53 protein-coding genes and 2 tRNA genes (2 of these 55 cut by a window edge) are annotated in these 56,971 nt (G+C 58.1%); 26 read left to right on the top strand and 29 right to left on the bottom strand.

The window, feature by feature from the left end:
- From NAC44_RS04310 to NAC44_RS04295, 4 genes are all read right to left on the bottom strand, one after another.
- Positions 1-1,760: the 5' portion of a HAMP domain-containing methyl-accepting chemotaxis protein gene (locus tag NAC44_RS04310; protein WP_250938094.1), read on the bottom strand. 196 nt of this gene lie to the left of the window's left edge; 1,760 of the gene's 1,956 nt are visible here — the first part of the coding sequence; the start codon lies at positions 1,758-1,760; its stop codon lies beyond the left edge, outside the window.
- A gap of 262 nt (positions 1,761-2,022) precedes the next feature.
- Positions 2,023-2,098: transfer RNA gene (locus tag NAC44_RS04305), tRNA-Thr, on the bottom strand.
- A gap of 82 nt (positions 2,099-2,180) precedes the next feature.
- Positions 2,181-3,146, bottom strand: a complete 966-nt coding sequence (locus NAC44_RS04300) for an NAD(P)H-dependent flavin oxidoreductase (RefSeq protein ID WP_250938093.1) — start codon at positions 3,144-3,146, stop codon at positions 2,181-2,183.
- A 43-nt stretch (positions 3,147-3,189) separates the two neighbouring features.
- Positions 3,190-3,339, bottom strand: coding sequence for a hypothetical protein (locus NAC44_RS04295; RefSeq protein WP_250938092.1), 150 nt, complete (start codon positions 3,337-3,339; stop codon positions 3,190-3,192).
- A gap of 166 nt (positions 3,340-3,505) precedes the next feature.
- On the opposite strand from NAC44_RS04295, the gene NAC44_RS04290 reads away from it, so the two are divergent.
- The 4 genes from NAC44_RS04290 (at position 3,506) to phoB (ending at position 8,264) form a co-directional block, all read left to right on the top strand.
- Entirely contained in the window at positions 3,506-4,750 is a 1,245-nt protein-coding gene (locus tag NAC44_RS04290; protein ID WP_250938091.1) for a hypothetical protein, read from the top strand.
- Between the two features lie 377 nt (positions 4,751-5,127).
- Positions 5,128-6,357, top strand: a complete 1,230-nt coding sequence (phoR, locus tag NAC44_RS04285; RefSeq protein WP_420839869.1) for a phosphate regulon sensor histidine kinase PhoR — start codon at positions 5,128-5,130, stop codon at positions 6,355-6,357.
- A gap of 312 nt (positions 6,358-6,669) precedes the next feature.
- Positions 6,670-7,380, top strand: coding sequence for a phosphate signaling complex protein PhoU (gene phoU, locus NAC44_RS04280; protein ID WP_250938089.1), 711 nt, complete (start codon positions 6,670-6,672; stop codon positions 7,378-7,380).
- Positions 7,381-7,580: 200 nt separating this feature from the next.
- A complete protein-coding gene (gene phoB, locus NAC44_RS04275; RefSeq protein ID WP_250938088.1) occupies positions 7,581-8,264 on the top strand; it encodes a phosphate regulon transcriptional regulator PhoB in 684 nt (227 codons plus the stop codon).
- Positions 8,265-8,390: 126 nt separating this feature from the next.
- On the opposite strand, the gene NAC44_RS04270 is transcribed toward phoB, so the two are convergent.
- Positions 8,391-8,909 carry a GcrA family cell cycle regulator gene (locus NAC44_RS04270; protein WP_250938087.1) on the bottom strand — a complete coding sequence of 173 codons (519 nt, stop codon included), beginning with the start codon at positions 8,907-8,909 and terminating at the stop codon, positions 8,391-8,393.
- A 531-nt stretch (positions 8,910-9,440) separates the two neighbouring features.
- On the opposite strand from NAC44_RS04270, the gene NAC44_RS04265 reads away from it, so the two are divergent.
- The 4 genes from NAC44_RS04265 (at position 9,441) to NAC44_RS04250 (ending at position 14,070) form a co-directional block, all read left to right on the top strand.
- A complete protein-coding gene (locus NAC44_RS04265; protein ID WP_250938086.1) occupies positions 9,441-10,649 on the top strand; it encodes an aspartate aminotransferase family protein in 1,209 nt (402 codons plus the stop codon).
- 15 nt (positions 10,650-10,664) lie between these two features.
- Complete coding sequence (gene argF, locus NAC44_RS04260) at positions 10,665-11,582, top strand: ornithine carbamoyltransferase (RefSeq protein WP_250938085.1); 918 nt, start codon at positions 10,665-10,667, stop codon at positions 11,580-11,582.
- 361 nt (positions 11,583-11,943) lie between these two features.
- Positions 11,944-12,948: an Hsp33 family molecular chaperone gene (locus tag NAC44_RS04255; protein ID WP_250938084.1), complete on the top strand. Its 1,005-nt coding sequence runs from the start codon at positions 11,944-11,946 to the stop codon at positions 12,946-12,948.
- A gap of 192 nt (positions 12,949-13,140) precedes the next feature.
- Positions 13,141-14,070: a carbohydrate kinase family protein gene (locus tag NAC44_RS04250; protein WP_250938083.1), complete on the top strand. Its 930-nt coding sequence runs from the start codon at positions 13,141-13,143 to the stop codon at positions 14,068-14,070.
- A gap of 12 nt (positions 14,071-14,082) precedes the next feature.
- On the opposite strand, the gene NAC44_RS04245 is transcribed toward NAC44_RS04250, so the two are convergent.
- The 5 genes from NAC44_RS04245 to NAC44_RS04225 all read right to left on the bottom strand — a co-directional run bounded on the left by NAC44_RS04245 (position 14,083) and on the right by NAC44_RS04225 (position 22,132).
- Positions 14,083-14,817, bottom strand: a complete 735-nt coding sequence (locus NAC44_RS04245; protein WP_274706786.1) for an SDR family oxidoreductase — start codon at positions 14,815-14,817, stop codon at positions 14,083-14,085.
- Between the two features lie 4 nt (positions 14,818-14,821).
- Positions 14,822-16,138, bottom strand: a complete 1,317-nt coding sequence (locus NAC44_RS04240; protein WP_250938082.1) for an ABC transporter ATP-binding protein — start codon at positions 16,136-16,138, stop codon at positions 14,822-14,824.
- A gap of 55 nt (positions 16,139-16,193) precedes the next feature.
- On the bottom strand, positions 16,194-17,945 hold the full coding sequence (locus NAC44_RS04235) for an ABC transporter permease (RefSeq protein ID WP_250938081.1): 1,752 nt from the start codon (positions 17,943-17,945) through the stop codon (positions 16,194-16,196).
- Positions 17,946-18,533: 588 nt separating this feature from the next.
- Positions 18,534-20,159, bottom strand: coding sequence for a glucose-6-phosphate isomerase (pgi, locus tag NAC44_RS04230; RefSeq protein ID WP_250938080.1), 1,626 nt, complete (start codon positions 20,157-20,159; stop codon positions 18,534-18,536).
- A gap of 272 nt (positions 20,160-20,431) precedes the next feature.
- Entirely contained in the window at positions 20,432-22,132 is a 1,701-nt protein-coding gene (locus NAC44_RS04225) for a long-chain-fatty-acid--CoA ligase (protein WP_250938079.1), read from the bottom strand.
- Positions 22,133-22,571: 439 nt separating this feature from the next.
- On the opposite strand from NAC44_RS04225, the gene galE reads away from it, so the two are divergent.
- From galE to NAC44_RS04200, 5 genes are all read left to right on the top strand, one after another.
- The gene (gene galE / locus NAC44_RS04220; RefSeq protein ID WP_250938078.1) at positions 22,572-23,558 is read left to right on the top strand and encodes a UDP-glucose 4-epimerase GalE; all 987 of its coding nucleotides are present in this window, start codon (positions 22,572-22,574) and stop codon (positions 23,556-23,558) included.
- A 199-nt stretch (positions 23,559-23,757) separates the two neighbouring features.
- Complete coding sequence (locus NAC44_RS04215; protein ID WP_250938755.1) at positions 23,758-25,080, top strand: UDP-glucose dehydrogenase family protein; 1,323 nt, start codon at positions 23,758-23,760, stop codon at positions 25,078-25,080.
- A 231-nt stretch (positions 25,081-25,311) separates the two neighbouring features.
- Positions 25,312-25,695, top strand: coding sequence for a response regulator (locus NAC44_RS04210; protein ID WP_250938077.1), 384 nt, complete (start codon positions 25,312-25,314; stop codon positions 25,693-25,695).
- 180 nt (positions 25,696-25,875) lie between these two features.
- Positions 25,876-26,478, top strand: coding sequence for a DsbA family protein (locus tag NAC44_RS04205; protein ID WP_250938076.1), 603 nt, complete (start codon positions 25,876-25,878; stop codon positions 26,476-26,478).
- Positions 26,478-27,755, top strand: coding sequence for a glycerate kinase type-2 family protein (locus tag NAC44_RS04200; RefSeq protein ID WP_250938753.1), 1,278 nt, complete (start codon positions 26,478-26,480; stop codon positions 27,753-27,755). The genes NAC44_RS04205 and NAC44_RS04200 overlap by 1 nt, the downstream gene beginning before the upstream one ends.
- Before the next feature lie 2 nt (positions 27,756-27,757).
- Here NAC44_RS04200 and NAC44_RS04195 read toward each other — a convergent pair whose 3' ends face one another.
- From NAC44_RS04195 to NAC44_RS04155, 9 genes are all read right to left on the bottom strand, one after another.
- A complete protein-coding gene (locus NAC44_RS04195; RefSeq protein WP_250938075.1) occupies positions 27,758-28,450 on the bottom strand; it encodes an orotate phosphoribosyltransferase in 693 nt (230 codons plus the stop codon).
- Between the two features lie 77 nt (positions 28,451-28,527).
- Positions 28,528-29,700 (bottom strand): GGDEF domain-containing protein, encoded by a 1,173-nt coding sequence (locus NAC44_RS04190; protein ID WP_250938074.1) that lies wholly within the window; start codon positions 29,698-29,700, stop codon positions 28,528-28,530.
- Positions 29,701-29,871: 171 nt separating this feature from the next.
- Entirely contained in the window at positions 29,872-30,915 is a 1,044-nt protein-coding gene (pyrC, locus tag NAC44_RS04185) for a dihydroorotase (RefSeq protein WP_250938073.1), read from the bottom strand.
- 153 nt (positions 30,916-31,068) lie between these two features.
- A complete protein-coding gene (locus tag NAC44_RS04180; protein WP_250938072.1) occupies positions 31,069-32,157 on the bottom strand; it encodes an HD domain-containing phosphohydrolase in 1,089 nt (362 codons plus the stop codon).
- Positions 32,158-32,174: 17 nt separating this feature from the next.
- Positions 32,175-34,520, bottom strand: coding sequence for an ATP-binding protein (locus NAC44_RS04175; protein WP_250938071.1), 2,346 nt, complete (start codon positions 34,518-34,520; stop codon positions 32,175-32,177).
- Complete coding sequence (locus tag NAC44_RS04170) at positions 34,517-35,026, bottom strand: putative pterin-binding protein (protein WP_250938070.1); 510 nt, start codon at positions 35,024-35,026, stop codon at positions 34,517-34,519. The genes NAC44_RS04175 and NAC44_RS04170 overlap by 4 nt, the downstream gene beginning before the upstream one ends.
- Before the next feature lie 14 nt (positions 35,027-35,040).
- Entirely contained in the window at positions 35,041-35,424 is a 384-nt protein-coding gene (locus tag NAC44_RS04165) for a response regulator (RefSeq protein ID WP_250938069.1), read from the bottom strand.
- Positions 35,421-35,672: a hypothetical protein gene (locus NAC44_RS04160; protein ID WP_250938068.1), complete on the bottom strand. Its 252-nt coding sequence runs from the start codon at positions 35,670-35,672 to the stop codon at positions 35,421-35,423. The genes NAC44_RS04165 and NAC44_RS04160 overlap by 4 nt, the downstream gene beginning before the upstream one ends.
- 179 nt (positions 35,673-35,851) lie before the next feature.
- Positions 35,852-36,259 carry a Crp/Fnr family transcriptional regulator gene (locus tag NAC44_RS04155; RefSeq protein ID WP_250938067.1) on the bottom strand — a complete coding sequence of 136 codons (408 nt, stop codon included), beginning with the start codon at positions 36,257-36,259 and terminating at the stop codon, positions 35,852-35,854.
- Positions 36,260-36,271: 12 nt separating this feature from the next.
- On the opposite strand from NAC44_RS04155, the gene NAC44_RS04150 reads away from it, so the two are divergent.
- The 5 genes from NAC44_RS04150 (at position 36,272) to NAC44_RS04130 (ending at position 41,521) form a co-directional block, all read left to right on the top strand.
- Complete coding sequence (locus NAC44_RS04150; protein WP_250938066.1) at positions 36,272-36,799, top strand: hypothetical protein; 528 nt, start codon at positions 36,272-36,274, stop codon at positions 36,797-36,799.
- A gap of 53 nt (positions 36,800-36,852) precedes the next feature.
- Positions 36,853-37,242, top strand: a complete 390-nt coding sequence (locus tag NAC44_RS04145) for a hypothetical protein (protein ID WP_250938065.1) — start codon at positions 36,853-36,855, stop codon at positions 37,240-37,242.
- 220 nt (positions 37,243-37,462) lie between these two features.
- Positions 37,463-38,989, top strand: a complete 1,527-nt coding sequence (locus NAC44_RS04140) for an acetyl-CoA hydrolase/transferase family protein (protein ID WP_250938064.1) — start codon at positions 37,463-37,465, stop codon at positions 38,987-38,989.
- An 85-nt stretch (positions 38,990-39,074) separates the two neighbouring features.
- Complete coding sequence (locus NAC44_RS04135) at positions 39,075-40,340, top strand: alpha/beta hydrolase (RefSeq protein ID WP_420839868.1); 1,266 nt, start codon at positions 39,075-39,077, stop codon at positions 40,338-40,340.
- A gap of 140 nt (positions 40,341-40,480) precedes the next feature.
- The gene (locus NAC44_RS04130; protein WP_250938063.1) at positions 40,481-41,521 is read left to right on the top strand and encodes a proline racemase family protein; all 1,041 of its coding nucleotides are present in this window, start codon (positions 40,481-40,483) and stop codon (positions 41,519-41,521) included.
- 42 nt (positions 41,522-41,563) lie between these two features.
- Here the strand turns inward: NAC44_RS04130 and NAC44_RS04125 are convergent, their stop codons facing one another.
- Together NAC44_RS04125 and NAC44_RS04120 are read right to left on the bottom strand one after the other, a co-directional pair.
- Positions 41,564-42,325 (bottom strand): Stf0 family sulfotransferase, encoded by a 762-nt coding sequence (locus tag NAC44_RS04125; RefSeq protein WP_250938750.1) that lies wholly within the window; start codon positions 42,323-42,325, stop codon positions 41,564-41,566.
- Positions 42,326-42,614: 289 nt separating this feature from the next.
- On the bottom strand, positions 42,615-43,556 hold the full coding sequence (locus NAC44_RS04120) for a quinone oxidoreductase family protein (protein ID WP_250938060.1): 942 nt from the start codon (positions 43,554-43,556) through the stop codon (positions 42,615-42,617).
- A gap of 36 nt (positions 43,557-43,592) precedes the next feature.
- Between NAC44_RS04120 and NAC44_RS04115 the strand changes: the two genes are divergently transcribed.
- Positions 43,593-44,087 carry a MarR family winged helix-turn-helix transcriptional regulator gene (locus tag NAC44_RS04115; protein ID WP_250938058.1) on the top strand — a complete coding sequence of 165 codons (495 nt, stop codon included), beginning with the start codon at positions 43,593-43,595 and terminating at the stop codon, positions 44,085-44,087.
- Positions 44,088-44,339: 252 nt separating this feature from the next.
- Here NAC44_RS04115 and NAC44_RS04110 read toward each other — a convergent pair.
- The 3 genes from NAC44_RS04110 to NAC44_RS04100 form a co-directional block, all read right to left on the bottom strand.
- Positions 44,340-44,416 (bottom strand) — tRNA-Arg (locus NAC44_RS04110).
- A gap of 120 nt (positions 44,417-44,536) precedes the next feature.
- Positions 44,537-45,961, bottom strand: a complete 1,425-nt coding sequence (locus NAC44_RS04105; RefSeq protein ID WP_250938748.1) for a sensor histidine kinase — start codon at positions 45,959-45,961, stop codon at positions 44,537-44,539.
- A 160-nt stretch (positions 45,962-46,121) separates the two neighbouring features.
- The gene (locus tag NAC44_RS04100; protein WP_250938057.1) at positions 46,122-46,532 is read right to left on the bottom strand and encodes a hypothetical protein; all 411 of its coding nucleotides are present in this window, start codon (positions 46,530-46,532) and stop codon (positions 46,122-46,124) included.
- Positions 46,533-46,591: 59 nt separating this feature from the next.
- On the opposite strand from NAC44_RS04100, the gene rpmH reads away from it, so the two are divergent.
- From rpmH to yihA, 4 genes are all read left to right on the top strand, one after another.
- Positions 46,592-46,726 (top strand): 50S ribosomal protein L34, encoded by a 135-nt coding sequence (gene rpmH / locus NAC44_RS04095; protein ID WP_250938055.1) that lies wholly within the window; start codon positions 46,592-46,594, stop codon positions 46,724-46,726.
- 3 nt (positions 46,727-46,729) lie between these two features.
- Positions 46,730-47,107, top strand: coding sequence for a ribonuclease P protein component (gene rnpA, locus NAC44_RS04090; RefSeq protein ID WP_420839867.1), 378 nt, complete (start codon positions 46,730-46,732; stop codon positions 47,105-47,107).
- 258 nt (positions 47,108-47,365) lie between these two features.
- Positions 47,366-49,141 carry a membrane protein insertase YidC gene (gene yidC / locus NAC44_RS04085; RefSeq protein ID WP_250938744.1) on the top strand — a complete coding sequence of 592 codons (1,776 nt, stop codon included), beginning with the start codon at positions 47,366-47,368 and terminating at the stop codon, positions 49,139-49,141.
- A 70-nt stretch (positions 49,142-49,211) separates the two neighbouring features.
- The gene (gene yihA, locus NAC44_RS04080) at positions 49,212-49,874 is read left to right on the top strand and encodes a ribosome biogenesis GTP-binding protein YihA/YsxC (RefSeq protein ID WP_420839866.1); all 663 of its coding nucleotides are present in this window, start codon (positions 49,212-49,214) and stop codon (positions 49,872-49,874) included.
- A 39-nt stretch (positions 49,875-49,913) separates the two neighbouring features.
- Here the strand turns inward: yihA and NAC44_RS04075 are convergent, their stop codons facing one another.
- The 3 genes from NAC44_RS04075 to NAC44_RS04065 all read right to left on the bottom strand — a co-directional run bounded on the left by NAC44_RS04075 (position 49,914) and on the right by NAC44_RS04065 (position 51,858).
- The gene (locus NAC44_RS04075) at positions 49,914-50,468 is read right to left on the bottom strand and encodes a fasciclin domain-containing protein (protein ID WP_250938043.1); all 555 of its coding nucleotides are present in this window, start codon (positions 50,466-50,468) and stop codon (positions 49,914-49,916) included.
- Between the two features lie 134 nt (positions 50,469-50,602).
- Complete coding sequence (locus NAC44_RS04070) at positions 50,603-51,325, bottom strand: anti-sigma factor (protein ID WP_250938041.1); 723 nt, start codon at positions 51,323-51,325, stop codon at positions 50,603-50,605.
- Positions 51,322-51,858, bottom strand: a complete 537-nt coding sequence (locus NAC44_RS04065; protein WP_250938039.1) for a sigma-70 family RNA polymerase sigma factor — start codon at positions 51,856-51,858, stop codon at positions 51,322-51,324. The genes NAC44_RS04070 and NAC44_RS04065 overlap by 4 nt, the downstream gene beginning before the upstream one ends.
- A gap of 160 nt (positions 51,859-52,018) precedes the next feature.
- Here NAC44_RS04065 and argB point away from each other — a divergent pair, with 160 nt between their 5' ends.
- Complete coding sequence (argB, locus tag NAC44_RS04060) at positions 52,019-52,906, top strand: acetylglutamate kinase (RefSeq protein ID WP_250938038.1); 888 nt, start codon at positions 52,019-52,021, stop codon at positions 52,904-52,906.
- A gap of 95 nt (positions 52,907-53,001) precedes the next feature.
- Here the strand turns inward: argB and NAC44_RS04055 are convergent, their stop codons facing one another.
- Positions 53,002-53,901 carry a ribokinase gene (locus tag NAC44_RS04055; RefSeq protein ID WP_250938036.1) on the bottom strand — a complete coding sequence of 300 codons (900 nt, stop codon included), beginning with the start codon at positions 53,899-53,901 and terminating at the stop codon, positions 53,002-53,004.
- A 44-nt stretch (positions 53,902-53,945) separates the two neighbouring features.
- Positions 53,946-55,178: a DNA recombination protein RmuC gene (locus tag NAC44_RS04050; protein WP_250938034.1), complete on the bottom strand. Its 1,233-nt coding sequence runs from the start codon at positions 55,176-55,178 to the stop codon at positions 53,946-53,948.
- Positions 55,179-55,301: 123 nt separating this feature from the next.
- Between NAC44_RS04050 and def the strand changes: the two genes are divergently transcribed.
- Together def and fmt are read left to right on the top strand one after the other, a co-directional pair.
- The gene (def, locus tag NAC44_RS04045; RefSeq protein WP_250938024.1) at positions 55,302-55,820 is read left to right on the top strand and encodes a peptide deformylase; all 519 of its coding nucleotides are present in this window, start codon (positions 55,302-55,304) and stop codon (positions 55,818-55,820) included.
- 217 nt (positions 55,821-56,037) lie between these two features.
- Positions 56,038-56,971, top strand: the 5' portion of a protein-coding gene (fmt, locus tag NAC44_RS04040; protein ID WP_250938022.1) for a methionyl-tRNA formyltransferase. It continues 2 nt past the right edge of the window; only the first 934 of its 936 coding nucleotides appear in the window; its start codon is at positions 56,038-56,040; its stop codon straddles the right edge of the window (only 1 of its three bases is visible, at position 56,971).

Below are 56,971 nucleotides of genomic sequence, written 5' to 3'. Positions count from 1 at the left end.
CCAAGAAGACTGGAGAGCTTGCGACTGTCATCGGCCAGACCTGCGCCCGCGGCATTCATTTCTTCAACCATCGCGGCATTTTGCTGGGTGGCTTGGTCCATGTGGTTCACGGCGGCATTGACCTGAGACAGGCCGGTCGCCTGTTCCTGGGCGGCGGCGGCAATGGCATCCATATGATGATTGATGTCTTCGACCACAGTGGAGATGGTATTCAGGCCGCTGCCGGTATCGTTGACCAGCTTGACACCTTCGGAGACAGCGGCTTCGGAATTGTTGATCAACTGCTTGATTTCCTTGGCCGCATTGGCGGAACGTTGCGCCAGCTCGCGCACTTCCTGAGCGACGACGGCAAAACCCTTGCCGGCTTCGCCCGCGCGCGCGGCCTCAACACCGGCATTGAGCGCCAGAAGATTGGTCTGGAAGGCGATTTCATCGATTACCCCGATGATCTGACTGATCTGCCGGGAGGCGTTTTCGATCCGCTCCATGGCGGCGACGGCGTTGGAGACGACGCTGGCCGAATGTTCCGAATGCTGGCGGGCATTGCGCACCAGATCGCGCGCTTCCCCGGTACGCTTGGATGTCGCATGGACATTGGAGGTGATTTCTTCCAGCGCAGCGGCGGTTTCTTCGAGAGACGCGGCCTGCTGTTCCGTCCGCTTGGCGAGCGTATCGGAGGCGTTGGAGATTTCGCCGCTGGCATTGGTAACGCTGCTGCCAACCTGACCGATGCTGATCAAAGTGGTGCGCAGTTGCTGGACAGAGGTGTTGAAATCGTGCCGCAACGCCTCGAATTGCGGTGCGAATTCATCGGAAATTTCACATTGAAGATCGCAATCGGCCAGCCGTTTCAGGCCGGCGGCCAATGTTCCGGTGGCCTGGGTCAGCCTGCGCTCGGCATCTTCCTCCGCACGTCTTTGCACGTCCTGCCGTTCGCGCTCGGCATTGAGGCGGTTTGCTTCGGCCTCGGCTTCCAGCTGGCGTTTGGCGATGGCAGACTGGCGCATGGTTTCGACAGCGCCAGCCATTTCGCCGATTTCATCCTTGCGGTCTGCATCGGGCACCGTCACATCCAGCTGGCCATCGGCAATCTTCAGCATGACGCGGGCCATGCGTACCACCGGTTTCGAGACGCTGGCAATGATCCAGGCGACCAGCAGCGACATCAGCACCATGCTGATGAGGATTGTGCCGACAGTGACATAAGTCGATGTGTCATAGGCCGATTGCGCAGCCTTGCCGGAGGCGGCGGAGCCTTGTTCGTTCAGCTTGATGATTTCCCCCAGAGCGACAAAACTATCGACCAGCGGCTGGCGGGCCGGCGCAATGGCGGCAACCGCAGCCGTGCGGTCATTGGCTGCCACGGCATCCATGATGGCCTTGCGGAAGCTCAGATAACGGTCCCATTTCGTCAGAAAATCCGCCCAGAGCGCCTTTTCCTGCGCTGTGCGCAGGGTTTTGGCAAAATCGGCATAGGATTTCGGAATGGAGGCATCCATTTCGACAAATTCATCGTCCAGTCCTTTGATTTCGGCCGGATCGACGGCGATGGTCTTACGAATTGTCGTCGTGTGATAACGCAGCATGGTGAACTGAATGCCATCCAGCGCTGCCATACGCGGCATCCAGACCTGGCGCGTGTCGGAAGCCGCAGAAAACACAGTAGAAATCTGGTTGTAACTCAGCACGCCGAATGTCACGATCAGCGCCAGCGCTGCTGCCGCCATGACGAAAAGCCGCGTCGATATCTTGAGACTCATTTCTCTTCCCTTATGGAAAACAATCCATTTACCCAGGTCGAATATTAGGGGAGATTGCTGAATGAACTCTAAATTATCAGGGTGCGATGGTGGAGAATGAACCGAAAAGTTGTGTTGAAAATGTTCGCGGCTGATTGCGCCATCGCTTTGGTCTGGATCAATCGCACGCGTGAAATTGTCGGGGTCGTTCAAAAGGGAATGACGATTTCACCCTATCCCCAAACGGGTGAGACTGGCATGTCGACATTCGGCTGAATGAATATGGTGCCGCTTACGTGACTCGAACACGTGACCCCATCATTACGAATGATGTGCTCTACCGACTGAGCTAAAGCGGCCCGGCGAACCCTTTGGGGTTCGCAATATGGGCGGGTGGATACAGGCAAACCCGCCCGATTTCAAGAGATCATTTGCGAACAATCATGCTTTTCCGCAAATCCTTGCTTTTGCGGCAAGATATTGGTTCTCCAGCCGGTCGACAACACTGGCCACGGGGTCAACGGCCTTGATGACGCCTATCCCCTGACCGCAGCCCCAGATGTCTTTCCAGGCTTTTGCGCCGCTTGTGGCGGATTCGAAGTTCATCTTGCTCGGATCGGCTTCAGGCAGATGATCGGGGTCCATGCCGGCGGCGCGGATGGATGGTTTCAGATAGTTGCCGTGCACGCCGGTAAAATAGTTGGAATAGACGATATCGGCAGCATTGGCCTCGACCAGGGCCTGTTTATAGGCGTCCGATGCGCGGGCCTCTTCGGTGGCGATGAAGAGCGAACCGATATAGGCCATGTCGGCGCCTGCGGCCTGGGCAGCCAGGATCGCCGATCCGGTGGCGATCGAGCCCGAAAGCAGAAGTGGTCCGTCGAACCATTCACGGATTTCCTGAATCAGGGCAAAAGGAGACAGGGTTCCGGCATGACCGCCCGCCCCGGCGGCAACCGCAATCAGGCCGTCCGCCCCCTTGTTGATGGCCGAATGGGCATGCCGATTGTTGATCACGTCATGCAGCACAATGCCGCCATAGGAGTGAATGGCGGCATTGACCTCCGGCACCGCCCCCAGCGATGAAATCACCACCGGCACCTTGTATTTGACGCACAGACCGAGATCATGTTCCAGCCTCTTGTTGGAGGTGTGGACAATCTGATTAACGGCAAACGGGGCCGATGGTCTCTGAGGGTTGGCTCTGTCGTGACGGGCGAGCTCTTCAGTGATTTCAGCCAGCCATTCGTCAAGCTGGCTTTCCGGACGGGCGTTGAGCGCTGGAAACGCCCCGATAATACCTGCCTTGCATTGGGCAAGAACCAGAGCCGGATGGGAAATGATGAAGAGCGGTGAGCCGATCACCGGCAACCTGAGGCGTTCAGAGAGAATGGCGGGAACAGTCATCGGGTCCTCATTGTCTTACGTTTGCGTAAACGTCAAAATTCTATCAGAAGCCGAAGGCGGTGAAAAGCCTCACGCCATCACCATGGCAGGGTTGCCAGACCGGGGAGGAGCGCATCGATCTGTTGTTCACCGTGTTCTTCGACGGGCCGGCATGGCTGTGCCCTTGCGGTTTGCCCTGTCTGGCGTTACCCATGTCTGACGTTACCCAAGCTGGAAACGGGTTCAGACAACGGGCAGCATTGGTTTTTACCCATGTTTGCGGTGCAACCTGACCGGTGAGGCCGCCATGGCGGCAAGGGTGGCGCGTCGGATTGACAGGCGGCCGGCCGGGCCTGAGACTATCATGAGAAAGGTCACGCGTGAGCGGATTGGAAGCTGCGATCAGAAACGCCCTTGAAAGATCGGATCGGGCGAGGGCGGATGTCAGGGCGCGGATTTATCAATCCGCTCGGCAGGCGCTGGAATCCAGTTTGAAAAAGAAGAATGTCACCGATCCGGACAGCATTGCCGATCAACGGCATCGGCTTGAGGCAACCATTCATGCCATCGAACAGGAAGAGCGCCAACGTTTGAGCGCAAAGCCGGGCGCGGGCGCCGAGAAAGCGTCGCCTGAACATCATCAGGTCACCGGTGCGTCCAGACAGGAGCCCGTCGGTCTCGAAACCTCGGCCATGGCGCCAGAGCATGATGCTGGCAAGACCGCACATGACGATGGTGAACCTGCCAAAGGACAGCACGACGATGACGGCTCGCTCTCCTTTGGCGTCGAGCGCAAAACGGCTGCGGATGCGCCTGGGCCGGATCTGGAGGGTTTGCGGGCCGAGCGTGATAAGCGCAATTATGCCGATAGCCAACCCCAGCTATCCGTGCCCGTCGATACTGGCGAAAAACGACAGCCTGTCCGCACCATCGAGGAGGCGCGGCGCGAAAAGTCTGCCAAAAAGCGCCCGCGAAAACAAAAGCGGCGACGCAGCCTGCTGGGCAGCCTGTTCATCACGGCTGTGCTCTTGAGCTTTGCCGGCATCTGTTTGTGGTGGGCGTTGTCGACCGGTCTTGTCGAACAGGCGCTGAATGGCGATGGCGGACTTTTCGACGATGCGGCCGGCAATGGCGACGGCGGCCAACTGAAGACGCTTGATCCACAACGCGGTTTTTCCAGTCAGTGGCTTGTGGCCTTCACACCGGCGGATGTCAAACGGGTCACGGCTCGTCCCAATGCGACGATCGATGTGGTCAATGCCAGTGACGGACAGGCGTTGCAGATCCAGTCGAAAAGCAGCGATGCCGATGGCGAAGCAGTCTTGACGCTTCCCGATGATATCTTTGCACAGATGGCAGCGAAAAACTCCACGATTGCCATCACCGTCCAGGCCGCCGGCAGCAAGCCGGTGCAATTTTCCGTCAGTTGCTCCTTCGGCGATCTTGGGAGTTGTGATCGTCATCGTTTCACGGTCTTTCCGGAAAAGACCGATCTTCTGTTCCACGTAACCTTGAGCCAGGCGGCCATGGCCTCGGGTCAGGCCAGACTGTTTATCAATTCGGACATGAGCGGCAGCGGTCAGGGTCTCGATCTCTATACCGTTCGGGTCCTTCCCGGACAGTAACGCGCATTGCAGCATCGTGCCTTTTATCAAATGCACAAAAGATGCCTCTGGATAAATTATGCACCTGTGATGACAGGAACATTTCTGTCATCGAACAGGGTTAAGGTGGTGACAGCGTGCGATTGCTCATCATTGCCGAAACCGTGCTCGATTGCCAAAAACAACGATGCGGGAGATTGAGAGTGTTCATGACTGGAGTGCTTTCAGTTTGTGGGCTGAAATGAAAAGCCTCTGAACTGTAACGGCGTTTTCACAACGCATTGTGCCGGAATGTGTCATGGACGATCTGGATTGTCACGGACGAGCAGGATGACGACAATCCTATTTGATTTTGATTGAGGCAGGTTTTGTTTCCATTGTCATCCTTTTTCGCTTCATTGGCCCATCGACTGCGTGCCCGTTGGGATCTTGTTATCCTATGTCTGCTGATTGTGGTCGTGGCGCTTTTGACAGGTGCAGCACCGTTTTATATGGCGGGGGCCGGTCTTGTCGGCCTGTGCATGATCCTTGTTCGCGGGTCTGAGGAAGACAGCGCCGACAACGACATCGTCCATTTGGTTGGGGACAATGACGTCGACCCCGCTCAACTGGCCGAGGTGGCCTTTTCGGCGGCCTTTGCGGCGCTGGATCTGCCCTGTGTCGTGTTTGAGGCCAATGGAGCGGTGCTGTTTCAGAATGGTGCGGCCGAAACCATGTTCGGGCGGCTGGAGACGGGAATGCATATTTCCGCGCGCTGGCGCTCGCCCGGTATTCTGGACATGGTGCGCGAAACAGTGGCCTCAGGTCAGCCCAACCAGATTGAACATTCCGAGGTTCTGCCCTCCGAGCGGGTCTTTCATGTGCGCGTCGCGCCGCTTGCGCCTTCGCAGAAGATATTGTCAAAACCGCAATTCGTCATGAGTTTCCGCGATATATCCGAATTGCGACGCCTGGACCGTATGCGGTCCGATTTTGTCGCCAATGCCAGCCATGAGCTGCGCACGCCACTGGCATCCTTGCGCGGTTTCATCGAAACCCTGCTTGGGCCGGCGCGCAACGATCACAAGGCGCAGGAGCGCTTTCTGTCGATCATGCTCGATCAGGCCAACCGTATGAGCCGTCTTGTCGACGATCTGCTGTCTTTGTCGCGGCTGGAGTTGAAAGCCCATATTGCCCCCGAACAGAAGGTCGATCTGGTTCCGGTGCTCAATCATGTGCGCGATACGCTTTCGCCTTTGGCCAATGAGCTGGACATGGAGATCGTGCTGCATCTTCCTGACATGCCGGTGGAGGTGACGGGCGATCGCGATGAACTGATCCAGGTATTTGAAAACCTGATGGAAAATGCCTGCAAATACGGACAGGACGGCAAGATTGTCGAGGTTTTCCTGCGCCGCAGGGACAGTGTTGTCGACGTCAGCATTGTCGATCGCGGGCCGGGTATTCCGGCCGATCACGTGCCGCGCCTGACGGAACGCTTTTACCGTGTCAGCGTTGCCGACAGCCGGTCAAAAAAGGGGACCGGTCTGGGCCTGGCGATCGTCAAGCATATCCTCACCCGTCATCGCGCCCGTCTGATCATTCGCTCCGAACTGGACAAAGGCTCCGATTTTACCGTGCGGTTCTGAGCTCTTTGCGGGTCAGGATCGGCTGTCACAAATTCTTCGTCAATCTGACATAAAACCGGGCGCGAAAGAGCTTGCCGGGGAAACCGGGATCAGTTTTGCCATAATGCCGCATCGGTCATACTGTCGTTATGCTTGAGCCGGATGCTGCGACGGTGCGCCAATGTGAGGCTGTTCCGGATATATGTGAAACAAAAGCTGGACGCCTTTGCCATTGCGCAACGGATTTGCGCAGGCTTTATGACATCAGCGTCATGCAGCAGGATGGGTCCTGTTTCAGGCGTCAACGACATCGCAAAAGGGTGAGGATTTTCCATGACAGCGCATATTTACACGGTCTTTGACGAAGAACTGAAGTATCTTATGCGGCGTATTTCCGAAATGGGCGGTCTGGCCGAACAGATGGTCAGCGAATCCGTGCGGGCGCTGGTGAACTCGGATGCGGGCCTTGCTCAGAAGGTCATTTCCGACGATGTGATTATGGACAATGCCGAGAGGGAAGTGGGCGACAAGGCCATCATCACCATCGCTAAGCGTCAGCCTCTGGCTGCGGACCTTCGTGAAATTATCGGCGCCTTGCGCATCGCTTCCGATCTCGAGCGGGTCGGCGATCTCGGCAAGAACAACGCCAAACGGGTGATGGCGGTGCAGGGCTCCGGTGTTCCGCGCAAGTTGGCGCGCGGTATCGAGCATCTGTCCGAACTCGCGCTGACCCAGCTTCAGGAAGTTCTCGATGTCTATACGACACGCTCGGCGGAGAAGGCAAAGTCGATCCGTGATCGCGACGAGGAGATCGATGCCATCTACACCTCGCTGTTCCGCGAGCTTCTGACCTATATGATGGAAGATCCGCGCAACATCACCAGTTGCACCCATCTTCTGTTCTGCGCCAAGAATATCGAGCGGATCGGCGATCACGCCACCAATATCGCCGAGACCATCTATTATATGGCAACTGGCTCGCAGCCAGAAGGCGAACGTCCCAAGGATGATGCCACATCGACCATGGGTGCTGTGGAAAGCTGATCGGTTTTCGCAACCGGTCTGGTTGCCGCAGATCGAGCGGCGCTCAGTAAAACCACGGCCTGTCCGGGAACATGCGATGCTTTTCCCGAACGGGCATGACCATTGAAGGGCATGATGTGCTTATTCATCGCGGCGACGAGCGCATCATGGCTTTGCTGAAAAATTCTGCATATCAAACCGGATCGAAGGTATTTGGATCTATGCTACCGAAGGTGATCGTCGTTGAGGATGAAGAGGCGCTCAGCGTTCTGCTTCGTTACAATCTGGAAGCGGAAGGCTATGAGGTCGAAACCGTTTTGCGCGGTGATGAGGCTGAAATCCGCCTTCAGGAGCGGGTACCGGACCTGCTGATCCTGGACTGGATGCTGCCGGGCGTCTCCGGTATCGAGCTGTGCCGCCGTCTGCGGATGCGGTCGGAAACGGAGCGGCTGCCGATCATCATGCTGACGGCGCGCGGTGAGGAAAGCGAGCGGGTGCGCGGGCTTTCCACCGGCGCCGACGATTATGTGGTCAAGCCGTTTTCAACGCCGGAACTCATGGCCCGGGTCAAGGCCATGCTGCGTCGCGCCAAGCCGGAAGTCCTGTCTACCGTGTTGCGCTGCGGCGATATCGAACTCGACCGGGAAACTCATCGTGTGCACCGCAAAAGCCGGGAAGTGCGGCTGGGACCGACGGAATTCAGGCTGCTGGAATTTCTCATGTCATCGCCAGGCCGGGTCTTTTCCCGTTCGCAACTGCTTGATGGCGTCTGGGGGCATGACATCTATGTCGATGAACGCACCGTCGATGTCCATGTCGGTCGACTGCGCAAGGCACTGAATTTTCCCAATATGCAGGATGTGATCCGCACGGTGCGCGGCGCTGGCTATTCCATGGAAGCCTGATTCCGTCTGAAAATGCGTAAAAACAAAGACTTAGATCATCTCGCTGTTCCACGGAAACACTGAAACGCTCTATAAAGAAAAACGGGCCTTGAAGGCCCGTTTTTTCATAAGGGGAACGGGTACGGCTCAGTTTGCAGCGGCGCGCCGTCTTTCGTTGACGGGCTGATAGGCAAGCTTCGCATGATATTTGCAATAAGGCGAACTATCCAGGCTGTCGCAGCCGCAGAAGTGAAAATCATCGCTCATGGGGTCGCCCACCGGCCATTTGCAGGTGCGCTCGGTCAGGTCGGTCAGAGACAGGCGTCGCGAAGACGGCAGGCTGGTGGGGCGTGCGGAAAGTTCAATCGTGTCTTCAGCCACGTTGAGAGGGGAATCTGCCTTCAAGATTGTTGCGCCCACTGTCCGCGGAGCGATCCGGGGTGTGTTGGTCTGTGGGCGTGGCGTGCTGGCAGGACGCTTGGTCGTGCGGGCTGTCGTCTGGGCCGGTGCACCGGATTTCGCACGGCCCGGCAGGCACAGGCGGTGAACCTTGCCGATGACCGCATTGCGGCTGACGCCGCCAAGCTGGGTGGCGATCTGGCTGGCGCTCAGGCCTTCAGCCCATAGCTTTTTCAGTTTCTCGACCCGCTCGTCTGTCCAGTTCATTGTCGCACTCTCCGCCGTTTGTGCGCGTGGGCAGAATCCGTCACCGCGGTCCCGGTGTCCCGAAACCTGTAGACTCTCGTAATGTCAGGTGACTAGTTCCGCCGCTTGCAGCCTAGTAATTGCTCATTAACCTAGTGTGAGGCTGACTCCGTGACAAGAGTCGCCGAATCGAGGTGAATCATAATTCGATCTTTTCCCCAACTTGCTGTCCACTGAAATCTTTTTGCGTGGGCGGGGTTTTGGGCGTGTGGCGGCGGCGCTTTCATGGAAAAGCGAGTCAATTCAGACTGTTTTGCAAATATGGATGCCGCAGTCAGGCGTGGTTGTCCTCCTTGGAGGCGCTGGCTGCCATTCTCTGGCGGGAAATGCCCGACTGCAGCCTTGTTTGTTGACTTTGCGTTGCGAAGGCTGAATAGTGTTCATCGCCGCCGAAAGGCGGCATTTTTGATTGTCAAGACCAATCCAGCTTCATCGCAACGCCGATCAGGCACTGTCCAGGTAAAAAGGCTAAAAGGTAAAGGAATGTCCGTCATGGCTGAGAAAACAACGCCGCTGTTCAACACGTTTTCACGTGCGCCGCTGCGTTTTGAGCGAGGCGAGGGCGTTTGGCTGTTTACCGAGTCGGGTGATCGCTATCTAGATTTTGCCGGCGGTGTTGCCGTCACCTCCTGCGGTCATTCCCACCCGCATCTGGTTGAGGCGTTGAAGGCGCAGGCCGAAAAGGTCTGGCATCTGTCCAATCTCTATGAAATTCCAGAGCAGGAGCGCCTTGCTGCCCGCCTGACGGAAGCAACCTTTGCCGACAAGGTCTTCTTCACCAATTCCGGTGCGGAGGCGCTGGAATGCGCCATCAAAACGGCACGGCGTTATCATTATGCCAAGGGCCATCCGGATAAATTTCATATCATCACTTTCGAGGGGGCGTTCCATGGACGCACCCTGGGCACCATCGCGGCAGGTGGTCAGGCAAAATATATGGAAGGCTTCGGACCCAAGGCGCCCGGTTTCGATCAGGTGCCTTTCGGTGACATGGAAGCGCTGAAGGCAGCAATCACCGAAAACACCGCGGCCCTTTTGATCGAGCCGATCCAGGGTGAGGGCGGTATTCGCACCGTGTCCAACGATTATCTGCGTGATTTGCGCGCGCTTTGCGATGCGCATGGTCTTCTTCTGATCCTCGACGAGGTGCAGAGCGGTGTCGGGCGCACCGGAAAACTCTTTGCCCATGAATGGGCCGGTGTCACGCCGGACATTATGGCGATCGCCAAGGGCATTGGCGGCGGCTTCCCCTTCGGCGCCTGCCTTGCAACCGAAGAGGCTGCGTCCGGCATGGTGCCCGGTGTGCATGGCACGACCTATGGCGGCAATCCGCTGGCCATGGCCGTTGGCAATGCCGTGCTGGATGTGGTGCTGGCCGAAGGCTTCCTGACCCATGTGCGCGATGTGGCGCTGGTGTTCCGTCAGGGGCTGGCCAGCCTGAAGGATCGCTTCCCCGATGTGATCGAGGAGATCAGAGGTGAAGGCCTGATGCTCGGCATCAAGGCGGTGGTTCCCTCTGCCGAGCTTCTGGGTGCCATGCGGGCCGAGCATGTTCTCGGTGTTCCGGCGGGCGATAACGTCATCCGGCTTCTGCCACCATTGACGGTCACGGCGGAAGAGGCGCGTGAAGGGCTGAAGCGTATAGAGCAGGCGGCGGAAGCCATTTCCGCCCACAATGCCACCAAGGCCGCCCAGGCGTAAAAGACAGGTAAGATTATGGCATCCCCTAAGCATTTCATCGATCTCTCGGCGATGACGTCCGAGGACCTTCACTCCATTCTTGCCGATGCGAAGGACCGCAAGGTCAAGACCAAGGCTGGAACCGCTGATAAACCGCTTGCTGGCAAGATGCTGGCAATGATTTTTGAAAAGCCGTCCACCCGCACCCGCGTCTCCTTCGATGTGGGCATGCGACAGCTTGGCGGCGAGACGCTGTTTCTGTCGGGCACGGAAATGCAGCTTGGCCGCGCCGAAACCATTGGCGATACGGCGCGCGTGCTCTCGCGCTATGTCGATGCGATCATGATCCGCACCACCGATCACAGCCGTCTTTTGGAAATGGCGGAACACGCGACCGTGCCGGTGATCAACGGCCTGACCGACATGACCCATCCCTGCCAGATCATGGCGGATATCATGACGATCGAGGAGCATCGCGGCCCGGTCAAGGGCAAGACGCTGGCCTGGACCGGCGATGGCAACAATGTGCTGCATTCGCTGGTGGAAGGCTCCGCCCGCTTCGGTTATCGCATGAATATGGCCGTGCCGATGGGCTCGGAGCCGGAAGACAAATATCTGAACTGGGCGCGTGACAATGGTGGCGAGATCATGCTGTGCCACGATGCCGAACGCGCCGTCGACGGCGCGGATGCCGTGGTCACCGATACCTGGGTGTCGATGAACATGGAGCACAAGGCGCGCGGCCACAACATCTTCCAGCCCTATCAGGTCAATGATGCCCTGATGAAGCGGGCAAAGCCCGAAGCGCTGTTCCTGCATTGCCTTCCCGCCCATCGCGGCGAGGAGGTCACGGATGCCGTGATCGACGGGCCGCAATCGGTGGTCTTCGATGAGGCGGAAAACAGGCTTCATGCACAGAAGTCCATCCTTGCCTGGTGCCTGGGCGCAGTTTGATCTGCTCCCGTCACCAAAACGGACCGGATGCGATGGATCTCTTGATTTCACGAGATCCATTTCCCATTTGAGGCGTTCATTTCCGGCTTTTACACATGTTTTATCGCAAAACCGTATCCGGCTTTTGCGATAATGCTGCTGTAAGCTGTATTCTGATCATCAGGTACCGTGTTCTGGCGGTGTCACCATGGCTGGCGGATGACGCTGTGATGGTGATGCCTCTCACCGGAGGCCTGTGCACCATCAAGGAAAGCTGATCATTGCCGGTCACGGGCAATGCTTGGCGGGACCTTTTGTTTACGCATCGGATTTTTCCGAAAACCGGTTCACACTTTTCGGCCGATGCTCTAGGAGTTTTGCCATGACAGACAGACCGAGCCAACTGGGTGAATTCGGCTTTGCGGGTGACGATCGCGTAGTTCCCTTTCAGGTGGACGGGCTGGATGTGCGCGGTCGCGCCGTTCAGCTTGGGCCGCTCTTGAACAGCATTCTTGGCCGTCATGACTATCCGCCCGCTGTCGCACGGCTGCTGGCTGAGGCGATTGCGCTCACTGTGCTGATCGGCACCTCGCTGAAATTCGAGGGCAAGTTCATCGTTCAGACGAAGAGCGACGGACCGGTAGACCTGCTTGTCTGCGATTTTGCCACGCCGGAAAATGTTCGCGCCTATGCCCGCTTCGACGAGGAGCGACTGAATGAGGCGCTGGCGGCCGGACAATCGTCTCCCACCGATCTTCTGGGGGCAGGCGTGCTGGCCTTCACTATCGATCAGGGCGGTTTCATGCAGCCCTATCAGGGCATCGTGCCGCTGGATGGCGCCTCGCTCGAAGACATTGCCGGGGTCTATTTTCGCCAGTCGGAGCAGATCCCGACCCGGATCCGTCTGGCCGTGGCCGAACTTTTCGACCGCGATGAAGAGGGCAAGCCGCGCCATAGCTGGCGGGCTGGCGGTCTGGTGGCGCAGTTCCTGCCGGATGCGCCGGAACGGATGCATCAGGCCGATCTTCCCGGCGGCGATAACCCCGAGATCGACGAGGACGAAGATGAGGCCTTCGAAGAGGATGACCACTGGTCGGAGGCCAAAATGCTGGTCGAGACAATTGATGGCGATGAACTGACCGATCCGCAGGTCGGCATAGAGCGCCTGCTGTTCCGGCTGTTTCACGAGCGCGGCGTTCGGGTCTACGAGCCGCAGCCGGTTCTCGACCGCTGCAGTTGCTCTCGCGACAAGATCATCAGTGTGCTGAAAGGCTTTACCGCGGAAGAGATCGCCTCCAGTGTCGAGGATGATGCGATTTCCGTCACCTGCGAATTCTGTTCGACCACCTATCGCTACAGCGTGGAGGAAGTGACCAGTCTGACGTGACACATCTTCGTGCACCATGCTCGCCGATAAAGCTGTAGCCATGGGCAAAGAGATGGCTTAAATCGATTAGCCTTGCTTGTGCGATGGAAACCGGTGTCCGCTTTTCAGCAGCGGCAGGCGGGACAACAATGTGTGGCGATGCGCTGTCTGGTTTTTCAGGCGCATCCGCCAATGGATGGGATGGAGACTGTAATGATCCTGTGCTGTGGTGAAGCCCTGATTGACATGCTGCCGCGTGAAACGACGAAAGGCGAGGCGGGCTTTGCCCCTTATGCCGGCGGCGCGGTCTTCAACACGGCCATAGCGCTCGGTCGTCTGGGTGTCGAGACCGGGTTTTTCACCGGCCTCTCCGATGACATGATGGGCGATATCCTGCGCAAGACGCTTCAGCAAAGCCATGTCGATTTCAGCTATTGCGCCACGCTATCGCGCCCGACCACCATCGCCTTCGTCAAGCTGGTGGACGGTCACGCGACCTATGCCTTTTACGATGAAAACACGGCTGGGCGGATGATCACCGAGGCCGATCTGCCTGCGCTTGGTGCGGATTGCGAGGCGCTGCATTTCGGTGCGATCAGCCTGATCCCCGAACCCTGCGGCTCAACCTATGAGAGCCTGATGGCGCGCGAGCATCAGACCCGGGTGATCTCTCTCGATCCGAATATCCGCCCCGGCTTCATCAAGGACAAGGCCTCGCATCTTGCCCGCATCCGTCGTATGGCGGCCATGGCCGATATCGTCAAATTCTCCGATGAGGATCTGGCCTGGTTCGGCCTGGAGGGCAACGAGGAAACGCTCGCCCGCCATTGGCTGCATCACGGCGCAAAGCTGGTGATCGTCACGCGCGGCGCCGAGGGCGCGGCGGGCTATACGGCACAGCACAAGGTGGAGGTGGCAAGCGAAAAGGTGACGGTGGTCGATACGGTCGGCGCTGGCGACACCTTCGACGCGGGCGTTCTGGCCTCGCTGAAAATGCAGAACCTGCTCACCAAGCAACAGGTGGCCAGTCTGAATGAAGAGCAGATCGCCAAGGCTCTGTCACTGGGTTCCAAGGCTGCGGCTGTGACGGTGTCGCGCGCCGGGGCAAACCCGCCCTTCGCCCATGAGATCGGACTGTCGTAAAGGTCAGTCGGCTTATATCACGCCGCCATTGGCGTGAATGGTCTGGCCATTGATCCAGCCGCCTTCCGGGCCAACGAGAAAGGCGATTGCTGCTGCGATTTCATCTGGCGTGCCGATCCTTTCAAGGGGTGCCAGTCTGGCGAAGGCGGCAATCGCCTCTTCGCTCTTGCCGGTCAGAAACAGATCGGTGGCCGTCGCCCCCGGTGCGATGGCATTGACGGTAATCGAGCGCCCGCGCAATTCCTTGGCGAGAATGGCGGTCATGGTTTCGATCCCGGCCTTGGTGGCGGCGTAAATGCTGTAGGTTTCGGCCCGCATGGCGGCAACCGAACTGGAGAGGCTGACGATGCGTCCGCCGTTGCGCATGCGTCTGGCGGCTTCGCGCAGGCCGTTGAAACTGCCCTTGAGATTGACGGCGATCTGTCGGTCGAATTCCTCGTCATCAATATCGGCCATCGGTTTTTTCACCATGATGCCGGCATTATTGACCAGCACATCCACCCCGCCATAAAGGCTTTCCGCCCTGTCGAACAGAGCGGGAAACAGGTTTGGATCGGCGATGTCGCCCTGAACGGCAAGACAGTGCCCGGCCGCAGCACTCATGGCCTGCGCCATATCGGACAATGCGGCCCCGTGATCGCGATCGACGGCCATCACGACAAAGCCGTCGCGGGCAAGACGATGCGAAACGGCAGCACCGATGCCGCGGGCCGCCCCGGTGACAATCGCCAGTTTCGCATCGCTCATGCTCTCAATCCTCTTCATCCTCGCCGAGGCTGAACATTTCGCTATGTTCATCATAGGCGAACAGCTCGGCATAGCGTCCCCAGGACACCACGGCTTTCAACGTTTCCTCAGCGTAATCCTCCGACATGTAATCCTCAAGCTCGGTGAGGAAACGGGCGGCAGGGGCGCTGTGCGAGGGGCGCTCGTCCAGCACGCGGCGGATCAGCCCGACCAGCGGCACATAGGAGGCGAGGTGGCTGGCGAACAGATCCTTTCGGCTGTCAGTGTCGAGATCGGCAAAGCGCTTGCCTTCCTCGGTCAGCACCACGTCACCTTCGCTCAACTGGGCAAACCGCAGGAGCTGCAAGGCTTCCGCCAGGTGGAACAGCTCATCCGCCTCCAGTTGCAACACGCCCGCCAGCACCGGCAGGTCGGCCCGGCCATGATAGGGCTCGCGTGCCAGCGCCTCGATCAGGCCGGCCATGACGTTGGTCGAGACCGGTTCGAGGATCATGCCGACACCGGTGCCTGGAATGCCTTCGGCGCTCGGTGCCTTGGGCTCGGGACGCTGGGTCATGCGGGCATAGATGCTGTCGACCAGCTGCCGGAAGGTCGGGTCGAGACGATTGCGCGGATGCGGCAGATCCACCTTGATTTCCGAGGCGACGCGGCCCGGATTGGAGGAAAACACCAGAATGCGGTCGCACATCAGCACCGCTTCCTCGATATTGTGGGTGACGATCAGCACCGATTTGATCGGCAGCCGGCCTTCCATCCACAGATCGATCATGTCGGTGCGCAGCGTTTCCGCCGTCAGTACGTCGAGCGCCGAGAAGGGCTCATCCATCAGCATCAGATCGGGATGGACGACGAGTGCCCGGGCAAAGCCGACGCGCTGGCGCATGCCGCCGGAGAGTTCTTTCGGATAGGCGTTTTCAAAGCCGCCGAGACCGATGAGATCGATGGCGGCCTCGGCGCGGCTGCGGCGCTCGTCGCGATCCACACCCTGGGCTTCGAGGCCGAGCTCGACATTTTGCAGCACGGTCAGCCAGGGAAACAGCGCGAAGGACTGAAACACCATGGCAATGCCGGGCGGTGGCCCGTCGATCTCCTCGCCACGGCAAAGCGCCTTGCCGGAAGAGGGCGAAATCAGGCCGGCGATGATGCGCAGCAGCGTGGATTTGCCGGAACCGGAACGGCCGAGCAGGCCGACGATTTCGCCTTCGTGAATGGTGAGATCGACATTTTCCAGCACCATGACATCATTGCCGCTGCCCTTGGGAAAGGAACGGCAGGCCTGTTGGATATCGATCAGCGGGGTTTTGTTGACGGTGTCGAGCATGGGATGACCCTCTTGGTCAGGAATGGCGTGTCAAAAACGAAAAATTCCGATGGCGCTAAAGCCGCAGGCGGCGTTCGCCCAGCGTATAGAGCGGGCGCCAGACCAGACGATTGAACAGGGTGACGAAGGCGCACATGACGATGATGCCGAGCACCACGCGCTGATAGTCGCCCTTGGCCGTGGCATCGGCAATATAGGAGCCGAGACCGGGGGTGGAGAGCTGCGTATTGCCCCAGCTTGCCACTTCCGCAACGATACTGGCATTCCACGAACCGCCGGAGGCGGTGATTGCGCCGGTGACGTAATAGGGAAAGATGCCGGGCAGGATCACCTTCACCCACCAGCGCCAGCCGGTAATGCCGAAACTGCGGGCCGCTTCCTTCAACTCGCTCGGATAGGCAGAGGCACCGGCAATGACATTGAACAGAATATACCATTGCGTGCCGAGGATCATCAGCGGGCTCAGCCAGATATCGGCATTGAGGTGGAAGCGGACAATCACGACGACGAAAACCGGGAAGGCGAGGTTTGCCGGAAAGGCGGCGAGAAACTGCGCCAGCGGCTGCACCTTTTCGGCAATGCCGGGGCGAAGCCCGATCCACACACCAATCGGCACCCAGACCGCCGTTGCCAGCACCATCAGCACCACGACACGGATCAGGGTAATCACCCCGTCCAGAACGGCGGTGGCAACATCGCTCCAGCCAATGGCGGTCTGCAGATAGCCGATGCTGATGACCGCGGCATAGACCCCGGCCACGGCAATGATGCCGAACCACAACCCGTCAAAAATCCGTCCGGCATGGACCCTGCCGTTGCGCTTTGTGCCTGCCGTCGGCAGGGCGGCCTTCAGGCTGAGTTTCGGAAAACGGATCGACCAGACGATATGGGCCAGCCAGCCGAGTGGCGCCGTAATGGCGGCGATCACCCGTGAACGGCGCATCAGGTCGAGCATCCAGGAAGTCGGTTCTTCGGACGAGGCGGTGGTCTCGAAACGGAACTTGTCGGCCCAGGCGACCAGCGGGCGGAACAGCAGCTGGTCATAGAGAATGATCACCGCCAGCATTGCTGCAATGGCATAGCCAATGGCGAGGATGTTCTGTTCCTTGATCGCCATGGCCACATAGGAGCCGATGCCGGGCAGGGTCACCGTGGTGTCACCGACCGTGATGGCTTCCGAGGCAACGACGAAGAACCAGCCGCCGGACATGGACATCATCGCATTCCAGACCAAGCCCGGCATGGCGAAGGGCACGTCCAGCCGCCAGAAGCGCTGCCAGGAACTCAGATGGAAGCTGGCCGTTGCCTCTTCGAGATCCTTCGGCTGGCTGCGCATCGACTGATACATGCTGAAGGTCATGTTCCAGGCCTGGCTGGTGAAAATGGCAAAAACCGACGCCAGTTCCGCCCCCAGCACCTTGCCCGGAAACATGTTCATGAAAAAGGTGACGGTGAAGGTGAGGAAGCCGAGGATCGGCACCGACTGCAGAATGTCGAGAATCGGGATCAGCACCATCTCCGCCCGGCGGCTGCGGGCGGCAACCGTGGCATAGACGAAGGTGAAGATCAGCGACAACACGATGGCCGCCAGCATGCGCAGCATGGTGCGCAGCGCATAAAGCGGCAGATGCGACGGATCGAGCGACAGCGGCGCTGCATTCAGTGCTGTCAGCGGCTGATAGGTGGCTTCCGCGCCATAGGCAATGGCAACGATCAGGCCGATGACCAGGAACAGCGCCACGCCATCCCAAAGTGTCGGCAGGACGGAACGGCGCAGTGCAAGCGGCGCATTTTTCTGAAAGAGCATGGGCAGGCTCCGGATGATAGGGCTGCGTCTAGGTTTAAGGGTCGCGGTGGTTCGGTCATCCGTTCAGACAGGGGCTGGCAGGCCAGCCCTTGTCTTAATGGATGCGATCGCCTTGGCGGAAGAACGGCAAAAGCGCATGGCTCTTGGCGTCATTCCGCTTCGTCGCCAGCCGTATGCAACGGCATAGCGATACGCCTGTAACAGGCTGATGACAGACGCAAGGTCTGCATCCTGAATGCAAGGGGGATGTTTGAGAGCATGCATTGCGGCTCATCCTTTCCCGGTCCCTGAAAACCGGCGGACGAGCGGAAAGCTCAGCCGGTCACGGGCCGTATGACAGAGTTTCTAGATCGACTGGAACTGTCCATTAGCTTTCACCCATTGGCGGTCTCTGTGGAAACCGTTTCCGCAGAAAAACGCCAAATCCATGTTTTGAAAAGACATTATACGAAGCTTTCGATGCGCCTTTTCAGCGCCGCTCATGCGCTTCTTCCACGCCTGTGTCAAGCAGGCAGCTCTCGCGGGATCGCAAAAAAAGCGGCGCATTGCTGCGCCGCACACATATTCGTGAAAACCGGTGAAAAAGGGTCAGTTCGATGCAGCGCGGATGGCGGCCACCAGACCGGCAGTCGAACCGTCCTGACCTTCGGTTCCGGCCTTGCCCTCGACCACCGGCAAAAGACCGGTGGCCAGTTCCTTGCCCAGTTCCACACCCCATTGGTCGAAGGAGTTGATGCCGAACAGCACACCTTCGACAAAGACCCGGTGTTCGTAAAGAGCAATCAGACGGCCGAGCGCATAAGGGGTCAACTGCTCATAGACGAAGGTGATTGAGGGACGGTTGCCGGTAAAGACCCGGTGGGGGGCGATATGGTCGGCCTTTTTCGCCTCCATGCCTGCCTTCAGCAACTGGGCCTTGGCCTCTTCCAGCGTGCGGCCCTTCATCAGGGCGGCCGACTGGGCAAGGCAATTGGCGATCAGAAGCTCGTGCTGATGGCGCAGTTCCGGCTCGAAGCCATTGGCGGCAATCATGAATTCCGCCGGAATGATGCTGGTTCCCTGATGGATCAGCTGGTAGAAGGCGTGTTGGCCATTGGTGCCGGGCTCGCCCCAGACGACGGGGCCGGACTGGCCCTTGACCGGCGTGCCATCGATGGTCACGCCCTTGCCGTTCGATTCCATGTCCAGCTGCTGCAAATAAGCGGGAAAGCGCGCCAGCCGCTGGTCATAGGGCAGGATGGCGCGGGTCGGATAATCCAGCACATTGCGATGGTAATAGCCGATGGTGCCGAGCAGCATTGGCAGATTTTGCCGAAACGGCGCGGTGCGGAAGTGATTGTCCATCGCATGCGCGCCGCTCAGGAACTCGACGAAGCGATCTGCCCCGATGGCGATCATCAAGGGCAGACCGATGGCTGACCAGATGGAATAGCGACCGCCAACCCAGTCCCAGAAGCCGAAGACACGATCCGTGCCGATGCCGAATGTGGCCACCTTGTCGAGGGCGGTGGAAACGGCGGCAAAATGCGCCCCGACCGCTGCTTCACCAAGGGCGTCGGCGATGAATGTGCGGGCGGTGGCCGCATTCGTCATGGTCTCGATGGTGGTGAAGGTCTTGGAGGCGACGATGAACAGCGTCGTTTCCGGTTCAAGCAGCTTCAGCGTATCGGCAATATGGGCGCCATCGATATTGGAGACGAAATGCAGGCGCGGCCCGTCATGAAAGGGAGCCAGCGCCAGCGTCGCCATGGCCGGTCCGAGGTCGGAGCCGCCAATGCCGATATTGACCACATCGGTGAAGGCCTTGCCCGTCGCGCCGGTGATCGTGCCCTGGCGGATGGCTTCGGCAAAGCCGGTCATGGCTTGCAACACGCCATTGACATCCGGCATGACATTTTTGCCATCGACGACAACCGGCAGATTGGAGCGGTTGCGCAGGGCGGTATGCAGCACAGCGCGACCTTCGGTGAAATTGATCGCCTCGCCGGAAAACATCGCCTCGCGCTTGGCTTCGACGCCGCCTTCGTGCAAAACTTTTTCGAGCAGCGCCATGATCTCGTCATTCACGGCGCATTTGGAATAATCCATCAAAAGATCGTCAAGGCGGGCGCTGAACCGCTCGAACCGGTCCTTGTCCCGGGCAAAGGCGGCTCTCAGGTCCGTGGCCGAGGTGGTGGAAACGGTCTGTTTCAGCGCATCGATCATCTCTTGCATTCTGTCCTCCACTGCGATGTGAGGCCGGACCCTACTGCATAACGCCCGAAATCCCAAATCGATTTAATCGGGACATAGCTGTCGATTCGAGACGGAAGGAATGGCCGCTCATCGACACGGGCTGGCAGGGGTGTTGCCAGACCGCTTATGTGTCGGGGCTCCTGCATCATTGCTGAAATCGGGTGAAATTGAAGGTGAAAATGATGCAGCAGATGAAACGTGTTACAGCGCCATGCGCCATCTTTGGCGCACGGCGCTGTAAGGTCCGAGGATTAGCGGCGCAGATCCTTGCGCAGGATTTTGCCGACATTGGATTTCGGCAGTGCGTCCAGAAACTCCACATAGCGCGGGCGTTTGTAATTGGTCAGGTTCTTTGCGCAGTGATCCTTGACCTCCTTTTCCGTCAGCGACGGGTCCTTGCGCACGATGAAAAGCTTGACCGCTTCGCCGGAATGCTGATCCGGCACGCCGATGGCCGCGGCTTCAAGAATGCCCGGATGCATCACCGCCACTTCTTCGATCTCGTTGGGATAGACGTTGAAGCCAGAGACGAGGATCATGTCCTTCTTGCGGTCGACGATCTTGGTGAAGCCCTTTTCGTTCATCACGCCCATGTCGCCTGAGCGGAAAAACCCGTCCGGTGTCATCACCTTGGCAGTTTCCTCCGGCCGCTGCCAGTAACCGGCCATGACCTGCGGTCCGCGTATGCAGATCTCACCCACCTCGCCGAGCGGCAGGCGGTTGCCGTCCTCGTCACGAATGTCGACTTCGGTCGAGGGCATGGGAATGCCGATCATCCCGGTAAAATCTGCGATATTCATCGGATTTGCCGTGGCCACCGGCGAGGTTTCCGAAAGCCCGTAGCCTTCGATGATCATGCAGCCCGTCACATCGCGCCAGCGGTCGGCAACTGGCCGCTGCACCGACATTCCACCCGCAAAGGTCAGCTTGAGATGGGAGAAGTCGATCTCGCGGAAGTCTTCATTGTTCAACAGCGCATTCAACAGCGTGTTGAGAATGATGATGATGTTGATGTGATATTTGTCGATCTCCTTGACCAGCGCCGGAATGTCGCGGGGATTGGGGATCAGGATATTGTGGCCGCCGGTTTCCAGCCCCATCAGTGAGTTCACCGTCAGCGCAAAGATATGGTAAAGCGGCAGGGCGCAGAGGAAGGTCAGAACCTCCGGTCGATGCTTGTCATCGAAGGCGGAGTTGATCCAGAGCGACATCTGCAGGGTGTTGGCAAGCAGGTTCCTATGCGTCAGCACCGCACCTTTCGATACGCCGGTGGTGCCGCCAGTATATTGCAGGAAGGCGACATCGTCACGGGTCATGGCAGGCGGGCGCAGGCCGAGACGGGAGCCTTCCTTCAATACGCTGCGGAAGGATTTTGCCCGGTCGATCGACCAGGCCGGCACCAGTTTTTTCACCTTGCGGACGATGAAATTGACCAGATGGCCTTTCAGCCCCAGCATGTCGCCCATGGTGGCAACGATGACGCGGCGAAGCGCTGTACGTGCGAGAACCGCCTCGACGGTGGCGGCGAAATTTTCCAGAACGAAAATCGCCACCGCGCCGGAATCTTTCAGCTGATGCTCCAGCTCGCGCGGGGTATAGAGCGGGTTGACATTCACCACCACCATGCCCGCTTTCAAAATACCATAGACGATCACCGGGCTTTGCAGAATATTCGGCAGCATCACGGCGATCCGGTCGCCCTTGCGAAACCCTTCCTCCTGCAGCCAGGCGGCGATGTGGGTGGCGCTTTCGCCCAGCTCGGCAAAGCTCATCGACCGGCCCATGCTGGTGAAGGCTGTCCTATCGGCATAGCGCGCCGTGCGGTCGTCGAAAAACGCGCCGAGCGTCTCGAAGGGCAAAGGCGGCAAGTCGGCCGGCACCGTGGCCGGATAGGATGACAACCAGATACGATCCGGCGTAGCGGACCGGTCCAATGCGCTAAAGCTTCCCATTCCTCACTCCCTCGGATCGATGCTCGCCCGTTGTCCTCCTCGGGCGGAGCATGAAGTCGACTGTACTCTAAACCTGTCGATTTAGAAATCATAACCGTAAACTTACATTGACGTAAACGTCAAATTTTTGCAATTGCGGCTTTTCAAGGGTTTTGACTTTTGTTGCCAATGTAGAGCCGTCTGGTTGTTTCTGTGCCTCAGTCAGGTCGTTTGCCTATGGTCGTGCATGGGAGTGTGAGAAACCCCGGTTTGAAACCGCAGCAGGAAAATTTGCGCTATTGTGCAGGCTGTGGCGCCACCTGCGGTTCTGCGTGAAAACAAGGGCCGCCTTTTGTCGTTAAAATCCTGAAGAAACAAAATCAGCGCCTCAGCTATTCGTTGGACAACCCCAAAATACCTGCCTAGAACAGCACCATCGAAATCCTGACGGAAAGACATGATGACAGACAAACCCATTCTCGTCGTCGGTGGTGCCGGTTATATCGGTTCGCACACCTGCCTTGCCCTTGCCGAGCGCGGCTTTACGCCGATTGTTTATGACAATCTGACCAATGGTCATGGTGAATTCGTCAAATGGGGGCCGCTGGAACAGGGTGATATTCGCGACCGGGCGCGGCTGGATGAGGTTCTGGCGAAACATAAGCCGCTGGCCATCCTGCATTTTGCTGCGCTGATTGAAGTGGGGGAATCGGTTAAGGACCCGGTTGCTTTTTATGAAAACAATGTCATCGGTTCGCTCACGCTTTTGGCGGCGGCTCAGGCAGCTGGCATCAAGGCCTTCGTCTTTTCCTCCACCTGTGCGACCTATGGTCTGCCGGAGACGCTGCCGCTGGATGAAGAGCACCGTCAGGCGCCGATCAATCCCTATGGCCGGACGAAATGGATCGTCGAGCAGGCGCTGAAGGATTACGACAGCTATACCGGTTTCCGCTCGGTCATCCTGCGGTATTTCAACGCAGCAGGCGCGGATTTCGAAGGCCGGATCGGCGAATGGCACACGCCCGAAACCCATGCCATACCGCTGGCGCTGGAGGCAGCCCTTGGCCGCCGTCAGGGTTTCAAGGTGTTCGGCAGCGATTATGATACCCGTGACGGCACCTGCGTGCGCGATTATATCCATGTGCTGGATCTGGCCGATGCTCATGTGCGGGCGGTGGAATATCTTCTCGATGGCGGCACGACCGTCGCCCTCAATCTCGGCACGGGCACCGGCACGACGGTCAAGGAACTGCTCGGCACGATTGAAACCGTCTCCGGCAAGCCCTTCCCCGTAGAATATGCAGAGCGCCGCGAAGGCGACAGCACCACGCTGGTTGCCAATAACGATAAAGCGCGCGAGATCCTCGGCTGGAGCCCGCGCTACAGTCTGGAAGATATTATCCGTTCAGCATGGTCCTGGCATTCCAGATCCAATTACGGTGGCTGACGGCTGCAGCAGGTCTGAAACCAGGATGGGTTCAGGTCTCTTCGGCAGCAGATTCAAGTGTGGCGGTTGTTGCCTTTGACAGGGCGCAAACTGCTGCAGACAACCGGGTAAACGCTGAAGGATTTGCCCGGATTGAAGGTAAAACGCAATTGCCCCGGCGTTCGTGTCCGTGGCAATTGCTCTCGAAGTGGAGCAGAACGTGCGTATCGCAATCATCGGATCTGGATATGTCGGATTGGTGTCCGGCGTTTGCCTTGCGGATTTTGGTCATGATGTGACCTGCATCGACCAGGACGCCGGCAAGATCGACCGGCTCAACCAGGGCGAGGTGCCGATCTACGAGCCGGGTCTGGAAGAGTTGATCGCCAAGAATGTTGACGCCGGTCGATTGCAGTTCACCACCGATCTGGTTGCGCCGGTGGCGGGTGCAGAGGTGGTGTTCATTGCGGTTGGCACACCATCGCGCAAATCCGATGGCCATGCCGATCTCTCTTACGTCTATTCGGCCGCAGCCCAGGTGGCGCGTGCCGTCAAGGGCTTCACTGTCATCGTCACCAAATCGACCGTGCCGGTCGGTACTGGCGACGAGTTGGAGCGGATCATTGCCGAGGCCAATCCTGCAGCCGATGTTGCGGTGGTCTCCAATCCGGAGTTTTTGCGTGAAGGAGCTGCCATTGCCGACTTCATGGCGCCCGACCGCGTTGTCGTCGGCTTGAATGACGAGCGCGCCCGCGCGCCGATGGCGGCGGTCTATGCGCCGCTCGATCCGGCGAAATATCCGCTGCTGTTTACCTCGCGCCGCACGGCGGAGCTGACCAAATATGCTGCCAATGCCTTTCTGGCGCTCAAGCTTGCCTATATCAACGAAATCGCCGATCTGTGCGAGCATGTCGGCGCCAATGTGCAGGATGTTTCCCGCGGCATGGGTCTCGACAACCGCATCGGCCAGAAATTCCTCAATGCCGGCCCCGGCTATGGCGGCTCCTGCTTTCCCAAGGATACGCTGGCCCTGGTCAAGACGGCGCAGGATCATTCGAGCCCGATCCGCCTGATCGAAACCATTGTCGGCATCAACGATACACGCAAGCGCGCCATGGCCCGCAAGGTCGAACGCGCCGTTGGCGGCGAATTGCGCGGCAAGACCATTGGCATTCTTGGCCTCACCTTCAAGCCGGATACCGACGACATCCGCGAATCGCCGGCGCTGTCGATCATTCAGGCGCTGCAGGACCGGGGCGCGCGGCTCAAAGCCTATGACCCGGAAGGCATGAGCGCGATGAAACAGGTGCTGCCGGAGCTGACGTATTGCGACGGGGTTGAGGACGCTGCCGCCGAGGCCGATGCGCTGGTGATCATCACCGAGTGGTCCATCTTCCGAAATCTCGATTTTGCCCGGCTGAAACAACTGATGGCCGCGCCGGTTCTGGTCGATCTGCGCAACTGCTATCAGTCCGCCGATGTCAAGGCTAAGGGGTTTACCTATATCAGCGTCGGTCGGCCTGACGATCTTGACGAAGCCTGATACGACGCTCCCGTGTGGTGTTTGATCCTGTCGTCTTCCGTTCACAGACGTCATGGAAGACAACAGGTTCACATCATAATGAGATCGCTGATTATTGCTTTCGGGTAAAGTCAGAGCCATAAGTATAGAATAATAAATTAATATATTGTTCATCATATTCTACTGAATTTGCTCCATAGAAGAACAAAATAACGCATCATGCGTTTGTCTCTTGCAACAAGGAGATGAACGATGAAACCGGAACCGGAAACGATCCTGATCGTCGAGGACGATGCCTTCATTTCGATGGATGCCGCCGACAGCGTCGCCCATGCCGGTGTCAATGTGGTGACCACCGAAACGGTGAAGGATGCGCTGGAATGTCTCGACAGTCTGCGTATTGCCGCTGCCATTGTCGATTATCAGGTTCTGGATGGGCCGACGACGCCATTGGTTGAAAGGCTGAGCCGAGCTGGCATCCCCTATCGTGTCGTCTCTGGCAGCTCGCTTCAGGAAATAGTCAAACAGGGTATTCCCGCAGATCATATCCGTTCCAAACCGGTTGATTATCTGAACGTGCTGGTGGAGTTGATGCGTGAAAGGCCATGGACTGCGCTGCGTGCCAGCCATTCCTGAGCGTCCGTGCTTATATGCTTCGCCCGTATGGGTGGTCGGTGTTGATTTATGACCTCCTGTTACAGGAGGACCGTCAGGGATGACACAATCAGGGTGCGAGAGATCGTGATGGATTGAAGCAGATAGGCTCTGTTGCTTTTGTACCGGAGTGATAGTCTCCTCCTCAAAGAGGAAAGACCGATGATCAAACGCCGTACATTCGTTGCCGCCACAGCGGCGAGCATTCTGCTTCCCGCCGCCAGCCGTGCTGAGGAGCCCATTGGGCCGAGGGATGTGTTCTTCGACAAGGATATCCCCGTTCTGGGCAATCCCAAAGGCAATGTCACGATTGCCGAGTTTTTCGATTATCAGTGCAGCTATTGCAAGGCCAACCATCCCACCGTTGCCAAGGTGGTGAAGGAAGATGGCAATGTGCGGCTGGTGATGAAGGATTGGCCGGTCTTCGGTCCGGTGTCGGCCATGGCGGCGCAGGCGGTTCTGGCAAGCGCCAAGTTTGATCAATACAGCATTGCCCAGGAAGCGCTTCTGGCCCTGAAAGGACCTTTGACGGCAGAGCGGATCGCCTCGACCCTGACGGCCGCCGGGCTGGATATGGAGAAGGTCAAGGCGGCGGTCAAACAGAATGAAATGGAAATATCCGGGGTCCTTACCCGCAACTGGCAACAGGCCGAATCGCTCGGCTTTCAGGGCACACCGTCTTTTGTCATCGGCAAGACGCTTTATTCCGGTGTGCTGGAAGAAAAGGATCTGAAAGACGCACTGGCCAAGGCGAGAGCGGCGTGATCCAAACTGCGTCATCGCCCTTCGTTGCCCCCCGCACCTTTCTCGAAACGCTTTTCCGCACGGCGGTCAAGGCGGCTGATCCCTCCTATGGCCTGCGCCAGCATCTTCCGCGACCGCCCAAAGGCCGTACCGTTGTCGTTGGTGCAGGAAAGGGGGCTGCGCAAATGGCCGCAGCGCTGGAAAGCCTCTGGCAAGGACCGCTTTCCGGCGTGGTGGTGACCCGATACGGCTATGGCTGTCCACTTGGTGCGATCACATTGCTGGAAGCCGGTCATCCGGTGCCGGATGAGGCCGGGCTTCATGCTGCCGCCTGTCTCAAGGCGGCGGTGGCTCCGCTCGGGGAAGACGATCTGGTGATTGCGCTGATCTGCGGCGGCGGATCGGCCTTGCTGCCTGCCCCGCCTGAGGGGATGACGCTTGCCGATGAGATCGCCGTCAATGAGGCCCTGCTTGCCTCCGGCGCGCCGATCTCGGCCATGAATGTGGTGCGCAAGCATCTCTCCACCATCAAGGGCGGGCGGCTGGCGGCCCTGACGAAAGCACCGGTCGTCACCTTTATCCTCTCCGACATTCCCGGCGACAATCCTGCCCATGTCGCCTCCGGCCCCACCGTGCCCGATCATTCCACCCGGCAGCAGGCACTGGAGATCGTCAAGACCTATGATCTTGATCTGCCGCAGGTCGCACTGGACCACCTTGCCTCACCGGCGGCGGATGCGCCCTTGCCGGACGCGCCGGTCTTTTATACCCATCGCCATCATGTGATCGCCTCGGCTGGCCTGTCCCTGACGGCTGCCGCCGAGGCTGCGCGTGCTGCTGGTGTCGAGGCCGTTATCCTGTCCGATTCCATCGAGGGGGAAGCGCGTGACATTGCCCGGATGCATGGGGCGATTGCGCGTGAAATCGTGCTGCGGGACAGGCCGTTTCGGCGGCCGGTGCTCGTCTTGTCCGGTGGTGAAACCACGGTGACGATAAGGCAGGCCGCGGGAAGGGGCGGGCGCAACAGCGAATTTGCCCTGGCGCTGGCCCTCGACATCGCCGGTCTGCCGGTAACAGCGCTCGCCGCCGATACCGATGGCATCGACGGTTCGCAAGACAATGCCGGGGCCTTTGTCGATGGCGAAACGCTGGCACGTCTGCGCTCCACCGGGCTCGATCCGCGCGCGATCCTCAAGGCGCATGACAGTTACGCTGCGTTCGATGCGCTGGGTGACCTTTTCGTCACCGGCCCGACCGGCACCAATGTCAATGATTTTCGCGCCCTGCTGATCGTTTGATCTCAGGCCAGTTGGGTCACGCCGCCATGGCGTCCGGACCAGTCGAAGGGATTGTCGAGAAAAGCTTCGACGTCGTTCAGTGTTGTATCGTCGAAAAGCGTCTGTTCGCGCGCCACAGCCAGCACATTGCGCCAGGTGGCGATGGAATGCAGCTTTACACCACCCTTGGCGAAACGCTCTTGCGCCTCATCGAAAATATCATAGAAAAACAGGGCGATGCCATGATCGACCGTGCCACCTGCGGCGCGCACCGCGTCGATGAAGGTAAACATGCTGCCGCCAGCCGTGGTGAGATCCTCGATCAACAGCACGCGTGCGCCCTCCGGCATATGGCCTTCGATCTGGGCATTGCGGCCATGGCCCTTGGGCTTCTTGCGCACATAGATCATCGGCAGGCCGAGCCGATCGGCGAGCAGGGCGGCAAAGGGAATGCCCGCCGTTTCGCCGCCTGCGACGCAGTCGAAAGCCTCGAAGCCGGCATTGGCGAGCAGGGTGGCGGCGGCGAAATCGATGACGCTTGAGCGGATACGCGGATAGGACAGAAGTTTGCGGCAATCGATATAGACGGGGCTGCGCAGGCCCGAGGCCAAGGTGTAGGGCTGATCGGCGTTGAAATGCACCGCCTTGATTTCCCACAGCATTTTCGCCAGCAAATTGGCCATTACGGCAGGGTCGTTGAAAGCTATCCCGGTCATTGCGCGCTCCATCATGTTTGGCGTGAGCGCCATAGCAGCAATCGGCCTCTTACGCCAGTCATGACGGCAGAGCCGCCTCAGGCGCAATCGTTCTTGACCTCGGTTTCGTCCTGCCAGCCGGATGAAGCGCGTTCCACGCGATTGCGGCCTTTTCGCTTGGCGGCATAAAGGGCGAGATCGGCTTGTTTGAGGCTGTCGTCAAAGGACAAGCCTTCCGGGGTGCCATGGGCAATGCCGATACTGACTGTTGCCTGCAGGCTCTGGTTTGCAAGGTCTATCCGCCCGTCCTGAAACTGGCGGCGGATGCGCTCGGCAATGACGTCGGCCTGTGCCGGGCTGCTGTGAACCATGACAATGGCAAATTCCTCGCCGCCGATCCGTGCGGCGCAACTGACGCCGAGGCTGGCTTTCAAAAGCTCGGCCAGCCTGCAGATCACCTTGTCACCGGCGGCATGGCCATAGCGGTCATTGATCGACTTGAAATGATCAATATCCAGCACCATGACGGCCATGGTTTCATAAAACTTATGCTTTTCATGGCATTCGAAGAGGGCGCGGCGATTGAAAAGCCCTGTCAGACCGTCGGTCATTGCCTGTTGCCGGTGGTGTGCAGTGATCCGGCTTTGATTAAGGGTAAGAGACAAGCCACCAATGCCGGTCATGCCAGCGATACAGGCACCAATATTCACGGTTTCTGCCCAGCCTGAGGGTGCCCCGGCAAGATGCCATGCGCCAAGAATAGCAAGGTTGACGGCGCACAGCAGAAAGGAGAAGCCGGTCAACAGATAAAGCAGGCTCATCCCGATCAGCACACCAGGTGATTCGGCCCTGACGCGCCAATATTCCAGGGCACAGGCCGCAATCAGTACTGCGCAGGCGAAGTTGTAAAGAATGAAGCCCAACCCGCCATAGCCGGTCAGAAAAGCCGTGACCATCAACAGCATTGCCGGAATGGTTTTCCACACAAGCATCTGAAAGGAAAACTGATCCTTTCTGAATTGCACTGCCGCCTGATGCAGAATGCCAAAGCCCAGCGTTGATATGCTGCAGCTGAATGCACCAAGTGCCGGTGATGGATGGCTGGTAAACAGGCTGTATAAAACAATGCCGATGATCAGAATTCCAAGGCTGACGACCCAACTGAGCAGAAAAGACTGTTCACGCCGCGCCGTCCAGGTGCCGATCATCGTCAACAAAAGACAGAATGATGAAACGCCTAGCGCCAGAAGAAGAGACCTGTATTCAAGCATCATGCCGTCCCGGGAGAGCGCTTTATGCGCCACGTTCTGTAGTGTATTTAATATATCACCTTGGCGGAGTTTCCTTGTCAAATCCTTAGTTTGCTTGTCAAGGTTTTGTCCAAAAAAGGAACAACCGGTTTTTTCCCCCTGAAGTTGTCAGGGGAATTCAGGATTGGCGGCTCATGAAGACGCAACGTGCCAGTATAACGGCACCAGCGGATCGAAAACCGTCACGATGCCAGCGTCTGTTTCTATTTTTGCAGGAAATTTGATGGGGGAATCGCCTTTGGTCAGGGTGATGCGTTCTTCATTCGGGAGAAGACCGTACCAGGCAGGACCATTCAGCGAGGTGAAGGCTTCCAACCGGTCGAGAGCATTTTCCTCCTCAAAGACATGGGCAAGACAGCTCATCGTATTGATCGAGGTATAGATGCCTGCGCAGCCGCAACCGCATTCCTTGAGTGGATCGATATGCGGGGCGGAATCCGTGCCGAGGAAAAAGCGGGCATCGCCGGAGACGGCCGCTGCTCTCAAGGCCAGGCGGTGATGTTCGCGCTTGGCCACCGGCAGACAATAATAATGCGGGCGGATGCCGCCGACCAGAATGGCGTTGCGGTTGATCATGAGGTGGTGCGTGGTGATCGAACCGGCCAGATTGTGCTGGCTTTCGCGGATATAGTCGATGCCTTCTTTCGTTGTGACATGTTCCATTGTCACTTTGAGGTCAGGCAGACGACGGCGCAGCGGATCGAGTACGGTGTCGATAAACACAGCTTCACGGTCGAAAATATCCACCTCTGGTGTCGTCACTTCACCGTGGACGCAAAGCGGCAGGCCGATTTTCGCCATGCGTTCCAGAACCGGCATGGCCTTGTCCAGATCGCGCACACCGCCATGGGAGTTGGTGGTTGCCCCCGCCGGGTAAAGTTTCACCGCCGTGATCAGCCCGCTTGCCTTGCCGGCCTCGACATCGTCCGGGCTGGTCTGCTCGGTGAGGTAAAGGGTCATCAGCGGCTCGAAGCGGTCGCCTTTGGGGAGTGCGGCAAGAATACGCTCCCGATAGGCTTGCGCATCGGCGGTCGTCACCACCGGTGGCACCAGATTGGGCATGATGATGGCACGGGCGAAGTGACGGCTGGTGTCGCCGATCACGCCTTTCAGCATGTCGCCGTCTCTGAGATGCAGGTGCCAGTCATCGGGCCGACGGATGGTGAGTGCGCGCATGGAAACCTCCGGCGTATCGGACAGCATCGCCAGCAGTCACGGTTGCGCATGGCGATCTGTCGCGTCAAGACAGTGGTTGATGCAGTAGCACGTTCACCATTCAAGACAAGACATGTCCTGCAGCTTGATGGCGAATATCCAGGTGGATTGTCCTCAGGCGATCTTGCCCAGCTTCTGGCTCATCGCCTTTTGCGCGATCTCTTCGGCCTGTTCGCGCCGGTCGGTGTCCATGATCTCGCGCATGACCCCCAGCGCACGCTGGAAGGCCTCGACACAGGCGGGATCGAACTGGCTGCCGGCGCGGCTGGCAATATGCTCTGCCGCGCGGTCGAATGGCCAGGCCGGTTTATAGGGCCGTTCCGTCGTCAAAGCGTCGAAACTGTCGGCGATGGCCACAATGCGCCCGGAAAGCGGAATGGTGTCACCGGCAAGCCGGTTTGGATAGCCCTGGCCATCGAAGCGTTCGTGATGACTTACGGCGATTTCCGATGCCAGTTGCAGCAGCGAGGACTGGCCCTTGGCCAGAAGCTCGCCGCCGATCAGCGCGTGGGATTGCATCTGCCGGTATTCGGCTTCGGTCAGCTTGCCCTGTTTCAAGAGGATCGTATCCGGCATGGCGGCCGTGCCGATGTCATGCATGGGGGCTGCCAGCCTGAGATCGGTGCAGAAAGCGTCCGGCAGGCCCATCTCCCGGGCAATGGCTTCGGCATAGGCGGCGACGCGCTGCACATGACGGACCGTTTCCGGATTTTTATAGCCGGCGGCCAGTGTCAGCCGTTCGACGATTTCGCGTTCGCGTTCGCGCAGTTCATGCATCGCCCTTTCAACCTCGCGGTGCAGCCAGTCGGCCTGATCGGCCAGTTGCCGCCGTGCCTCGGTCAGGCTGACGATATTGTGGATACGGGCATGAAATTCCACCGGATTGACCGGCTTGGTGATGAAATCGATAGCGCCGGCATTCAGCGCGGCCATGCGGGTGGTCATGTCGTGATCGGCAGTGATGAAAACCACCGGCACACCGGCATATTTGTCAAAGCGGGCGATTTCGGCATAAAGCTCGACACCTGTATAGACCGGCATCTGGTAATCGATGATGGCGACATCGAAATCGAGTTCAGGCAGCGCCGACAACACCTCATCGGGTGTGGCGAAAGGCAGAGGGTCACAGCCTTCGATTTTCTTGACCAGACGGGTCAGCAGTTTGAGATTGGTATTGTTGTCGTCGACCAGCAGAATGCGCATGTCAGCCTCCGTGGCGGTCAGGCCACAAGTTTCAATTTCATTGTTTCAATCTGTTCAAAAAGGCTGCTGACGTCGTCAGCATTGGGTGCACCGGAGCGCAAGGCATGCGCTCTGGCGGCGATATCGTTCAGTCCGACATTCACCGCCGCCCCCTTGATCGTGTGAAGCACCCGGTCGGTTTCGCGGCTGTCTCGGGCTGCAATGGCCTGGTTGAGGTCGGCCAGCAATTGATCGGCATCATTAAAAAAGGAGGCAATCAGTTCCTGATAAATCTCGTCTCCAAGGGCTTCGATCAGTTCGCTCTGGCGCGCACTGTCGAGGCCGGAAACAGCATATAAATGATCGGCAAGGCTCATAGGGGGCTCATCGTGAAGGACTGGGACGAAGGCTGCTGCCTCGGAGGATGGTGAAAAAGTGAGGTCGGTTTCCAGGCCGTCCAGAACCTCCGGCAGGACGTGAGAAAGACTGAGATGGGCATTCCCGGACGTGTCGTCGGACGGCAAAGGTTCCTGGTGGGAGGGGGCAAAGGTCAGGATCACGTCCTTGAGCCGGGCGAGCGTCACCGGTTTCGATTCGAAACCGACCATGCCAGCGGCACGGCAACGGCGGCGGTCATCGTCGGACGCATTGGCCGTCATCGCCACGATGGGGGTCAGCGCCGAAGGCCCGCCGCGTGAAATAATGTGCCGCGTCGCCTCGATCCCGTCCATATGCGGCATATGCATATCCATCAGGATCAGATCGAAAACGGCAGTCTCGGTTTTTTCCACCGCTTCCTGACCGTCATGGGCCAGAACCACATTCTGTCCGAGCTTTTCCAGAAACCGGCTGGCGACCTGCTGGTTGACGGCATTGTCCTCGACCAGAAGAATGGTCAGACGCGGCAGGCTGTCATTGGCAATGCTGCCACCGGATTTCTGCCGCACATCATCCTTGCCAGCGCGCATCACCGGCAACTCGAACCAGAAGATGCTGCCCACATCCACCGTGCTGCTCATGCCAAGCTCGCCGCCCAGCTTTTCGACAATCTGCTTGCAAATGGTCAGCCCAAGGCCGGTGCCACCATATTTACGGTTGATGCTGGCATCGACCTGGGAAAACGGCTTGAACAGTTTGGCCAGGCCTGCCTCGTCAATGCCGATGCCGGTGTCTTCGACCTCGAAGCGCAGCATCAACGCACTGCCGCGGTAAAATTCCCTGAGGCGCAGCGTCACCGTGCCCTGATGGGTGAATTTCACCGCATTGCTCAGCAGATTGAGCAGAACCTGACGCAGGCGTGTCGGGTCGGTGCGCACATAAAGCGCATCAAGCGAGGTGGGAATGTCGAGAACCAGCACATTGCCCTGATTGTCCGCACGCCCGCGCACGATGCTGATGGCGCTTTCCGCCAGTCCCGCAATATCGACGGCCCGCTCTTCCAGTTCCAGCTTGCCATGTTCGATCTTGGAATAGTCGAGAACCTCGTTGATCACCTCCAGCAGCGCCTCGCCGGAGGTTCGGATGGTCTTGACGCTTTGCAGCGCATCGGGCGGCAGCTGCGTATATTCCATCAGTTCCGCCATGCCGAGAATGGCGTTGAGCGGCGTGCGGATTTCATGGCCCATCGTCGCCATGAACTGCGATTTGGCCCGGTTGCCGGCATCGGCGGCCTCATAGGCGTCGGACAGTTCGCGGGTGAGAATTTCCAGCCGGTGACTGGTTTCTCGCACCGATTTCAACTGGCGGCGCAGATTGACCACCAGAAAGATGACGGACAGCATCAGCAGGGTCAGCATCACGGTCGAGGTTTTTTCAAGCTCGATCATGCTGTTGCGGATCGTGGCGCGCTCGTCGCCGACATAGGTGTTGGTATAGATCAGCAGACGTTCCGTTTCGCGAGCCAGCGCCGATAGGGAGGTGTCCACTTTTTTGATATCGTCCGCGCTGACAGGTTTGCCGGCGGCGATCCGATCGAAAAAGGACTGATTTTCGCCAATGAGGCCGCGTATGGTGGCAAGCGTGCCGGTCACCAACGGATCCTGGCTGTAGCGCGCGCCGAACTGGGATTCATTGACGAGGTCGATACGCGAGTAAAGAATCTCGTAGCGCATGGCGATATTGGCGCGCGTCTGCCCATCGCTCAGACCTTGCATCTGCGCCTTGATCAGATCCGTGTCGAGAACCCTTGCCTCACGATCGAGTTGATAGACAGACCAGACGGCATTTTCCCGTATGTCGTCGAAGAGCAATCGAAAACGGTCGGACACATCCTTGAACAGCAACAGAAACGTGACGAGCAACAGCGTGCAGAGCGCAAACAGGATCATCGTCGTTTTCGGTGGCGCGTGTCGGCTGGACTGCATGGTCTGGCGCAGCGTGTTCACGGCAGGACCTCGATATCGCTAATCTGCCAGACTGAACGGGAGAAATAGGTCTCGCTGTAAAGTTTGCTATCTTCATCAAAAGGATAGATGACCATGAGCGGTCCCTTTTCCCGCACGCTCATCGGCTCGCCGTCCTGCCGGGTGGCCAGTATGGTATTGATACCGACAAAATCTTCCGGCGGCAGGGTTGCGCTGTAATCGTTTAGCGCATGGATGGTGATCCGTGCGGTCGGTGCGGCGCCTGCAGCCTCAAGAACGGCCCTGAGATAGGGGCCGGAAAACCGCGGCTTACCTTTTGTCCAGGGGGTCACCAGCGAGACGGTTCGCCCGGGAAGACGCTCCAGCATCTGCCGGTCGAAGACGGCATCCTTGCCGCGATTGGGATGGGTCATGGGGCCATGCACCGTCAGGATCACCGGACCTTGCGGTTCATCCAGCGCCAGGGCCGGGCCCGCAAAAGCCAGGACGGACAGCAGGAACAGACATGCCAGGCGAAGAGGTCCCATCGTCGTCAGCTCCATTAGCGGACCGATGCCGCCGGAGTGCCGCGATGGTTGGCGATCATCTGGCGGAAAGCCAGCGCTTCGACAGGTTTCGTCAGGAAATCGGCAATCCCCATATCGCGGGCAGCCTGCCTGAGGCCAGGTTCGTTATCTGCCGTCACCATCACCACCGGCACGCGGTCATAGCGGTGCAACTGTCTGAGCGCCTTGATGAATTGCAGTCCGCTCATGCCCGGGAGGATCTGATCGACGATCAGAAGATCGAAATGGGTATTATGGCAGAGGGCGAGCGCTTCACTGGCATCGGACTGAACGACGATCTCGTCATCGGCGGCCTTGCGTGCCAGATGCTTCAGGATCATTGCATTGGTCGGGTTGTCTTCAACGATCAGAATGCTCATCTTGCGACTTTCTTCGAGACGGTTGCAACACGCGGGTCGCGCACAGGTCCAGCCGCGGGCAGGGAGCCGACACAGTATAGGACTGTCATCGCGCCTTGTGTGGAAGGCGGTTTCACAATTTCCGGTTCGCTGCCAGCTGATATGGAAATCATGAAGGATTGTGAGTGTTCAGGCGTCACATCAGGATTTTGTAAAACATGCGGGCCTGCAAACCATTGCCGTTTACGGCCAAAGGCGATCTGCATCATGCAAATGGCAAGCCCTGGCTCCCGACATGAGCAGTCCTACCATTCGCAGGCTGCATTTGACTGAAGGAAATGATTAGATTTTTACTGAACTGGCAATTGTATGCGCGTTTGCTGTTTCACAATGATGTAGAGTCTGGAAACGTTATCCTGGAAGGCAGGAGCATCGAACGCGATCTATGTCAGGTTTTGAACACCTGGGCCATCAGGCGGGTCAATTCATAAGGCTGGCGGATGGTGATCGCCCTGCTGGTCTTTTCGATGATATTGCTCTGGATCAGGCGGGACATTTCGCGGGAGACGGTTTCCCGACGCGCGCCGACATGATCGGCCAGATCGGTATGGGTCAGCGGCGGACAGATCAGACGCACGCGAGGATTGGCCGGATCCATGCGTGACAGGCGCAACAAGGCATTATACAGCCTGTGGCGGACATCGAGATTGGACAATTCGCAAAGATGGGTTGCCGTCAGATGCAGGCGCACGGCCATCATCTGGAGAATCTGCAGGCAGACATCATGATTGGCGGCAAGGATATCCAGCAGGACATCCTGCGGCACACGCACCACCTGTGCGTCCGTTTCTGTCATAACCCTGAGTACATGGCGTTCCGTATCAATCGAAGCAAGCGCACCGAGAAGAAGGCCAGAAGGAAAGGTGTCGATATAGACCTCTTTGCCCGGGACCAGGCTGGCCATGGCGCGCAGATAGCCCGTCAGACTGAAAAAAGCGGATTTTTCATTATTTTTTCCCTCGTTCAGCAAAACACCTGCCGGCACATGAAAAACTTCGCAGCGTACGGAAAACAGCCTGTCCTGTTCCGGTGTCAATCGGGTGAAGGCGTCGGCCCGACGCAGGAAGCCATCCTGTTGCATTATGATGTCTTCGCTCATTTGCAATCGCCCCATACCCTCAAAAAGTTTATTTCAATCGATATAAAACGATTAGATGAAGGTTTCCAGCTTTGTCGCGTGTTCTTTGGGCAGGATCCATGCCGCAGTATGGAGAGGGGTTGTCTTGAAAAACTTTTGTCCGCGCAAATACCAGCCTCACATGTCGGCCTGCCTGATACAAAAGCCCCTCGCTGTGATGTCAGAGAAGCTTTGCTAAAATTTAAAAGATTGATTTAGCGCAAGCAAAACGATTTTTTGGCACTTTTGCAGAGAGCAATTGGAATAATCCGATGTCTGTGGACCTGAATACTGTCACGATAGTCCATAATCTTTCTGTCAAGCTGGATATCAGCCGATTCAGAACGGATGAGGCTGCTTTGACCGATCTCAGCGAAACCGACAAGCAGACCTATCGCATTGCCAGCGATGCCGAACGCGATGGGGATCTGATGGACCGGCTCATTCTCAATGTCGTTCATCCTCCGGCCCTTGTGCTTTTCATGCTGTTGAAGGCCGATCGTGAAAAGACCCAGGCGACCCTGCCCGAGGCGCAGAGCGTCTATGAGGCACTGGCTGAACCCCTGGTGCAAGCGGGACCGACGATCATCAAAAATACGGCCAGTGCCAATATGCCTGAAGCCGCCCTGCCGCAAGCGGCCAGCGGTGATCCGTCCCTTTGACTGTGCGGGTTCATGGTATCCGTTTTAAACCTGTTTCCATGTTGAACAAGCGACAAGAGAAAAATTTAAAGTCGCTCGATGGAGGCTGATAAGCTACGCCCCCGCGCCCTATTTGACCAATATCAATGCAAAGCTTCCGCTGATCCCGTTTGATCCCGACAACAGCAGATTGAACGCCTTCCTCTTTGATGCAGGGGAAGCCTTGAGGAGAGTGAGCAGCATGTTGCGGGATCGGATCCGGTGTCAGTCATTGCAGGACAGGCTCATGAGCGCGGATGAGGCCGCGGCCATGATCGAGGATGGCATGACGGTCGGCATGAGCGGCTTTACCAGAGCAGGCGAGGCAAAGGCGGTGCCGATGGCGCTGGCCGAGCGGGCGCGTAACCACCCCCTGAAGATTACCCTGATGACCGGAGCCTCGCTCGGCAATGATCTGGACAAGACATTGACGGAGGCGCATGCCCTTGCCCGTCGCATGCCATTCCAGTCCGATCCGGCCTTGCGAAAGGCGATCAATGCCGGTGAGGTGATGTTCATCGACCAGCATTTGTCGGAAACGGTCGAGCAGTTGCGCACTGGCCAGATCGGCCCGGTCGATATTGCCGTGGTCGAGGCGGTGGCAATCACCGAAACCGGCGGCATCGTGCCGACCACCTCGATCGGCAATTCCGCCAGTTTTGCCATTCTGGCGAAAAAGGTGATTGTCGAACTCAATCTCGCCCAGCCGGTGACGCTGGAAGGGCTGCATGACGTCTATATTCCCTCTCGTCGTCCCTCGCGTATGCCGATCCCCGTCGTCTCGCCGGAAAGCCGGGTGGGCCTGCCTTATATTCCGATCGAGCCGGAAAAGATTGTCGGCATTGTCGTTTCGGAAAAGCAGGACAGCTCCTCCACCATCCTGCCGCCGGATGAGGACACCAGAGCCATTGCCGGACATCTGACCGATCTTCTCTTGCATGAGGTGCGCCATGGCCGCATGGGCTATGATCTGCAGCCGCTTCAGGCCGGCATCGGCACGATTGCCAATGCGGTTCTGCACGGCTTTATCGACAAACCCTTCCATGACCTGAAAATGTATTCCGAGGTCTTGCAGGATTCGACCTTCGAGTTGATCGATGCTGGCAAGATGAGCTTTGCCTCTGCTTCATCGATCACGCTGTCGGCGCCGATGTATGCCAAGGTCCTGCCGAAGCTTGGCGAATACAAGCCTCATCTTCTGTTGCGTCCGCAGGAAATCAGCAATCACCCGGAAGTCATTCGCCGTCTCGGCATCATCGCCATCAATACAGCGTTGGAATTCGACCTCTATGGCAATGTCAATTCTACGCATGTGGGCGGCACCCATATGATGAACGGCATTGGCGGCTCGGGCGATTTTGCCCGTAACGCCTTCCTGTCGATCTTCGTCACCAAGTCGATTGCCAAAAACGGAGCGATTTCCTCCGTCGTGCCGATGGTCAGTCATGTCGATCACACCGAGCATGACGTCGATATCCTCATTACGGAACAGGGACTGGCGGATCTGCGCGGCCTTGCCCCGCGCGAAAGGGCCTCTGCCGTCATCAAACACTGCGTGCATCCCGATTATCGCGACCAGATGCAGGATTATTACGACCGGGCGCTGGGTCGCGGCGGCCAGACCCCGCATCTGATCGAGGAGGCGCTGTCATGGCACCAGTCTTTCCGTGAAGCCGGCACGATGCGCCTTGAAGGCAGGCCGGAAAAACGGACGATACGCCAGGCATGACTGGTTTTGACTAGTGCTAAGAGAAAAATGACGGTAAACCCGGTTCATCACTCATGGAGCTATGCTCCCAGGGACCGGGTTTGTCATGGCCGCATCAGCCTTATTACCGCAGTCTGTCCTGCGTCCATTGCTGGCCTTGGCCGTTATGATCCTGCTTGCCGGTTGCGCGAGCCGCGTCGTTGGGGTGATGAAACCGGTGGGCCAGCCGGCGAACCCAAAGGTGAGCGAGGTGCAACTTCTGGCGGCAACCACCCGGGCGCCTTCTTCTGACAAGGCGATTCTGTTCACAGGAGAACGAGGTTCCGGCCTGATGGTCGATGCCGTCACGGTCTCCATCCCGCCTGACAAGGACAGGAAGATCGGCGAGGTTGAATGGCCGCGCCAGCTGCCGCCCGATCCGCTCAAATCCTTCACCACGGTGGCGGTCCAGCCGATCCTGAGCGAAAGCCAGGGACATGAATGGCTGCACCGGACCTATCCCGGCAAACGCCGGGTTCTGGTGTTCGTCCACGGTTTCAATACCACTTATGAGGAATCGGTCTACCGCTTTGCCCAGATCGTGCATGACAGCAAGGCCGATGTGGTGCCGGTCATCTTTACCTGGCCATCGCGCGGCAGTATTTTCGACTATAACTACGACAAGGATAGCACCAATTACTCCCGCGATGCGTTGGAGGACATGCTGACGCGGATCGTCCATGATCCAGGCGTCGGTGATGTGACGGTCATGGCCCATTCCATGGGGTCATGGCTGGCGGTGGAGGCGCTGCGGCAGATGGCGATCCGTCACGGTCGGGTCAACCCCAAGATCACCAATGTCATTCTGGCCTCGCCTGATATCGATGTCGATGTGTTCGGCAAGCAGTTTGCCGCGCTCGGGCCGCACAAGCCGCATTTCACCCTGTTCGTCTCGCGCGATGACCGGGCGCTCGGTCTCTCCAAGCTGATTGCCGGCAATGTGACACGCCTTGGTCAGATCAATCCGGCGCAAGAGCCCTATCGAAGCCGTCTCGAGGCCGCCGGTATAACGGTGCTCGATCTGACAAAACTGCAAACCGGCGACCGGATCAATCACACCAAATTCGCCGAAAGCCCGGAAGTGGTCCGCCTGATCGGCAACCGGCTGATCGCCGGACAGACCGTGACCGATTCCGATGTCGGCGTCGGCGACGCGCTGGGTGCTGTCGCCATCGGTGCGGGGAAAACCATCGGGCAGGCGGCCGGCGCCGCCGTCAGCGCGCCGATCCTGATTTTCGATCCGCGGACCCGCCGAAACTATGGCGATCAATGGCGGCAACTGGGAGCAAATGCCACCTCGACCGTCGAGACGGTTGGCGTTGCCGCACAGTGATAACGCATAACCGGAACAGTCCCGGGTCCGACGCCTGTTATTGTATCGATCCACCGGCGCGATCATTGATATATCAACTGGCGGCAGAGATATAATCATGTCAGATTGTCGCCTGATCAGGACGGTTTTAAGGGAAGACCATGCGCTGGAAACGAATGATGCAGCTCCTCGACGTGCATTGCGAGGGAGAAATCGGCAAGGTGGCGGTTGGCGGTGTGCCGCGCATACCCGGTGAAACGGTGGCCGAACAGCTGAACTGGCTGAACAGCGATGCGAAAGGCCGGGAATTGCGGCACTTTCTCGTGCTGGAGCCGCGCGGGGCGCCGATTGGCTCTGTCAACCTGCTGCTGCCGCCGAAACACCCGGAGGCGGACGCGGCCTTCATCATTCTCCAGCCGGATCAGGCCCATGCCAGCTCCGGCTCCAATTCCATCTGCGTGACGACGGCGCTTCTGGAAAGCGGCATGATCGAGATGCAGGAACCGGAAACCGTGGTGACGCTGGAAACGGCGGCAGGTCTGGTCAAGGCCCGTGCGCTGTGCCGGGAGGGCCATTGCGAGAGCGTGACGCTGACCATGGTGCCCTCTTTCGTTCATGAACTGGATGTCACTCTGGCGACGGCGGAATGGGGCGATGTGCGCATGGATATTGCCTATGGTGGCATTTTCTATGCGCTGGTCGATGCCGATCAACTGGGACTGACCATCGAGCCCGGCAATGCCCGCCGTCTGGTCGAGGCGGGCATGGTGCTGAAATCAGCAATCAATGTCAGAATGCAGGTGGTGCATCCGGACATTCCGGCGATTTCTGGCGTGGCCTATGTCATGTTCCGCAGCCGTGATGCAGACGGCGCCGTGCGCACCTGCACGACGATGTGGCCGGGTCGCGTCGACCGTTCGCCGTGCGGCACAGGCAATTCCGCCAATCTGGCCACACTGCATGCGCGCGGCATGGCAAAACCGGGCGACAGTTTCCTCTCCCGCTCGATCATCGGCTCGGAGTTTCAGGTTGGCCTTGCCGGAGAAACCCGGGTTGCAGGGCGCCCCGCCGTCATCCCGACCATAACCGGACGCGGTTTCACCTTCGGCCTGCATCAGGTGGCGCTTGATGCTTTCGATCCGCTCGGTCGCGGCTTTGCTCTCAGCGATGTCTGGGGCGATGCCGCTGGCGAATTGCGTTAAACTCAGTCAAAGCCTGCGGCGTGCGCAGGCACGACAGCAATCTCAGTCTGCCAGAACCTCCCGGCGAAACCGCTCCACCCAGACAGCGCTTGCGGCATCGGCCAGTTTGGCGACGCCGGGTGTGACCTTTTCTGCATGGGCCGGATCAAGCCCCAATCGCTCCAGAATAAAACGGAGCGTGCCAACCGGATCGGCGGCAAGTGCTTCATAGGTCAGGTGCAAGGGCGTGATGGCCTGCGCGTCGAACCATAAGCGCCATTGCCGATCGAAGTTAGTGAAGCGCGTATGACAGGCAGCGACCTCCTGTCCGTTGTAAACCGGATCGGCGGGCGGGGCGAGCCGTTCCAGTTCACTGCCATCGGCCGCCTTGTGCCAAAGGCCGCTTTGCTCGGCTTTGACATAGGAAACAGCCTGTTCAACCTTGTCGAGTCGTGTCAGGTGAATGAACAGGACGGGGCCGAATGCGGCCTGCAATCGGGCAAGATCGCTCTGAGGCTGGGGATAAAGCAGAGCCAGTTGTTCCATGAAGAAATCGAAACTGTGCCGCTGCAATCTCAGCCCGAACATGCCCGTTTCCCGGCTGCCTGCGCGGATCGCTGCCCTGAATATCGTCTCCAGTCTATCACGGTCTGAAGAGTGGGACGAGCTGTCGACACCCAGATCAGACATCCAGGCTTCCAGCGAGGGGCGGTGAAAATAAGAATTCGGATGTCCCGCTACACCGGTATCGGACAGCATCTTACACAAAAGCGTGCTGCCGCTGCGGGGCGATGTGCAGATGATATAGGAGGTGAAGGGTGCCATGGAGAGACGGAGCTTGCACAGTGAAGGGTGAAAAATCTTATCAGAGAATGTGTCCGCTTCAATCGGAGCCTGGCCCATTCTATAGGACACAATGATTTCGATCATGAGGTCGTCAGTCAAGTCGGCCTAGAGACTTTCCAGGAAAAGTGTGAAACGGTTGTTCGTCCGGAAGTTCGGGATAACAAAGAGTTAGAGCATGTCAGTGTTTCCGTGAAACAGTGACATGCTCTAAAGACCGTTGCCGGATGCCCTCCCGCCCTTTACGGTTCGTTTACTTTTCCGGCCTCTGTCAGTCCGGCAGATAAACGATCCGCTGGCCGTCATCCTGCCAGCTCGCAGCCACGTTTGAGAGGGGAACCGCACGATGATCCAGTGATAGCCCTGCTGATGTCGCCGCCTTGAAGAGACTGTCGATCGTGGCAACAAGACGCGGTAGGCTGACGCTGCCGAGGCCGCTGCCCTTCATTGCGATGGAGGAGGAGCGCAATACAGCTGCGGGCAAGGATATTTCGGAGCCGCTGATCGAACCGATCTGGACGAAGCGGATCGGAACGCCTTCCGGAGCGGCCTTGGCACCCGCGATGAGGATCGCGCGTGCGCTTGGACCCCAGAGATAATCGAGAACCACATCTACACCATTGGCGAAATGCGGGCGCAAGGCTGCTTCAATCTCGTCTTCGCTGCCGTGAAGCGGCACGATGTCATCGGCTTCCAGTTGGCGCAAAACGGTTTCGTTGCGCCCGGTGACGATCACCTTTGCCGCACCGAGATGTCGCGCAATCCTGATCGCCAGCATACCGGCAGAGCCAGTTGCGCCATTGATAAGCACGGTTTCGCCAGCCCGCAGGTCAGCTCGCTCCTTAAGGGCGGCCCAGGATGACATGCCCGGATTGGCAATAACGGCAGCCATGGTGTCATCGAGGTCGTCCGGTAGTGTCACCCATTGCCCGTCCGGCACGACCGTGCGCTCGGCCATGGCACCGAAGGGCGCGCGCGGCAATAGAAAATAAACACGCCTGCCATCCTCCAGCCGTCCAACCCCGTCTACCCCGACAACAAAGGGAAAATTTGCCGCCATGCTGTAATGCTTTCCGGCAGCGCGGCTGCGCACCAGAGGACTCAGTGCGGCGGCCATCACGGTGATGATGGTTTCGCCCGGGCCGGCAACAGGTTCGGCAAACTCACTGTAGACAGGTCCATGGCCAGCCTTTGCAACGATCGCAGCTTTCATGACGGTAGCCTTTCCGAGGATTCATATATGTGTATAATGCACATTTATGCCGGTTTCATCTCGAGGTCAATATCCGTGCAAAATACACCGAATAAAGAATTGCTGGCTGCACTTCACGATGCTGTTCTCGACATCGTTGCCGTCATCAACCGTCCCGATCGTGATGAGCGGCTGATAGAGGAGGCGGGTATCCGGTTGGATCGTGCGCTGTTTCCACTGCTTGTCCTGACGGAAAGGATCGGGCCAATTGGTGTTGTAGAGCTTGCCGCCCGAGTCGGGCGTGATCACAGCACCGTGAGCCGTCAGGTCGCAAAGCTGGTGGCCCTCGGATTGATTGAGAGGAGGCCTGGCGCGACGGATGCGCGCCAGCGTGAACTCAGAGCGACGCTTGCGGGTCAGGCAATGGCTCGGCAGATCGACGATGCACGAGAAAGACTGACCCGTGCAGCACTCACCGACTGGTCTCAGCAAGAGGTGTGGGAGCTTGCGCAGTCGCTTCGTCGCTATGCAGACGCGCTGACCGCGTTGTGATCGTCAAAACTACAGCCTGTCGCGTTTTATTGTCCCAATAAAACGATCAGTACATGCGACAAAACAAGAGATAAGCCTGTCGCAGTGAACCCTCTTCGCTGTGACGGGCTCCAGCTTCTTGTTTTTACGCAGTTGCGGACGGAAAACCGTTTCACACTTTTCTTGGAAATGCTCTAAAGGCAACTGCCTCTTGGCGTCTTTTCACAAAGCGCGACTTGAAACCCGCCAGATCTTTTATTTTAAAGGAGAGAATGGCGCACCCGAAGAGATTCGAACTCCTGACCCCCAGATTCGTAGTCTGGTGCTCTATCCAGCTGAGCTACGGGTGCGTCTAGCGCCGTGATGTTTATCGTTGGCGTGGGCGATCCTCTAAAGCGAGATCGGCGGGAATGCAAGCGGTTTTCTCTGAAAAAACATGCCGGTTTTTTGACTTTATTCTAATGCCATGATTATGAAGGTTTTTTTACGGACCTGTTTTGGCCGCCTTCCGGGCTTGTCTGGCTGCGGACGATTTCCAGCGTTACGGGCCTGTCCGGAATCTCGATGCGGAACTGGGTGCCGGAGCCTGGTTTTTCGACAAGGGCGATGGTGCCGCCATGGGCAAGTACGATTTCCCGGGCAATGGCAAGGCCAAGGCCGGTGCCGCCGGAGCGGGCGGAGCCGCGAAAGGCGGTAAACAGGTTTTCGCGTGCCTTGCGGGCCATGCCGGGGCCGTTGTCATCGACGATGATGGCAACGGCATTGCCAAGCCGATGCGCCGAAAGCGTGATCAGTCCCATGCCGCCTTCTTCTTCGGTGATATAGCCGGAGAGCGCCTGGGCGGCATTGCGGCAGAGATTGTGAATGACCCGAAAGAGCTGATCGCTGTCGGCATCGATTTCGATATCCTGCGGCACCTGATCGATGAAGCTGATGCCGTCTTCCAGCACCAGCATATCCTTCATATCCTGCACCAGTGAGGCGAGCGGGAAGCGCCGCCGTCTGGGTTCGGCCTCCGAGGCCTGACCATAGGACAGCACCTCGCTGGTATAACTGACCGCACGGTCGATGGTGCGCACCAGTTTTGGCGCAAAGCTTTTCACCAGCGGATCGTCCACATCGACCAGACGGTCAGACATCAGTTGCGCCGAAGCCAGGATGTTGCGCATATCATGATTGATCTTGGAAACCGCAAGGCCAAGATCAGCAAGGTTTTTCTGCTGGCGCAGGGTTTTCTGCAATTGCGCCTGCATGGAGGCCAGATGCCGGCGGACAAAAGCCAGTTCGTCACGACCAGGATCGGTTGCGATCACCCTTGCCGGATCCTCGGGATTATCGGCAAATTCCTGAATATTGTCAGCCAGCCTGCGGATTGGCTTGATCAGGATGCGGTTAAGAATGACAAACAGGAGAAGACCGGCCACCGCCGAAATCACCAGCGACACCAGGGCGATACGGTCGGCATAGGCCAGCAGCACCCGGTGCAGCGGTGCATCGGACATGACCACTTCCACCTGCATCTGGGTGTCGCCGACAGGGCTTGAAACGCTGATCAGCCGGTTTCCGCCGAAGAGCAGGGTCTCGAAGGCGTCTTTCATGGCGGTAATGCTGTTGACATTGGTCAGATCGTATTGACCGTCCACCGCCTGCGGCATGGTGCCCATGGCCAGAAGTCGGGTGGTGCCGTCCTTTGTCAGGGCTATGGCCTTGGTGTCGGTTGCCAGAAGGGCGTCGCTCTGCACCTGTTTGGGCAATTCGCGCGGTTGCAGGTCGTCGATGACCACGGCGGCGGCTGCGGCCTTGTTGATATGGTCCTGCAGCCAGTTGAGCCGCATCGTGCCGATAGAGGGGCCGAAAATCAGCACTTCCGCCGTTAGAACGAAGACCACAGACATGACCAGCAGTTTGCCGGTCAGGCCACGCAGCCGGCTCGGGCGATCCTGCTTCGGTCGGTTGCCGGCCAGTTGGGAGTTATCGCTGCCTGCCACGTCCTGTCTTGCCTTGCTCTTCTGCATATTCGCACTCTGATGGATAGACGATGCGCAGATCAATGCTCTATCTAGCCATGCTTGCCTTGTTCTGTGAAGCTATTTTCCCATCCCGGGCAGCCACGTTACCACGAATGGATGCGTGCGGCCTGTCAGTAAAGTGAATAGTATTGGCCAAAAAGGGCTGAGGAAACATAGAAAATACGATGCCGCATTCGATCATCACGCGCTGTTGATCCCTTTGCATCGCCTGCTTGTCTTTGCTTATCCAGGTCCATATCTGGACAGAGCCGCAAGGTGCCAGGTCCCCGCCATTCCTGCATCTGGCGTTTCCAGAGGTATCTTTTGCCCGCGTTTCAACGGATTTTGACGGGCCTGTGTTGGCCATGGCTGATTGACTCCGTCTTTTATCCTCCGTATAAGCCGCGCGGCTTGCAATGTTTCGGTTTTTCATGACGACATTGATGAAAGCTTTCATCCAACGCTCTTGCACATCGTGCAAAATCAAGAAGGGCCGCACACCGCGGTGTTAAATAAATGAAGCGTACCTATCAGCCTTCGAAACTCGTGCGCAAGCGTCGCCACGGCTTTCGCGCACGCATGGCCACCAAGGGTGGTCGCCTGGTTCTGTCTGCCCGCCGCAGCCGCGGTCGCAAGCGTCTTTCGGCCTAAATCATGAGTGACCGGCCTGAGACAAGTGCCGGACCCATGGCGTCGAAGACCTCAGAAAAAACTGTCGGGCGACTGAAATGTCGGCCGCAGTTTCTTGCCGTTCGTGACGGTGAAAAGCGAAAAGGCAGATATTTCCTCCTGGAGGTGCTGGATCGCAAGGCAAAGGCCGAGCCTGCAAGGGTTGGCTTTACCGTGACGAAAAAGCAGGGCAACGCCGTGGAGCGCAACCGTATACGGCGGCGGCTTAAGGAGGCTGTCAGAACGGAAGCGGCAATTGCAATGCAACCCGGCCATGACTATGTGATCGTCGGGCGGAGCGATGTGTTGAAAGCGTCTTTTGCCGATTTGCAAAAGGCCCTTGTCCGGCGCATTACTGCATAATTGCTTGGATCGGGATCGATTTAAGAAATTATGCAGAAGATACAAAGTGATACAGCATCTTATGTTTGTTTGATGAACACACGATGCTGTCAGGAAAAGCCGGAGAAACGGCGCAGGTAAACAGGCTATCCGTAAAGCGGCACGCGGTTTTCGGAAGACAGTCCTGATCAGTGAAAGGGTGCAGGCGCACCGCCGGCTGTCTGTCGGCACGTGTTTGCCGGCGCAAGCCATCCAGAAAAGGCTTTCCAGGTAAGAATGATGGAAAACAACCGCAATTATTTCATAGCGATTGCACTCTCACTGCTGGTCGTCCTGGGTTGGCAACATTTTATCATGGCTCCGCGCCTTGAGGCGGAGCGTCAGGCCGAACAGGCGCAGAAGACGCTTCAGGTGAAGCCGTCGACGACCACGCCTTCGAAATCCGGCACCTTGCCCGGGTCGAGCCAGGCTGCCGCCACCGAAAGCCGTGAAGACGCCATCGCCAAGTCGCCGCGCCTCGTCATCGACACCAAGGATCTGGCCGGTTCGATCAACCTGACCGGTGCGCGTCTAGATGATCTTCGTCTTAAAGATTATCACGAGACGGTTGAAAAAACGAGCCCGATCATTACGCTCCTGAGCCCGGCCGATACCAAGGATGGTTATTTTGCCGAACTCGGCTATGTCGGTAGCGACAAGACCGGTGCGGTTCCCGGCCCCTCGACCGTCTGGACGGTCAAAGAGGGCGAGAAGCTGACGGCTGAAACGCCGGTGACGCTGACCTATGTCAACAAGGATGGCCTGACATTTACCCGCAAGATCTCGGTTGATGATCATTACATGTTCACGATCGAAGACAGCGTGACCAATACTGGCAGCACGCCGGAGAGCCTTGGCGTCTATGGTCGCATTGCCCGTTACAACAAGCCGGAAACCCCGTCCACCTATGTGCTGCATGAAGGTTTTCTCGGCGTGATCGGTGCCGGCAGCAGCCTGACAGAGGCGAAATATACCTCCATCGACAAGGAAAACGAAACGAACGACAAGGCAACCGGAGGCTGGCTCGGCATAACCGACAAATATTGGGCCTCGGCTCTGGTGCCGCCGCAGTCGCTTGCCTATGTCTCGCGCTTTTCCCATTTCACGGATGGTCAGCCGCGCTATCAGGCCGACTACAAGACCGATGACGTGACCGTGGCGCCGGGCCAGACCACGACGCTGAAGACCCTGATCTTTGCTGGCGCCAAGGAAGTGCCGCTGGTCGATCGCTATGAGGCGGAATATCATATCCCCGGTTTCGACCGCATGATCGATTGGGGCTGGTTCTATTTCATCACCAAGCCGATGTTCAAGCTGATGGATTTCTTCTTCCATCTGGTGGGCAATTTCGGTGTGGCCATCCTGCTGACGACCATTGTGGTCAAGGCCCTGTTCTTCCCGCTGGCGGCCAAGCAATATGCCTCCATGGCGAATATGAAGCGCATCCAGCCGAAAATGGAAGAGCTGAAGGCCAAGCATGGCGATGACCGCATGGCCATGCAGCAGGCGATGATGGAGCTTTACAAGACCGAGAAGATCAATCCGGTGGCCGGATGCTGGCCGATGCTGTTGCAGATTCCGGTGTTCTTCTCGCTCTACAAGGTCCTCTATGTCACCATCGAAATGCGCCATGCGCCGTTCTTTGGCTGGATTCAGGATTTGTCGGCGCCGGATCCGACGAGTTTCGTCAACCTGTTTGGCCTCTTGCCCTTTGCTGCGCCGCATATTCTCCATATCGGCATTTGGCCGATCATCATGGGCTGCACCATGTTCCTGCAGATGCGGATGAACCCGACGCCGCCCGATCCGACACAGGCGATGATTTTCAACTGGATGCCGGTCATCTTCGTGTTCATGCTGGGCAGCTTCCCTGCAGGTCTGGTGATCTATTACTCCTGGAACAACCTGTTGTCGCTGACGCAGCAGTCGATCATCATGAAGCGCCACGGGGTGAAGATCGAGCTTTTCAACAATCTCAAAGGCTTGTTCCGACGAAAACCGGCGCAGTCGAAATAGTTTCAGACCCCGGCGTCAAGCCGGGGTTTTCGTTTATCAGATGGCGACGGCTGACGGAAAACAAAGAGGAATGACCATGGCAGACAGAACAGAAGGAAAGCCTTTGTTCGGGCATCCGTGGATTTTTATCCGCGGCGTGCCCTCCATGACGTTTCTGCCGCCGGAAGGGCCGCTGGAAATCGCTTTTGCCGGACGTTCCAATGTCGGCAAATCCTCACTCATCAATGCGCTTTTAGGGCAAAAGGGATTGGCGCGAACATCCAACACGCCGGGCCGTACCCAGGAGCTGAATTATTTCGTCCCGGATGGTTATAGCGGCGAGGGCAATGATCTGCCGCCGGTGGCACTGGTGGATATGCCCGGTTACGGCTATGCCCAGGCGCCGAAGGAGCAGGTCGATGCCTGGACAAAGCTCGTTTTCGATTATCTGCGCGGTCGCGCCACATTGAAGCGTGTTTATGTGCTGATCGATAGCCGCCACGGCATCAAGAAAAATGATGATGAGGTGCTGACCCTGCTCGACAAGGCTGCCGTCTCCTATCAGATCGTGCTGACCAAAACGGACAAGATCAAGGATGCGGGGATACCGAGGCTGGTATCCGAGACGATGGACAAGATCAAAAAACATCCGGCTGCTTTTCCAGCCGTGCTGCATACGTCGTCGGAAAAAGGTAGCGGGCTGGATGATTTGCGTGCGGCGATATCCGAGACGGTCGGTTTTTCAACACTCTGACCCGGCGAAGGGGACGCCGCCGGGCCAGAGAGTGAGGCATTATTTCGGCAAAAGCACCGTGTCGATCACGTGAATCATGCCGTTGGACTGCTTGACATTGGCAATCGTCACATGGGCGACATCGCCTTTCTCATCCGTCAGTGTGATCTTGCCCATGCTGTCCTTGGCCTTGATGACGCAGCCGCCGACAGTCTTGATGTCATAGGTGCCGCCATGTTTCTTGATCATGCTGGCAAGCGTCTTGGAGGAAATATCCCCGGCCACCACATGGCAGGTGAGAATTTTTGTCAGTTGCGCCTTGTTTTCCGGCTTCAGCAGAGTGTCGACGGTGCCGGCGGGCAGTTTGGCGAAGGCTTCATTGGTCGGAGCGAAAACCGTGAACGGGCCCTTGCCTTCGAGTGTCTTGACCAGACCGGCAGCCTTGACCGCAGCAACCAGCGTCGTGTGATCCTTGGAGTGAGATGCATTTTCGACAATGTTTTTACTGGGATACATCGCCGCTCCGCCGACCATGGGGTCTTTGGCGTAAGCGGCGGCCGTGCCGGCTGTCATCATGGCTGCAATCATCATAAGGCGAACACTGTTCTTGATCATCGGATGATCCTCTTCCCGTGAAGTGTTGTCACAATTGTTGCCATGTCATCGGCAACACAGACTGAGACGGGAGCTTGAACAGAAAAGTTTCACGCCATTGCAGAAAAAATTACATATGCAGAGGAGGCATCCGTTTACGGCAGATGCACGGTGCCGGCGGCAATCACCGGACCGGTGGCGACGCCGGTGGGCGAGCCGCCGAAAGGTTCCAGACTGACGGCAAGCGTGATGCCGCTCTTCAGTTTGCGGCGCATCTCGTCGGGCACCAGAACGACACCATCGCCGGTCTGCGGCAGAACCCCGAGCGATTGCGCCGGGTGGGTGCCGTCAATCAGCCAGAGTTCCAGAGATTTTTCCCCTTGCCCGCTCGAGGCAACCGGACTGACCCGCAATCGTCCATTCAGCCGGTCATAGCTGGCGACCAGCGACAGTTTGTCATCCTTGGCCGCAAGATCGGCAACCAGCGGATGATAGCCGTAACGATCCTCCCAGGCTCCCAGTTCGAGGCCGATCAGGCTTGACACTGCAATGACCGACATCAGCGTCATCAGCCGCCAGAAAGCCAGAGACTGCCAGAGAACCATAATCTGCGGCATCAAAACAGTGCGGTTTTTGTCCGCAAGACGGTTTTCGATCTCGGCAAAGCTTTCCGGTTTCGGGGATTCCGGTTTGTAGTCCTCATTGAACTGCGACAGGTTTTCTTCCCAGCGATGAACGATGGCGGCAAACTGGCGATCCCGCTTGATCCGCGCTTCCACCACCTGCCGGGCATCGAGCGAAAGCACGCCGAGGACATATTCCCCCGCCAGAACCTCGTCTTTTGAGCGGTCTCCCTTGCTCTGATCCGGTGTCGTCATCGATCCAGGCACTCTCTCAGCGTCAATAGGCTGCGTCGCAGCCAGGTCCTCATCGTGTTCAGCGGCACATCGAAGGCCGACGCCAGTTCCTGATAGGAAAGCCCCTCCACATAGGCCTGACGCACCGCTTTTGCCCGCTTAGCTTCCAATGCTTCCATGCACCTGTCAATCCGCCTCCCTTCAGAGCTGTTGATGGCAATCTGCTCGGGATCATGAGAGGTATCCGCCTGATCCATGGCGACGTCGAGAGGAGTGCTCACGGGTGCGTGCAGGCGAATGAGATCAATGCAATGATAGCGAGCAATGGCACAAAGCCAAGCCATGGCACTGGCATTCACACCGGAAAATTGTCCGGCCCGGTGCCATATTTTCATGAAGATCTCCTGCAGCGCGTCTTCGGCATCCATCCGCCTTTTCATCAGACGCAGACAGATGCCGAAAAGTTTCGGACTGGTCAGCCGGTAAAGTTCGCTGAAGGCGTCGCGGTCTTTCATGGCGACGCGTGCGATGAGATAATCAAGGCCGTCATTCATGCTCACCTCACGAAGGTTCCGGACAGCGACCGGCAAAGTAGGGCAGGAGCGGTGCGCATGTCGTTGACATGCTCTCAATTCGCTTAGTCCTTGCGACTGGATTATTCCCTCTTGCAGATTTCTCGGTTAAAAAGCGCCGAACCAAATGAAGGAATCCTCCATGAGCGCCTCCGAAAGCGAAATCCAGGCCCGTCTTCTTGCCCAGGCGCTGCCCTTTATGCAGCGATATGAAAACAAGACCATCGTTGTGAAATATGGCGGTCACGCCATGGGCAATCCGGAATTGGGCCGGATCTTTGCCGAGGATATCGCGCTGCTGAAGCAATCGGGGGTGAACCCGATTGTCGTTCATGGCGGCGGTCCGCAGATCGGTGCGATGCTGGCCAAGATGGGCATCGAATCGAAATTCGAGGGCGGCTTGCGCGTGACCGACCAGAAGACGGTCGAGATCGTCGAAATGGTGCTGGCCGGCTCGATCAACAAGGAAATCGTCGCGCTGATCAACCAGACCGGCGAATGGGCCATCGGCCTGTGTGGCAAGGACGGCAATATGGTCTTTGCCGAAAAGGCAAAGAAAACCGTGATCGATCCCGATTCCAATATCGAGCGGGTGCTGGATCTGGGTTTCGTCGGTGAAGTGGTCGAAGTCGACCGCACGCTTCTCGACCTGCTGGCCAAATCGGAAATGATCCCGGTCATTGCGCCGGTTGCGCCGGGCCGCGATGGGCACACCTATAACATCAATGCCGATACATTTGCCGGTGCAATTGCCGGAGCGCTGCGCGCCGATCGCCTGCTTTTCCTCACCGATGTGCCGGGCGTGCTCAACAAGAAGGGCGAACTGATCAAGGAATTGTCGGTTGCCGAAGCGCGTGCCCTGATCAAGGACGGCACGATTTCAGGCGGGATGATCCCGAAGGTCGAAACCTGCATTGAGGCGATCAATGCCGGGGTGCAGGGCGTTGTCATTCTCAATGGCAAGACGCCGCATTCGGTGCTTCTGGAAATCTTCACCGAGCATGGAGCGGGCACGCTGCTGGTGCCCTGAAGTCTGGGGCGGAAAGCGTGAATCGTTTTTCGCCAACCCGATGCGCAACGAAAAGAAGAAGCCGCGCAAGCGGCTTCTTTTATTCTAAGGTTCTGTCAAAGCTTGGCTGAAACCTCGTCCGCCACAGGGATGGAGGGTTGAGCGCCGGATTTGAGGCAGGCGAGCGATCCGGCCACCGCCGCACGGCGCAACGCCATGTCGAAATCAAGCCCGGCATCGAGGGCGGCGGCGAAATAGCCGCAGAATGTATCGCCCGCGCCCACCGTGTCGACCGGCTCGATGGTCAGGCCTTTCGCGCTGGTGAGTGTGCCATCGCGCATGGCCATGACGCCCTCGCCGCCGAGGGTGACGATCAAGGTCTGGCCGGTTTCGCCATGAAGGCGCTGAAGTGCGGCAACCCGCTGGTCATGGGTGAGGCCGTTTTCGCCAGCAAGCCTCTCGAATTCCGTTTCATTGGCGATGACGATATCGGCCATGCGGCCAAGACGGGCTGCGTCATTGGTCAATGGCGCAATGTTCAAAATCGTACGGATGCCAGCGGTGCGGGCCTCCTGAAGGGCGGTTTCCACTGCGGGCCCAGGCACTTCCAGTTGCAGCACCAGGCTGTCGCCGCTGGTCATGGCCGCGATGGCAGTGCGGGCATCTGCACTGGAGAGTGTTCCATTGGCCCCCGGCACCACGGCAATCATGTTTTCGCCGTCGCCACCGACAAGGATGAGCGCTGTGCCGGTCGGTTCCTCGACGGTTTTGACGGCATCGAGATCGGTGCCAGCCGCTTTTAAAAGCGCGAGCGCCGGCTCGGCAAAATTATCCTTGCCGACCGCGCCCGCCATGGTGACCTTGGCGCCAGCGCGGCGGGCGGCCAGCGCCTGATTGGCGCCTTTACCGCCGGCTGCTGTTGAAAAGCCGGTGCCGGCAACGGTTTCGCCGGGTTTCGGCAGGCGGGCGGTGGTGGCGATCAGGTCCATGTTGATGGAGCCGAAAACGGTGATCATCTTTATGTCTCCAGACGTTTTTCACCGCTCTTTTGCAATGCCGCTCAGTCTTCGTCAACGACCCTGAGCTTCAGCAGCCCAGTCCGGCTTTCCGCAGCCTTGTCGGCCCGGGAAAGCGTTTTGTCGTCATTTTCGCCTTGCGGCTCGAAATCCATGGCCTCTATTTTCGCCCCGCGCTTGCCGAGCTTTTCCGCCGAGGTCAGGATCATGTCGACGTCCTTCTGGGCGGCGAGGAAATGGCTTTGCAGCTTGCGGGTCCGGTCATCGAGCCGGGTCAGATCCTCCATCAGATGGATGACCTCGGACTGGATGCGATGGGCCTGCTCACGCATCCGCTGATCCTTGAGCACGGCCTGGATGACCTGGATTGACAGCATCAGCAGCGACGGCGAGACGATCACCACCCGAAGCCGATGGGCGCGCTGGACAATGCTCTCGAAATTCTCATGGATTTCGGCAAAGATCGATTCCGACGGTACGAAGAGAAAGGCGGTATCCTGCGTTTCTCCGGCAATCAGATATTTTTCGGAAATATCCTTGAGATGGACCTCCATGTCGCGGCGAAACTGCTGCTGCGCGGTTTTCTTCTCGTCTGGCTGGGTGGCGTCGCGAATGGCGTTCCAGGCTTCCAGCGGAAATTTCGCATCGATCACCAGCGAGGGCTGACCATTCGGCATGCGAATGGTGCAGTCGGGGCGCGAGCCGTTCGACAAAGTGTCCTGAAAGGCATAGGCCCCCATCGGCAGACCATCGGCAATGATGGTTTCCATCCGGGCCTGTCCGAAGGCACCGCGCGTCTGCTTGTTGGATAAAATGGCCTGAAGCCCGACAACATCCTTGGCCAGCGACTGAATATTGTTCTGCGCCGCATCGATCACCGCCAGACGCTCCTGCAGATGCCGCAGATTGTCATGGGTCGATTTCGTCTGTTCGCTTAGCGTCAGCCCCAGCCGATGCGTCATGCCCTCCAGCCGTTCATGCACCACGCGGTTGAGCTCGGCCTGTTTGCTGCCGATATGCTCGGCCATGGCAGCCATGCGGCCCTGCATTTCCGCCTGCGCCTGCATCAACGTCGCCATGCGCTGATCTTCCAGTCGCTGCCGCTCGGCTTCGCGTTCGTCTTCAGCGTCCTCGTCAGGGCCGTCGCTCTTGAGCCTGGCAATCATTGCCAGGCCGGCGATAAGGACAAGCGCGAAGAGCAGCATCGCGCCATAGGTGATCTTCAGGCTGCCAGCGGCAATGGCGGGTGCGGTGAGGAGGGTCTCTATACTGTTCATGCGGCCAGCCTAGCAGAACGGGTTGTAATATCCAGATCAAAACAGGAACAAATTTGTCTCTTCCACGGATTTTCTTCCGTTTTTTCCATTCCCTTGTTCAAGGATATCGGCTATGGGATGGCCATGACGATAAAGCCTTTGATCATTCTTCCGGACCCGCTGCTGCGGGAGGTTTCCACGCCAATCGAGCGCGTCGACAGCGATCTCGAGCGTCTGATCGACGACATGCTGGAGACCATGTATGACGCGCCCGGTATCGGCCTTGCCGCTGTTCAGGTCGGCGTGACCCGCCGCCTGCTGGTGATCGACGTATCCAAGGAAGATGATGGAAAGCAGCCGCTGGTTTTCATCAATCCCGAGATTATAGCGTCATCCGAGGATCGCTCGGTCTATGAGGAAGGCTGTCTTTCTATTCCCGATTATTATGCCGAGGTGGAACGTCCGGCCTCCGTAACGGTCAAGTCGCTGGACCGCCATGGCAAGGAGCAGGTCACGGAGGCAAATGGTCTCCTGGCCACCTGCCTGCAGCATGAGATCGACCATCTCGATGGCAAGCTGTTCATCGATTATATCTCGCGGCTGAAGCGCGAGATGGTGATCCGCAAATTCACCAAGGCAGCCAAGTCCAAGGCGGCCCTCTAGAGTCTGTCAGGTTCAGATTGAACCAGACAGACTCTAGCATTCTTTGTTTTCGTTTGTCTTTGCGGGAAAACCGGTAACCACTTTTCCCTGACAAACTCTGGAGCCTGTCGCGTTTATTGTTCTCAATAAAACGATAGCGTACATGCTTGAAAAAAAACCTTAGAGCGCCGAGCTGATTCAATCAGATCGGATTGCGCTCTGAACAAAAGGGGCAGATATGGCGCTCAGGATCATTTTCATGGGAACGCCGGATTTCTCCGTGCCGACCCTGAAGGCTCTGCATCAGGCAGGTCATGAGATTGTCGCCGTCTATAGCCAGCCACCGCGTCCGGCAGGACGACGCGGACTTGATCTGACGCCTTCCCCGGTGCACAGGACGGCGGAGGAACTGGGCATTCCTGTCTTGACGCCGCTGAATTTCAAAATGGAAGAAGACCGGGAGCGGTTCAAAAGCCATACGGCAGATGTCGCCGTGGTCGTTGCCTATGGCCTTCTTTTGCCGGAAGCGATCCTCAATGGCACGCGGCTTGGATGCTATAACGGCCATGCGTCACTTCTGCCGCGCTGGCGCGGGGCCGCCCCCATCCAGCGCGCCATCATGGCTGGCGATAGCGAGACCGGCATGATGGTGATGAAAATGGATAAGGGGCTCGACACCGGCCCTGTGGCTTTGACCCGGAAGGTTCCGATTGCGCCTGATATGACGGCGGGCGCGTTGCATGACGTGCTGAGCCAGACGGGTGCTGACGCCATGGTGGAGGCTATGGCAAAGCTTGAGGCGGGCGCTCTTGCGCTCACGCCGCAGAGCGAGACGGGCGTGCTTTATGCCGCCAAGATCGACAAGGCCGAGACGCGCATCGATTTTTCCAGACCGGCAGAGACGGTGCATAACCATATTCGCGGCCTGTCTCCCTTTCCCGGCGCCTGGTGTGAGATGATGCTGAACGGCAAGGCAGAACGGGTCAAGGTATTGGCGTCTTCGGTTGCCGTCGCATCGGGACAGCCGGGCGAAGCGTTGGATGACGATCTGACCCTTGCCTGCGGCGAAGGCGCGGTACGTCTGACACGGCTGCAGAAGGCGGGCGGCAAGCCGCTTGCCGCATCCGAGTTTCTGCGCGGCCTGCCGGTTGCCAGAGGAACGGTGATTGCCT

Origin of the sequence: Allorhizobium sonneratiae (assembly GCF_023700755.1) — a bacterium.
In the GTDB taxonomy this organism is placed as follows: Bacteria; Pseudomonadota; Alphaproteobacteria; order Rhizobiales; family Rhizobiaceae; genus Allorhizobium; species Allorhizobium sonneratiae.
Note: the sequence above shows the minus strand (reverse complement) of the source record. Positions and strands in the feature narration are given on the sequence as shown.

What these genes read in the sequence shown, in the direction of transcription:
- NAC44_RS04300 (WP_250938093.1), bottom strand. Translation starts at nt 3,146, where the DNA reads ATGACTGTTCCCGCCATTCTCTCTGAACGCCTCAGGTTGCCGGTGATC.
- NAC44_RS04295 (WP_250938092.1), bottom strand. Translation starts at nt 3,339, where the DNA reads ATGGGTAACGCCAGACAGGGCAAACCGCAAGGGCACAGCCATGCCGGC.
- phoU (WP_250938089.1), top strand. Translation starts at nt 6,670, where the DNA reads ATGACAGCGCATATTTACACGGTCTTTGACGAAGAACTGAAGTATCTT.
- phoB (WP_250938088.1), top strand. Translation starts at nt 7,581, where the DNA reads ATGCTACCGAAGGTGATCGTCGTTGAGGATGAAGAGGCGCTCAGCGTT.
- NAC44_RS04270 (WP_250938087.1), bottom strand. Translation starts at nt 8,909, where the DNA reads ATGAACTGGACAGACGAGCGGGTCGAGAAACTGAAAAAGCTATGGGCT.
- NAC44_RS04265 (WP_250938086.1), top strand. Translation starts at nt 9,441, where the DNA reads ATGGCTGAGAAAACAACGCCGCTGTTCAACACGTTTTCACGTGCGCCG.
- argF (WP_250938085.1), top strand. Translation starts at nt 10,665, where the DNA reads ATGGCATCCCCTAAGCATTTCATCGATCTCTCGGCGATGACGTCCGAG.
- NAC44_RS04255 (WP_250938084.1), top strand. Translation starts at nt 11,944, where the DNA reads ATGACAGACAGACCGAGCCAACTGGGTGAATTCGGCTTTGCGGGTGAC.
- NAC44_RS04250 (WP_250938083.1), top strand. Translation starts at nt 13,141, where the DNA reads ATGATCCTGTGCTGTGGTGAAGCCCTGATTGACATGCTGCCGCGTGAA.
- NAC44_RS04245 (WP_274706786.1), bottom strand. Translation starts at nt 14,817, where the DNA reads ATGAGCGATGCGAAACTGGCGATTGTCACCGGGGCGGCCCGCGGCATC.
- NAC44_RS04240 (WP_250938082.1), bottom strand. Translation starts at nt 16,138, where the DNA reads ATGCTCGACACCGTCAACAAAACCCCGCTGATCGATATCCAACAGGCC.
- NAC44_RS04235 (WP_250938081.1), bottom strand. Translation starts at nt 17,945, where the DNA reads ATGCTCTTTCAGAAAAATGCGCCGCTTGCACTGCGCCGTTCCGTCCTG.
- pgi (WP_250938080.1), bottom strand. Translation starts at nt 20,159, where the DNA reads ATGCAAGAGATGATCGATGCGCTGAAACAGACCGTTTCCACCACCTCG.
- NAC44_RS04225 (WP_250938079.1), bottom strand. Translation starts at nt 22,132, where the DNA reads ATGGGAAGCTTTAGCGCATTGGACCGGTCCGCTACGCCGGATCGTATC.
- galE (WP_250938078.1), top strand. Translation starts at nt 22,572, where the DNA reads ATGACAGACAAACCCATTCTCGTCGTCGGTGGTGCCGGTTATATCGGT.
- NAC44_RS04210 (WP_250938077.1), top strand. Translation starts at nt 25,312, where the DNA reads ATGAAACCGGAACCGGAAACGATCCTGATCGTCGAGGACGATGCCTTC.
- NAC44_RS04205 (WP_250938076.1), top strand. Translation starts at nt 25,876, where the DNA reads ATGATCAAACGCCGTACATTCGTTGCCGCCACAGCGGCGAGCATTCTG.
- NAC44_RS04195 (WP_250938075.1), bottom strand. Translation starts at nt 28,450, where the DNA reads ATGACCGGGATAGCTTTCAACGACCCTGCCGTAATGGCCAATTTGCTG.
- NAC44_RS04190 (WP_250938074.1), bottom strand. Translation starts at nt 29,700, where the DNA reads ATGCTTGAATACAGGTCTCTTCTTCTGGCGCTAGGCGTTTCATCATTC.
- pyrC (WP_250938073.1), bottom strand. Translation starts at nt 30,915, where the DNA reads ATGCGCGCACTCACCATCCGTCGGCCCGATGACTGGCACCTGCATCTC.
- NAC44_RS04180 (WP_250938072.1), bottom strand. Translation starts at nt 32,157, where the DNA reads ATGCGCATTCTGCTGGTCGACGACAACAATACCAATCTCAAACTGCTG.
- NAC44_RS04170 (WP_250938070.1), bottom strand. Translation starts at nt 35,026, where the DNA reads ATGGGACCTCTTCGCCTGGCATGTCTGTTCCTGCTGTCCGTCCTGGCT.
- NAC44_RS04165 (WP_250938069.1), bottom strand. Translation starts at nt 35,424, where the DNA reads ATGAGCATTCTGATCGTTGAAGACAACCCGACCAATGCAATGATCCTG.
- NAC44_RS04160 (WP_250938068.1), bottom strand. Translation starts at nt 35,672, where the DNA reads ATGATGCAGATCGCCTTTGGCCGTAAACGGCAATGGTTTGCAGGCCCG.
- NAC44_RS04155 (WP_250938067.1), bottom strand. Translation starts at nt 36,259, where the DNA reads ATGACAGAAACGGACGCACAGGTGGTGCGTGTGCCGCAGGATGTCCTG.
- NAC44_RS04150 (WP_250938066.1), top strand. Translation starts at nt 36,272, where the DNA reads ATGGCGTTCCGTATCAATCGAAGCAAGCGCACCGAGAAGAAGGCCAGA.
- NAC44_RS04145 (WP_250938065.1), top strand. Translation starts at nt 36,853, where the DNA reads ATGTCTGTGGACCTGAATACTGTCACGATAGTCCATAATCTTTCTGTC.
- NAC44_RS04140 (WP_250938064.1), top strand. Translation starts at nt 37,463, where the DNA reads ATGTTGCGGGATCGGATCCGGTGTCAGTCATTGCAGGACAGGCTCATG.
- NAC44_RS04135 (WP_420839868.1), top strand. Translation starts at nt 39,075, where the DNA reads ATGGCCGCATCAGCCTTATTACCGCAGTCTGTCCTGCGTCCATTGCTG.
- NAC44_RS04130 (WP_250938063.1), top strand. Translation starts at nt 40,481, where the DNA reads ATGCGCTGGAAACGAATGATGCAGCTCCTCGACGTGCATTGCGAGGGA.
- NAC44_RS04125 (WP_250938750.1), bottom strand. Translation starts at nt 42,325, where the DNA reads ATGGCACCCTTCACCTCCTATATCATCTGCACATCGCCCCGCAGCGGC.
- NAC44_RS04120 (WP_250938060.1), bottom strand. Translation starts at nt 43,556, where the DNA reads ATGAAAGCTGCGATCGTTGCAAAGGCTGGCCATGGACCTGTCTACAGT.
- NAC44_RS04115 (WP_250938058.1), top strand. Translation starts at nt 43,593, where the DNA reads ATGCACATTTATGCCGGTTTCATCTCGAGGTCAATATCCGTGCAAAAT.
- NAC44_RS04105 (WP_250938748.1), bottom strand. Translation starts at nt 45,961, where the DNA reads ATGTCTGTGGTCTTCGTTCTAACGGCGGAAGTGCTGATTTTCGGCCCC.
- NAC44_RS04100 (WP_250938057.1), bottom strand. Translation starts at nt 46,532, where the DNA reads ATGAAAGCTTTCATCAATGTCGTCATGAAAAACCGAAACATTGCAAGC.
- rpmH (WP_250938055.1), top strand. Translation starts at nt 46,592, where the DNA reads ATGAAGCGTACCTATCAGCCTTCGAAACTCGTGCGCAAGCGTCGCCAC.
- rnpA (WP_420839867.1), top strand. Translation starts at nt 46,730, where the DNA reads ATGAGTGACCGGCCTGAGACAAGTGCCGGACCCATGGCGTCGAAGACC.
- yidC (WP_250938744.1), top strand. Translation starts at nt 47,366, where the DNA reads ATGGAAAACAACCGCAATTATTTCATAGCGATTGCACTCTCACTGCTG.
- yihA (WP_420839866.1), top strand. Translation starts at nt 49,212, where the DNA reads ATGACCATGGCAGACAGAACAGAAGGAAAGCCTTTGTTCGGGCATCCG.
- NAC44_RS04075 (WP_250938043.1), bottom strand. Translation starts at nt 50,468, where the DNA reads ATGATCAAGAACAGTGTTCGCCTTATGATGATTGCAGCCATGATGACA.
- NAC44_RS04070 (WP_250938041.1), bottom strand. Translation starts at nt 51,325, where the DNA reads ATGACGACACCGGATCAGAGCAAGGGAGACCGCTCAAAAGACGAGGTT.
- NAC44_RS04065 (WP_250938039.1), bottom strand. Translation starts at nt 51,858, where the DNA reads ATGAATGACGGCCTTGATTATCTCATCGCACGCGTCGCCATGAAAGAC.
- argB (WP_250938038.1), top strand. Translation starts at nt 52,019, where the DNA reads ATGAGCGCCTCCGAAAGCGAAATCCAGGCCCGTCTTCTTGCCCAGGCG.
- NAC44_RS04055 (WP_250938036.1), bottom strand. Translation starts at nt 53,901, where the DNA reads ATGATCACCGTTTTCGGCTCCATCAACATGGACCTGATCGCCACCACC.
- NAC44_RS04050 (WP_250938034.1), bottom strand. Translation starts at nt 55,178, where the DNA reads ATGAACAGTATAGAGACCCTCCTCACCGCACCCGCCATTGCCGCTGGC.
- def (WP_250938024.1), top strand. Translation starts at nt 55,302, where the DNA reads ATGACGATAAAGCCTTTGATCATTCTTCCGGACCCGCTGCTGCGGGAG.